Origin of the sequence: Novosphingobium oxfordense (assembly GCF_044029435.1) — a bacterium.
Classification (GTDB): domain Bacteria; phylum Pseudomonadota; class Alphaproteobacteria; order Sphingomonadales; family Sphingomonadaceae; genus Novosphingobium.
In genome coordinates, this window is the sequence record NZ_CP147008.1 from 346,029 (window position 1) to 403,699 (window position 57,671).

51 protein-coding genes (2 of these 51 cut by a window edge) are annotated in these 57,671 nt (G+C 64.2%); 21 read left to right on the forward strand and 30 right to left on the reverse strand.

Features of this window, described 5'->3' with window-relative positions:
- From WBP07_RS24530 to WBP07_RS24545, 4 genes are all read left to right on the forward strand, one after another.
- Positions 1-2,674, forward strand: the 3' portion of a protein-coding gene (locus WBP07_RS24530) for a TonB-dependent receptor (RefSeq protein ID WP_395397697.1). The gene continues 728 nt to the left of window position 1, outside the view; 2,674 of the gene's 3,402 nt are visible here — the last part of the coding sequence; its start codon lies beyond the left edge, outside the window; it ends in the stop codon at positions 2,672-2,674.
- Positions 2,675-2,754: 80 nt separating this feature from the next.
- The gene (locus WBP07_RS24535; protein ID WP_395397698.1) at positions 2,755-4,314 is read left to right on the forward strand and encodes a tryptophan halogenase family protein; all 1,560 of its coding nucleotides are present in this window, start codon (positions 2,755-2,757) and stop codon (positions 4,312-4,314) included.
- Positions 4,311-5,780, forward strand: coding sequence for a tryptophan 7-halogenase (locus WBP07_RS24540; protein WP_395397699.1), 1,470 nt, complete (start codon positions 4,311-4,313; stop codon positions 5,778-5,780). The genes WBP07_RS24535 and WBP07_RS24540 overlap by 4 nt, the downstream gene beginning before the upstream one ends.
- A gap of 31 nt (positions 5,781-5,811) precedes the next feature.
- Positions 5,812-7,842: a glycoside hydrolase family 97 protein gene (locus tag WBP07_RS24545; RefSeq protein ID WP_395397700.1), complete on the forward strand. Its 2,031-nt coding sequence runs from the start codon at positions 5,812-5,814 to the stop codon at positions 7,840-7,842.
- 68 nt (positions 7,843-7,910) lie between these two features.
- Here the strand turns inward: WBP07_RS24545 and WBP07_RS24550 are convergent, their stop codons facing one another.
- From WBP07_RS24550 to rnk, 6 genes are all read right to left on the reverse strand, one after another.
- The gene (locus WBP07_RS24550; RefSeq protein WP_395397701.1) at positions 7,911-8,423 is read right to left on the reverse strand and encodes an SRPBCC domain-containing protein; all 513 of its coding nucleotides are present in this window, start codon (positions 8,421-8,423) and stop codon (positions 7,911-7,913) included.
- Positions 8,413-8,757, reverse strand: coding sequence for an ArsR/SmtB family transcription factor (locus WBP07_RS24555; protein WP_395397702.1), 345 nt, complete (start codon positions 8,755-8,757; stop codon positions 8,413-8,415). Before WBP07_RS24555 ends, WBP07_RS24550 begins: the two co-directional genes overlap by 11 nt.
- A gap of 70 nt (positions 8,758-8,827) precedes the next feature.
- Positions 8,828-9,979 carry a DUF1501 domain-containing protein gene (locus WBP07_RS24560; RefSeq protein ID WP_395397703.1) on the reverse strand — a complete coding sequence of 384 codons (1,152 nt, stop codon included), beginning with the start codon at positions 9,977-9,979 and terminating at the stop codon, positions 8,828-8,830.
- 2 nt (positions 9,980-9,981) lie between these two features.
- Positions 9,982-11,457: a DUF1800 family protein gene (locus WBP07_RS24565; RefSeq protein ID WP_395397704.1), complete on the reverse strand. Its 1,476-nt coding sequence runs from the start codon at positions 11,455-11,457 to the stop codon at positions 9,982-9,984.
- 19 nt (positions 11,458-11,476) lie between these two features.
- Entirely contained in the window at positions 11,477-11,797 is a 321-nt protein-coding gene (locus WBP07_RS24570) for an Lrp/AsnC ligand binding domain-containing protein (protein WP_395397705.1), read from the reverse strand.
- The gene (gene rnk, locus WBP07_RS24575) at positions 11,794-12,243 is read right to left on the reverse strand and encodes a nucleoside diphosphate kinase regulator (RefSeq protein WP_395397706.1); all 450 of its coding nucleotides are present in this window, start codon (positions 12,241-12,243) and stop codon (positions 11,794-11,796) included. The genes WBP07_RS24570 and rnk overlap by 4 nt, the downstream gene beginning before the upstream one ends.
- Before the next feature lie 266 nt (positions 12,244-12,509).
- Between rnk and WBP07_RS24580 the strand changes: the two genes are divergently transcribed.
- Complete coding sequence (locus tag WBP07_RS24580) at positions 12,510-13,508, forward strand: rod shape-determining protein (RefSeq protein WP_395397707.1); 999 nt, start codon at positions 12,510-12,512, stop codon at positions 13,506-13,508.
- Between the two features lie 81 nt (positions 13,509-13,589).
- Here the strand turns inward: WBP07_RS24580 and WBP07_RS24585 are convergent, their stop codons facing one another.
- Entirely contained in the window at positions 13,590-13,805 is a 216-nt protein-coding gene (locus tag WBP07_RS24585) for a DUF6434 domain-containing protein (RefSeq protein WP_395397708.1), read from the reverse strand.
- A 68-nt stretch (positions 13,806-13,873) separates the two neighbouring features.
- Positions 13,874-14,770, reverse strand: a complete 897-nt coding sequence (locus WBP07_RS24590) for a RimK family alpha-L-glutamate ligase (protein ID WP_395397709.1) — start codon at positions 14,768-14,770, stop codon at positions 13,874-13,876.
- Positions 14,771-15,088: 318 nt separating this feature from the next.
- On the opposite strand from WBP07_RS24590, the gene WBP07_RS24595 reads away from it, so the two are divergent.
- From WBP07_RS24595 to WBP07_RS24605, 3 genes are read left to right on the forward strand one after another with little or no spacing between them, the layout of a single operon-like run.
- Entirely contained in the window at positions 15,089-17,374 is a 2,286-nt protein-coding gene (locus tag WBP07_RS24595) for a TonB-dependent receptor (RefSeq protein ID WP_395397710.1), read from the forward strand.
- A complete protein-coding gene (locus WBP07_RS24600; protein WP_395398239.1) occupies positions 17,368-17,949 on the forward strand; it encodes a hypothetical protein in 582 nt (193 codons plus the stop codon). The genes WBP07_RS24595 and WBP07_RS24600 overlap by 7 nt, the downstream gene beginning before the upstream one ends.
- Complete coding sequence (locus WBP07_RS24605; protein WP_395397711.1) at positions 17,946-19,331, forward strand: PepSY domain-containing protein; 1,386 nt, start codon at positions 17,946-17,948, stop codon at positions 19,329-19,331. The genes WBP07_RS24600 and WBP07_RS24605 overlap by 4 nt, the downstream gene beginning before the upstream one ends.
- 30 nt (positions 19,332-19,361) lie before the next feature.
- On the opposite strand, the gene WBP07_RS24610 is transcribed toward WBP07_RS24605, so the two are convergent.
- Genes WBP07_RS24610 through WBP07_RS24620 form a run of 3 tightly spaced genes read right to left on the reverse strand, consistent with a single transcriptional unit; the run spans position 19,362 to position 25,874 of the window.
- The gene (locus WBP07_RS24610; protein ID WP_395397712.1) at positions 19,362-21,590 is read right to left on the reverse strand and encodes a carboxylesterase family protein; all 2,229 of its coding nucleotides are present in this window, start codon (positions 21,588-21,590) and stop codon (positions 19,362-19,364) included.
- Positions 21,591-21,612: 22 nt separating this feature from the next.
- Positions 21,613-22,995 carry an alpha/beta hydrolase family protein gene (locus tag WBP07_RS24615; protein ID WP_395397713.1) on the reverse strand — a complete coding sequence of 461 codons (1,383 nt, stop codon included), beginning with the start codon at positions 22,993-22,995 and terminating at the stop codon, positions 21,613-21,615.
- Positions 22,996-23,003: 8 nt separating this feature from the next.
- Positions 23,004-25,874, reverse strand: coding sequence for a TonB-dependent receptor plug domain-containing protein (locus WBP07_RS24620; RefSeq protein ID WP_395397714.1), 2,871 nt, complete (start codon positions 25,872-25,874; stop codon positions 23,004-23,006).
- Positions 25,875-26,131: 257 nt separating this feature from the next.
- On the opposite strand from WBP07_RS24620, the gene WBP07_RS24625 reads away from it, so the two are divergent.
- From WBP07_RS24625 to WBP07_RS24645, 5 genes are all read left to right on the forward strand, one after another.
- Entirely contained in the window at positions 26,132-26,632 is a 501-nt protein-coding gene (locus WBP07_RS24625) for a helix-turn-helix transcriptional regulator (RefSeq protein WP_395397715.1), read from the forward strand.
- A complete protein-coding gene (locus WBP07_RS24630; protein ID WP_395397716.1) occupies positions 26,629-27,033 on the forward strand; it encodes a VOC family protein in 405 nt (134 codons plus the stop codon). Before WBP07_RS24625 ends, WBP07_RS24630 begins: the two co-directional genes overlap by 4 nt.
- A 49-nt stretch (positions 27,034-27,082) precedes the next feature.
- Positions 27,083-27,310, forward strand: a complete 228-nt coding sequence (locus WBP07_RS24635; RefSeq protein ID WP_395397717.1) for a hypothetical protein — start codon at positions 27,083-27,085, stop codon at positions 27,308-27,310.
- Between the two features lie 171 nt (positions 27,311-27,481).
- Entirely contained in the window at positions 27,482-29,320 is a 1,839-nt protein-coding gene (locus WBP07_RS24640) for a DUF885 domain-containing protein (RefSeq protein ID WP_395397718.1), read from the forward strand.
- Between the two features lie 214 nt (positions 29,321-29,534).
- A complete protein-coding gene (locus WBP07_RS24645; RefSeq protein WP_395397719.1) occupies positions 29,535-30,029 on the forward strand; it encodes a DUF6306 domain-containing protein in 495 nt (164 codons plus the stop codon).
- A gap of 7 nt (positions 30,030-30,036) precedes the next feature.
- On the opposite strand, the gene WBP07_RS24650 is transcribed toward WBP07_RS24645, so the two are convergent.
- Together WBP07_RS24650 and WBP07_RS24655 are read right to left on the reverse strand one after the other, a co-directional pair.
- Positions 30,037-30,249: a hypothetical protein gene (locus tag WBP07_RS24650; protein ID WP_395397720.1), complete on the reverse strand. Its 213-nt coding sequence runs from the start codon at positions 30,247-30,249 to the stop codon at positions 30,037-30,039.
- A 22-nt stretch (positions 30,250-30,271) separates the two neighbouring features.
- Positions 30,272-30,547, reverse strand: a complete 276-nt coding sequence (locus WBP07_RS24655) for a hypothetical protein (RefSeq protein WP_395397721.1) — start codon at positions 30,545-30,547, stop codon at positions 30,272-30,274.
- A 344-nt stretch (positions 30,548-30,891) separates the two neighbouring features.
- Between WBP07_RS24655 and WBP07_RS24660 the strand changes: the two genes are divergently transcribed.
- Genes WBP07_RS24660 through WBP07_RS24670 form a run of 3 tightly spaced genes read left to right on the forward strand, consistent with a single transcriptional unit; the run spans position 30,892 to position 32,627 of the window.
- Positions 30,892-31,386 carry a nuclear transport factor 2 family protein gene (locus WBP07_RS24660; protein WP_395397722.1) on the forward strand — a complete coding sequence of 165 codons (495 nt, stop codon included), beginning with the start codon at positions 30,892-30,894 and terminating at the stop codon, positions 31,384-31,386.
- Positions 31,383-32,159, forward strand: coding sequence for an SDR family NAD(P)-dependent oxidoreductase (locus tag WBP07_RS24665; protein ID WP_395397723.1), 777 nt, complete (start codon positions 31,383-31,385; stop codon positions 32,157-32,159). The genes WBP07_RS24660 and WBP07_RS24665 overlap by 4 nt, the downstream gene beginning before the upstream one ends.
- 33 nt (positions 32,160-32,192) lie before the next feature.
- Entirely contained in the window at positions 32,193-32,627 is a 435-nt protein-coding gene (locus WBP07_RS24670) for a hypothetical protein (protein ID WP_395397724.1), read from the forward strand.
- Positions 32,628-32,732: 105 nt separating this feature from the next.
- On the opposite strand, the gene WBP07_RS24675 is transcribed toward WBP07_RS24670, so the two are convergent.
- From WBP07_RS24675 to WBP07_RS24695, 5 genes are all read right to left on the reverse strand, one after another.
- Complete coding sequence (locus WBP07_RS24675; protein WP_395397725.1) at positions 32,733-34,313, reverse strand: serine hydrolase domain-containing protein; 1,581 nt, start codon at positions 34,311-34,313, stop codon at positions 32,733-32,735.
- Between the two features lie 39 nt (positions 34,314-34,352).
- Entirely contained in the window at positions 34,353-36,560 is a 2,208-nt protein-coding gene (locus tag WBP07_RS24680; protein WP_395397726.1) for a TonB-dependent receptor, read from the reverse strand.
- Positions 36,557-36,787, reverse strand: a complete 231-nt coding sequence (locus WBP07_RS24685) for a hypothetical protein (protein ID WP_395397727.1) — start codon at positions 36,785-36,787, stop codon at positions 36,557-36,559. The genes WBP07_RS24680 and WBP07_RS24685 overlap by 4 nt, the downstream gene beginning before the upstream one ends.
- 131 nt (positions 36,788-36,918) lie before the next feature.
- A complete protein-coding gene (locus WBP07_RS24690; RefSeq protein ID WP_395397728.1) occupies positions 36,919-37,635 on the reverse strand; it encodes a helix-turn-helix domain-containing protein in 717 nt (238 codons plus the stop codon).
- A gap of 52 nt (positions 37,636-37,687) precedes the next feature.
- On the reverse strand, positions 37,688-38,668 hold the full coding sequence (locus tag WBP07_RS24695; protein ID WP_395397729.1) for a dipeptide epimerase: 981 nt from the start codon (positions 38,666-38,668) through the stop codon (positions 37,688-37,690).
- A gap of 255 nt (positions 38,669-38,923) precedes the next feature.
- Between WBP07_RS24695 and WBP07_RS24700 the strand changes: the two genes are divergently transcribed.
- Positions 38,924-39,331, forward strand: coding sequence for a GFA family protein (locus tag WBP07_RS24700; RefSeq protein ID WP_395397730.1), 408 nt, complete (start codon positions 38,924-38,926; stop codon positions 39,329-39,331).
- A 52-nt stretch (positions 39,332-39,383) separates the two neighbouring features.
- Here the strand turns inward: WBP07_RS24700 and WBP07_RS24705 are convergent, their stop codons facing one another.
- Positions 39,384-39,659 carry a hypothetical protein gene (locus WBP07_RS24705; protein WP_395397731.1) on the reverse strand — a complete coding sequence of 92 codons (276 nt, stop codon included), beginning with the start codon at positions 39,657-39,659 and terminating at the stop codon, positions 39,384-39,386.
- An 856-nt stretch (positions 39,660-40,515) separates the two neighbouring features.
- Here WBP07_RS24705 and WBP07_RS24710 point away from each other — a divergent pair.
- The gene (locus WBP07_RS24710) at positions 40,516-40,974 is read left to right on the forward strand and encodes a DUF4126 domain-containing protein (protein WP_395397732.1); all 459 of its coding nucleotides are present in this window, start codon (positions 40,516-40,518) and stop codon (positions 40,972-40,974) included.
- Complete coding sequence (locus WBP07_RS24715; RefSeq protein ID WP_395397733.1) at positions 40,971-42,338, forward strand: FAD-containing oxidoreductase; 1,368 nt, start codon at positions 40,971-40,973, stop codon at positions 42,336-42,338. Before WBP07_RS24710 ends, WBP07_RS24715 begins: the two co-directional genes overlap by 4 nt.
- Before the next feature lie 189 nt (positions 42,339-42,527).
- On the opposite strand, the gene WBP07_RS24720 is transcribed toward WBP07_RS24715, so the two are convergent.
- Positions 42,528-42,719 (reverse strand): hypothetical protein, encoded by a 192-nt coding sequence (locus WBP07_RS24720; RefSeq protein WP_395397734.1) that lies wholly within the window; start codon positions 42,717-42,719, stop codon positions 42,528-42,530.
- Positions 42,720-42,828: 109 nt separating this feature from the next.
- Between WBP07_RS24720 and WBP07_RS24725 the strand changes: the two genes are divergently transcribed.
- Positions 42,829-44,487 carry an FAD-dependent oxidoreductase gene (locus WBP07_RS24725; protein ID WP_395397735.1) on the forward strand — a complete coding sequence of 553 codons (1,659 nt, stop codon included), beginning with the start codon at positions 42,829-42,831 and terminating at the stop codon, positions 44,485-44,487.
- Positions 44,484-44,786 (forward strand): UBP-type zinc finger domain-containing protein, encoded by a 303-nt coding sequence (locus WBP07_RS24730; RefSeq protein WP_395397736.1) that lies wholly within the window; start codon positions 44,484-44,486, stop codon positions 44,784-44,786. Before WBP07_RS24725 ends, WBP07_RS24730 begins: the two co-directional genes overlap by 4 nt.
- A 68-nt stretch (positions 44,787-44,854) precedes the next feature.
- Here the strand turns inward: WBP07_RS24730 and WBP07_RS24735 are convergent, their stop codons facing one another.
- The 10 genes from WBP07_RS24735 to WBP07_RS24780 all read right to left on the reverse strand — a co-directional run.
- The gene (locus tag WBP07_RS24735; protein WP_395398240.1) at positions 44,855-46,891 is read right to left on the reverse strand and encodes an AsmA family protein; all 2,037 of its coding nucleotides are present in this window, start codon (positions 46,889-46,891) and stop codon (positions 44,855-44,857) included.
- A 126-nt stretch (positions 46,892-47,017) separates the two neighbouring features.
- Positions 47,018-49,606 (reverse strand): putative bifunctional diguanylate cyclase/phosphodiesterase, encoded by a 2,589-nt coding sequence (locus WBP07_RS24740; RefSeq protein ID WP_395397737.1) that lies wholly within the window; start codon positions 49,604-49,606, stop codon positions 47,018-47,020.
- 322 nt (positions 49,607-49,928) lie between these two features.
- Positions 49,929-51,875 carry a PAS domain-containing protein gene (locus tag WBP07_RS24745; protein WP_395397738.1) on the reverse strand — a complete coding sequence of 649 codons (1,947 nt, stop codon included), beginning with the start codon at positions 51,873-51,875 and terminating at the stop codon, positions 49,929-49,931.
- The gene (locus tag WBP07_RS24750) at positions 51,872-52,519 is read right to left on the reverse strand and encodes a chemotaxis protein CheX (protein ID WP_395397739.1); all 648 of its coding nucleotides are present in this window, start codon (positions 52,517-52,519) and stop codon (positions 51,872-51,874) included. Before WBP07_RS24750 ends, WBP07_RS24745 begins: the two co-directional genes overlap by 4 nt.
- The gene (locus WBP07_RS24755) at positions 52,516-52,899 is read right to left on the reverse strand and encodes a response regulator (protein ID WP_395398241.1); all 384 of its coding nucleotides are present in this window, start codon (positions 52,897-52,899) and stop codon (positions 52,516-52,518) included. The genes WBP07_RS24750 and WBP07_RS24755 overlap by 4 nt, the downstream gene beginning before the upstream one ends.
- A gap of 40 nt (positions 52,900-52,939) precedes the next feature.
- Positions 52,940-53,203 (reverse strand): hypothetical protein, encoded by a 264-nt coding sequence (locus WBP07_RS24760; protein ID WP_395397740.1) that lies wholly within the window; start codon positions 53,201-53,203, stop codon positions 52,940-52,942.
- Positions 53,200-55,167 (reverse strand): chemotaxis protein CheA, encoded by a 1,968-nt coding sequence (locus WBP07_RS24765; RefSeq protein WP_395397741.1) that lies wholly within the window; start codon positions 55,165-55,167, stop codon positions 53,200-53,202. The genes WBP07_RS24760 and WBP07_RS24765 overlap by 4 nt, the downstream gene beginning before the upstream one ends.
- A complete protein-coding gene (locus tag WBP07_RS24770) occupies positions 55,167-56,018 on the reverse strand; it encodes a CheR family methyltransferase (RefSeq protein WP_395397742.1) in 852 nt (283 codons plus the stop codon). The genes WBP07_RS24765 and WBP07_RS24770 overlap by 1 nt, the downstream gene beginning before the upstream one ends.
- The gene (gene cheB, locus WBP07_RS24775) at positions 56,011-57,123 is read right to left on the reverse strand and encodes a chemotaxis-specific protein-glutamate methyltransferase CheB (protein ID WP_395397743.1); all 1,113 of its coding nucleotides are present in this window, start codon (positions 57,121-57,123) and stop codon (positions 56,011-56,013) included. Before cheB ends, WBP07_RS24770 begins: the two co-directional genes overlap by 8 nt.
- A 2-nt stretch (positions 57,124-57,125) precedes the next feature.
- Positions 57,126-57,671: the 3' portion of a chemotaxis protein CheW gene (locus WBP07_RS24780; RefSeq protein ID WP_395397744.1), read on the reverse strand. Its footprint extends 843 nt past the window's final position; 546 of the gene's 1,389 nt are visible here — the last part of the coding sequence; its start codon lies off the right edge, out of view; the stop codon is at positions 57,126-57,128.

Here is a 57,671-nt window from a genome sequence, read left to right on the forward strand (position 1 = left end):
CGAAAGCGTGATCATGGACAAGATCGATACCTATTGCACCTCCGGCTTCGGCACCAAGGAAGCGGGCATCGTCAATTCGGACGGTAGCGTAGCCTGCGCCGGCAACCCGTTCGGCGGCACTGGCTGGGCCTTTGCACCGGACGGCGTGCGCTATTCGCAGGTGGACTATGACCGCAAGCGCCACGGCCTGGCGCTCGCCGCGCAGTACGAGAGCCCGGGCGGCGACGTGCATGCCACCGTCCAGTACCTCGATTCCAAGTACAAGAACGCCTGGTACGAACGCGCCAGCCACGTCATTCTCGATGGCAACTACTTCGGCACGGCCGCCTTCAACCCGCGCACCGGTTCCATCCTCGGCCCGGCCGACGGCACTTCGCCGTTGGTGTTCGGATCGAACGGGATGCTGCAATCGGGCATTCTGACGCAGCCGCACGGCAGCTTCTCAGGCACGTATGAGAGCCTGGACGCCGCGCTCAACGCGGGCTCCGCGATCCCGGGCGTTCCCTTCGTCAACTACTGCGGCGCCGGGGCCAATTGCTCCACGCTGCGCGACGGCATGTATTTCCAGAACGAGGCGCGCAAGTTCAACCACTCGGAAGGCACCAAGGACCTTTCCGCGCACATCGACTGGCAGGCCAACGATCGCCTGCGCTTCAGCGCCGATGCCCAGTACATCGATGCCTCCACCTACAACAACGACATCCTCGTCGCGACCGGATCGATGGCCAACTTCGATTACAGCGTGAACAAGGACGGCACCCCGCAGGTCACCCTGCTGCCGGGCGACAACGTCAACTACGCGGCGGGCGGGCTCGCCAACCCGCACAACTACTGGATCCCGTTCATCCAGGGCCATGTCGAGGATAACGACGCCAAGGAGTTCTCCACGCGTGGCGACGCCGAATTCAAGTTCGCCGACGGCAGCTGGCTGGACTCGCTCTCGGTCGGCGTGCGCTATTCGAACCGCAACCAGACGGTGCGCTATTCGACCTTCAACTGGACCGCGATCGCGGCCCCGTGGAACTGCAACGGCCCCGGCTTCAATGCCGACAACACCACCGGCGGCGCCTATCCCACCAACACCGGCAACTGCGCGGGCAATGCCGGCCATGCCGACTTCACCGGCTATGGCAGCGGGATCTGGGAAGCGTACAACATGGGCAAGTTCTACTCCGGTGGAACCTACCCCAACGGCCAGCTGGTCTACCTGAACCGCAGCACGCTCGACGATTACGACCGCCTGATCGATTCGCTGGGCGGCGCGCAGACGCATTCGCCACTGGGTACCGGCTACACCGGCATCTGCGACCGTCCGGAGGCGACCGTGGACGAATGCTTCACCCCGGGTGAAGTGATGAAGGTGCGCGAAAAGACCTGGGCCGGCTATGCCATGCTGCGCTTCGGCGGGGACGACAAGTACATCGGCGGCATCAACGTGACCGGCAACGTCGGCCTGCGCGTGGTCAACACCAAGACCCGCAGCGAAGGCAGCGTCGCCTTCCCGCAGTCCAACATCTTCGACAACCTGCAACCCTGCGGCACGCCGCTTTCGGGCACCGACATCGTCAATCCCAGCTGCTATCTGACCGACGATGTTCGCAACTTCGCGAACGGCGCGGTTCAGCCCGATACCTACACCGGTTCGCACACCGACTGGCTGCCCAGCTTCAACGTGCGCCTGGGGCTGGATACCCGCAACTTCGTGCGCTTCGCCTATTCCAAGGCAATCTCGCGCCCGGACTTCGGACTGCTGCGCGATACCGTGGCGATCAACGCGCCGATCCTGAACACCGGGCCGGATTCGCCCTACGTGGTGCTCAATGCGCCCAACGCGGCGCCGATCGCCTCCAATGTCGTGGGCTACAACTTCGTGTTCCGCGCCAATTCGGGCAATGCCGCGCTGAAGCCGGTCTCGGCCGACCAGTTCGACATCTCGTTCGAGCACTATGCCGGATCGACCACTTCGTTCACGTTCACGGCGTTCTACAAGAAGCTGAACAACTACATCACTTACGGCCAGTTCGATCGTGAGATCACCAATGGCAGTTCCACGCAGCAAGTGCAGATCATCGGCCCGCAGAATTCGAAGGGCGGCGGCAAGCTGAAGGGGTTCGAGGCTGCGTTCCAGACCTTCTTCACCTTCCTGCCGGGCGCGCTGAAGGGACTGGGCACGCAGATCAACTATACCTACGTGGACCAGTCGGGGATCAGCAATTCCAACCTGATCACCGCTTCGTCCAGCGGCGATGTCGGTGCCTTCGGCGCGGGACAGCAGGCGCTGGGCGGCACCGGATCGGTGATCGACTTGCACCGTCTGGCGGGCATTTCGAAGAGCACGTTCAACATTGTCGGGCTCTACGAATACGGTCCGTTCGGCTTCCGCCTCGCCTACAACTGGCGCTCGCGTTACCTGACGCAGAACCTGAACTGCTGCATCGGCCTGCCGGTGTTTCAGAAGGCCTCTGGCTTCCTGGACGGTTCGATCCGCTGGTCGGTCACGGACTTTGCCGAAATCTCGCTGGAAGGGTCCAATCTGCTGGGCACCAAGTCCATCTACCAGCAGCAGATCTTCGGTGACTTGCCGCAGACGCCGGGTGCCAAGCCGGTCTACCGCGATGCCAACTGGAGCCGCGTGGACCGCCGCTTCCAGCTGGGTCTCCGCCTGAAATATTGAGGCTCCTCCTGCCGCGCCGTCGGTCCCCCGGCGGCGCGGCTCCCCCCTTGCAGCGGGATGAGACGGCGGGACGAGACGGCGTGAACACGAAAACACAGGATCGGCAGTCGGCGGGGCCTCTTCGGGTCGTCATCCTCGGCGGCGGCACGGCCGGATGGATGGCGGCGGCGGGCCTCGCCAGCCAGCTTCCCCCACGCGACTATGCGATCACGCTGATTGAATTGGATGAGATCGGCACGGTCGGCGTGGGCGAGGCGACGCTGCCGCAGATCAAGCAATTCAACGATATGCTCGGCCTGAACGAAGCCGAAGTGCTGCGCGCCACGCAGGCGACCTTCAAGCTGGGCATCGAGTTCCGCGACTGGGACCTGCCCGGCTCCAGCTACATCCACCCCTTCGGCACGTTCGGGGAGCCGTGGGGCGGGATCGGCTTCCAGCATCATTGGCTGAGGGCGAAAGCGCTGGGCCGCGATCCGGGGCCGCTGGACGCTTACTCCTTCGCAGTCATGGCGGCGCGCGCGAACCGCTGCGCGATGCCCGATGCCGACCCGCGCGCGATCGGATCGACTTTCAGCTACGCCTATCATTTCGACGCGGCGCTCTATGCCGGATACTTGCGCGACCGGGCGATCGGACAAGGCGTGACCCGCATCGAAGGCCGCATGTGCGCCGCCGAACGCGATGGCGAGAGCGGACACCTCACCGCCCTCACGCTCGCCTCCGGCCAGCGCATTACGGGCGATTTCTTCCTCGATTGCTCCGGCTTCCGATCGCTGCTGCTGGCGGGCGAGTTCGGCGGGGAGTGGGAGGACTGGTCGCACTGGCTGCCTTGCGACCGCGCCTTCGCCGTGCCCAGCGCGCATGGCGAGGCGTTCTTGCCCTATACCCGCGCCACCGCGCGGCTGGCGGGCTGGACATGGCGCATTCCGCTGCAGCACCGCGTCGGCAACGGCTATGTCTTCTCCAGTCGCCATATCGAAGAGGACGCGGCCCGCGCGGCCCTGCTCGCTTCGCTGGAAGCAAAGCCGCTGGCCGAACCCCGGCTGCTGCGCTTCGCCCCCGGCCGGCGGCGCCAGGCATGGACCGGCAACTGCGTGGCGATCGGACTGGCCGGCGGGTTTCTGGAGCCGCTGGAATTGACCAGCATCTTCCTGATCCAGACCGCCGTCACCGACCTTGCGCGGCTGATGCCCCGGGCTCCCGGCCGCGCCGATCCGGCGCTCGTCGACGAATTCAACCGCTTTTCGGACCTTCAATACGCCCGGATCCGCGACTTCCTGATCCTGCACTACGCCGCGAACCGCCGCTTCGGGGAGCCGCTGTGGGATCACGCGCGGACGATGGAACTGCCCGAAACGCTGGTGCACAAGCTGGCGCTGTTCCGGAAGCGAGCCACTCTGCCCGATTATCGCCACGGCCTGTTCTCCCGCGAAAGCTGGCTTTCGGTGCTGGTTGGCCAGGGTATCGAGCCGAACGGCTTCGATCCCTTGGCTGAAACGGTTCCGCTCGATGCGCTCGTGGCCCGGCTCGACGACTTGCGCGAACGGATCGCTGCCGGCGTCGCCGCAATGCCCGACCACGCCCGTTTCGTCCGCGACTATTGCTGCGCCGAACCGCAGCGCGAAGGGCTGCCGGCATGACGCGGCTGGTTCTCGTGGGTCACGATGCCCCCCTGTGGCTGGCCGCCGCCGTGCTCCACCGCGCGTTGCCGCCGGGATCGATGGGCCTCACCGTCATCGCCCTTCCCGAAGAGGACGGCCCGGCGAAAGTGTACGCCACGCAGCCACCTCTGGAATCTCTTCACACCCGGATCGGGCTGGACGAAGGCGCTCTGCTCGCCGCGACCGGAGGGACGTTCTCGGCCGGACAGAATGTGACCGGGCCGGGATCACGCCCGTTCTTCCACGCCTGGGCGGCCTATGGCGCGCCGATCGAGGGGCAGACCTTCTTCCCGCAATGGTTGCGCGCGCGGGCGGACGGGATGAGCGCCGATCTCCAGCAATTCTGCCCCGGCGCGATCGCCGCGATCAACGGGCGCATGATGCTGCCCGGCGCCGAGAGCGCCCGGTTCGGCCGCTGCGACTATGGCTATCACGTGCAGGCGAACGCTTATGCCGACCTGCTGCGCGGCCACGTCGAGCGCTCCGGATGCGCCGTCCATTCGGTCGAGCAGGCCCACCCTGTTCTGACCACCGATGGCGAGGCCATCGCCGCGATCCGGCTCGACGACGGGGGGATCATCGAAGGCGATCTGTTCATCGACCTTACGCAAGATGCGCGGCTGCTGCACGATCTTCCCGGTGCGCGGCGGATCGCGGCGGAGGACGGCTCCGCAACCCGCAGCCTCACCGCACTGGCCCCGCCCTTCACGCGCATCCCGGCCTTCGCCGAACTGCGCGCCGGCCCCGGCGGCTGGCTTCGTTTGAAGCCGACCCGATCCGCCACGGGCGTCGAATATCACTTCGACGCAGCCGAAGATGACAGTGCCGCGCTGGAAGCGGCCGGTCGCCTTGCCGGTTGCGCCCGGCTGGACGGCGTCTCGTTCCAGACGCGGGAGATGGGCCGTTTCGACCGGCCCTGGGTCTCTAACTGCATCGCCATGGGCGGCGCAGCCGAGCAGTTCGACTGCTTTCACGATGTCGAACTCCATGCCGTGCAACTCGGCCTCGTCCACTTCCTCGCGCTGCTGCCGACGGGGCCGGACCGCACCGCCGCACGCGAAGAGTACAACCGCGTGCTCGCCTCCTCCTTCGCAAGGATCCGCGATTTCCAGCACGCGTTCCGCGCGCTGGCGCCATGGCCGGGCGCATTCTGGGACAAGGCCCGCGTGGCGCCCATATCCGACGAACTCGCCCACCGCATCGCCCTGTTCCGCGCGCGCGGCGAAGTGCCTCCGCACGAAGACGAAAGCTTTTCGGAAGACAGCTGGCGCGTGATGCTCACCGGACTTGGCATCATGCCGGAAACCTGGCCGCCCGCCGCCGACCGGCTCGATCCCGCGCAGCTGCGCGACGGCCTGCGCACCATGCTCCAGTTCATCCGCGACGCCGTTCTGGCGCAACCCGACCATGCCCGCTGCCTGCCGGCCCTCATCCCCGGCACCTGATCCCCTTTCAACAATGGAAAATGGAACCCCGATGATCCTGCGCACCGCGTTACTCCTCAGCGCGCTCGCCGTGCCCCTCTCCCCCGCTCTCGCCGCGGAAGCACAGCAGCGCGCCTGCGCGCAGTCGCCGGGCAAGGTTCTGGAAGTCTGCGTGGAAGTGCGCGATGGCCGCGCCACCTACGAAGTCTCTCGCCGGGGCCGGCAGGTGCTGGCGCCTGCCACGCTCGGCCTCGGCTTCGCGGGCGAGGCACCGGTACGCTATACCGGCCTTTCCGATGTCCGCACCGGCACCACCGACGCCACTTGGGAACAGCCCTGGGGCGAGCAGCGCCAGATCCGCGACAACCACGCCGAACTCGGCCTTACGCTCAACGGCGACACCGCGCTCAACCGGCGCGTGGGCGTGACATTCCGGATTTTCGACGAAGGCATCGGCCTGCGGTACGATTACAAGGACATTCCCGCCGGCCAGAAGGTCGCGGTGGTCAGCGACGGCACGCAGTTCCGTCCGCTCGGCCAATATACCGCCTGGTGGTATCCGGCGCTGGGGCAAGAGCGGGACGAGTACCTCTACACCTCCAGCGACGCCCGCCGCATCACCACCGCCGAAACCCCGCTGACGCTGGAGCGGGATGACGGGCTCTACGTCTCTTTCCATGAGGCGGCTCTGGTCGACTGGCCCAGCATGCTGCTGGCGGGCGACGGCGCGGGAACGCTTTCCGCCCGGCTGATGCCCTGGCCGGACGGCACGCTGGCGTGGAAGACGGGGCCGTTCTCGACCCCCTGGCGCACGGTGCTGATCACGGATTCGATCGGCACGCTGGCCGACAGCCGCATCGAACTCAATCTGAATGAGCCCAACACGCTGGGTGACGTGTCCTGGTTCAAGCCCGGCAAGTACATCGGCGTCTGGTGGGAAATGCACCTGAAGCGCACGACCTGGGCCAGCGGGGCCCAGCACGGCGCCACCACCGCCAATGTCGAACGCTACATGGATTTCGCCGCGAAGTACGGGTTCGACGGCGTGCTGGTCGAAGGCTGGAACAAGGGCTGGGACGGCGACTGGACGGTGGAGGGCGACAAGTTCAGCTTCACCCAGGCCTATCCCGATTTCGACATGGACGCGATCGCCGCCTATGGCCGCAAGCGCGGCGTGCGGCTGATCGGCCACCACGAAACCGGCGGCGCGGTGGAGAACTACGCGCGCCAGATGGATGCCGCCTTCGACCTCTACAAGGCGCATGACGTGGGCGTGGTGAAGACGGGCTATGTCCGCCACAGCGGCAATATCGTCGATGCCGATGGCGGGCTGCAGTGGTTCGCCGGCCAGTACATGGTCCGCCACGACCTTGCCGTGGTGGAAGCGGCCGCCAAGCGTCACATCGCCATCGACACGCACGAACCGGTGAAGGACACCGGCCTGCGCCGCACTTATCCCAACTGGATCAGCCGCGAAGGCGCGCGCGGGCAGGAATACAACGCCTGGGGCGATCCCACCAACCCGCCCGAGCACATGACCATCCTGCCCTTCACCCGCCTACTAGGCGGCCCGATGGATTTCACCCCGGGCATCTTCGACATCACGCGCGGCGGAATCGAACTGACGCGCCGCGTGCAGTCCACGCTGGCGGTGCAGTTGGCGGAATATGTCGTGGTCTACAGCCCCGTGCAGATGGCCGCCGACTTGCCCGAAAACTATGAGAAGAACCCCGCCGCCTTCCAGTTCATCCGCGATGTGCCCACCGACTGGGAAGTGACGCGCACCTTGCAGGGCAAGATCGGCGACTATGTGGTGGTCGCCCGCCAGCAGCGCGGCGGCAAGGACTGGTATCTGGGCGCGATCACCGACGAGAACGCGCGCAAGCTGCCGCAAAAGCTGGACTTCCTCGCCCCCGGCCACCGTTACGAGGCACAGATTTACGCGGACGGCCCGGGCGCCGACTACCGCACGAAGCCCGACGCGCTGACCATTACCCGCAAAGTGGTAACGGCGAAGGACTCGCTGGATCTGGACCTTGCACCGGGCGGCGGCGCGGCGATCCGGTTCCGCGCGCTGGACTGATCGCGCGAACGGAAAGGCACCTGCGTCGACGGACTGCCCACCGGCAGCCCGGCGACGCAGGCCGCGAATTACTCGGAACTGGTGGACAGCAACGGAAGCAGTTCGTCCAGCCGCTCCAGCGTCGATGCCATGCCGGCTTCCATGCCCATGTCGATGGTCTTCTGAAGGTCCTCGGCCGAGGAGAAGAGCACCACGGTCGTTACCAGTGTCCGGTCCGATGCGTCCGTGAAGGTCACCTTCCAGTTCGATCTTGGCATTTCGGGATTTACCGTGCCCGTCTCATCGCAGAATCCGTCCAGCGCGGTGTAGCCGTCGATCGGATCGATCTTCAGGTAGTCCAGCCGGCTCCAGAAAGCCTCGCCATCGGGCATGACCATCGCATAGTGCCAATAGCCGCCGTCGCGAAAATCCATGTGCCGGGTCCTGGTCGTCAGCGGCTTGGGCGCGAACCAACGGTCCAGCAATTCGCTTCTGGTATGGCAATCCCACACGAGCTGGCGGCCGGCGGCGAACTCCCGCGATATCGTCAGCGTGTGGTTCGCCCGGTCGGCGACGAATTCGAACTTCAGGTCAGGCTTCATCGTCTCTTCCCTCCATCGTCGTTAAAAGATCGTCGAGATTGGCGTAGCGGTTCTGCCAAAGCTGATGCTGCTCACCGAACCAGATTTCGGCCGCGATCAGGCTCTCCCGGTCCAGCGCGCATGTCCGCACGCGGCCTACTTTCTTCGAAGTGACCAGCTGCGATCGTTCCAGCACGCCGATGTGCTTCATGAACGATGGCAACGCCATCGCGAACGGTTCGGCCAGTTCGCTGATCGTTGCCGGGCCGGACGCAAGCCGGCTGACAACGGCCCTGCGGGTGGGATCCGCAAGGGCGTGGAACACCGAATCCAGCTCGAACGCTTGCTTAGCCATCAAGCTAAGTTTATCGACGAAGAATAGTTATCGCAATGGCTAAGTTTTACCCGCTCAGGTTACCCGACGATCAGACGATCAGCCCCGTCTGCGGCTTGCCCGGTATGCCGGAAAACAGGGTGCGCGCGGTTAGATCGGGTGCAAGGCCCAGCGCTTCTGCCGCCGCGCCGGCGATGACGCCGTCCAGGCCGATAGTCGGCCTGAGATCGCGCCCTTCATAGAGCTGCGATGGGCCCAAGCCGGGCCAGTCGGCCAGCACGCGTCCGCCTTTTACGCCCCCGCCCAGCAGCATCGCGACGGATCCCGTGCCATGATCGGTGCCGCCGGTGCCGTTGGCCGCCGCCGTACGGCCGAACTCGGTGGCGATGAGCACGGTGGTGTTCGCCCAGTCGGCCCCCAACCCGTCCCGCAGGGTCGCGATCAGGGTATCCAGCGCGCGCAACTGCGTCGCAAGCCGCCCTTGCTGCCCGGTGTGGGTATCCCAGCCGCCGGTTTCCAGCATGGCGATGCGCGGACCGTTCGGCTTGGTCAGGAATTTCGCGGCAAGCCGCCCCAGCCCCGCCGCATCCTGCCTGACCGCCAGCGCATCGGCCGCCGCATTGGCATCCAGCGCGGCGGACCACAGCGGATGAAGCTCCGCATCGGATGCGTAGAGCTGCCCCACCCGGCGCATCAGATCGTCCGAGGGCTGGGAGAGCGACGAGGGTGCGTAGGATTCCACCGGCACCCGCCCACGCAGCGCGGGCGGAACGGTGGCGGCGATCGCGATGGCACGCTCGCTCACGCGCGGCATCAGGCCCACCAATCGGTTGAGCCACCCGTCGCGCACGGCATAGGGGTGCATGCCACCGGTTTCGAGCACGTTCTGACCATCGAAATGCGACCGGTCGCGATAGGGGGAGGCCACCGCATGGATGAAAAGCGCCTGCCCCTGCCCGTACATCTGCCCCATCTGCGCCAGCGCGGGATGAAGCGCGAAGTGCCCGTCCAGCTTCGTCGCGCCGGCCGGGTCTATCGCCAGTTCCCGGCGCAGCGTCGCATAGGCGGGATCGGCATAGGGCACCACGATGTTCAGCCCGTCCGCCGCGCCGCGCTGGATGATGAAGACAAACCGTCGCTCGCCCGGGACGGTGGCAAGTACCATCTGCGGCGCGACCATCAAGGCCCCTGCCCCGGCGGAAAGCGCCAGAAAACGGCGGCGCGCGAGGTGAGGCAGGTGCATCGCTATCTCCTCAGGAAATCGGGCGAGACAAGCAGCAGCGCCAGCGCCACTTGCGGGCTTTCGGCACGACCGATCTGCTCCGCCGTTTCGCTGGACAGGGCGGCGGGCAGCAGCCGGGGAGCCAGCGCGCGGGCATCGATCGTCCCCGCCTGCCCCGCGAAGCGCTGGGCGATCTCGACACGGCGCATCAGCGCGTCCGATGCGGCCCAGCTAGCCGCGACATCGTCCCACCCGGCCGGCGAGCCCGGCTTCCAGACCGGCTGCCCCAGCTTCTGCTGGACATCCTCGACCTTGATCCGGTCCACATCGGTCCGTCCCAGCCCGCGCAAGGCGGAAACCGTCCATTCCCACGGCGTCTTGAACTTCAGGGGCTGCGGCGCCCAGGCCTCCTGACTGTCGATCAGGGTGATGTAGAGCGCCTTGAGGTCCCCGTCAGACTGCGTGAAAGCCGCTGCCAGCCGATCGACCAAGGCCGGCGGCGGCGTGTCTCCGGCGAAGTGCCGGGCCAGCTTGGTCGCGATGTGCCGTGCCGTCTGCGGCGCGCGGGCGAAGTCCGACAGGGCGGCGCGGGCCTGATCGACGCCGAGCTGGGCATAAGTCTTGCCCAGAATGGTCCGCACGCCCGGTTCATGCGTCTGCCGCCGGAACAGGAAGCCGATGCTGTTCCCAGGGGCCTGCGCGCCCTGCTGGTCCGGCCCGTCCACTGTCCAGCCGGTAAGCGCCCGCGCGAACTCGGTCACGTCCGTCTGGCTGTAGCCGGAACGGACGCCCAAGGTGTGCAACTCCATGATCTCACGCGCCAGGTTTTCGTTCAGGCCACGCTTTTTGCCGCCGCCCTGCGCGGCGCGTTGCGCCGCCGGGCTGTCGGGGCCGATCGATTGCGACTGGCTGAGATAGAGCAGCATCGCCGGATGCTGCTCCACCGCGAACAGCATATCCTCGAACCGGCCGAGCACATGCGGGCGAATGGCATTGCGCTCGAATGCGCCGGTGAGAGCGGTAACCTTGAGATCGTCCGCCGAAACGCAGAAATGATTGGACCAGAAATGCACGAGCCGCTCGACAAAGGGCGCCTCGGTGGTCAGCGCGCTGACCATCCGCGCCTGCGCGGCCTGCCGATAGAGGGCGCGCACGTCCTGCGCGAAATCCTTGCGCGCCGCCTGCTGATCGGGCGTGCGGCCGACCGCGGCGACAAATGCCGGGCCCGGCATTCCGGCCGGTGATGGAGAAGCCGGCGATGGAGCGACCGGCGCCTGCATCCCGCTCGCTTGCCGCATGGCACGCTGCTCTGCTTCATAGGCCTTGAGCAAGGCCCCGGCGTCCGCCAACTGTGCAAAGCCCGCCGGGACAGGATCGTACCGGTCGAACTGTCGCTTCAGGAAATGCCGGGGATCGCCCGAAAGCGTGTCGTCAGGCCGCGCCCCAAGACCGAAACGGTTGAGCGCGATGGCGACGGCGCTGGGATCGTCAACAGGCATGGCGGGATTATATAGGCCGTCACACCTTTCCAAAAGCTGTCTGGATTTTCCTTTGCTCTGCCCTGTCGATACCGTCGCAGACGTCGCGCAGGACGAAGCTCGCCTGCATGCGCCGCACGCCGGGCAACCTTTCCGCCAGATCGCGCCGCAGAACCTCGAAGCTTTCGGGGCCACGCGTCCGCACCCGCAGGCGATAGGACATGTCATGGGTCATGAGCAGGCATTCGCGTACTTCGGGGCACCGTCGCACGGCCCGTTCGAAACGGGCGCGACCACCGAAGGGCTGTGGGTGCAGCGAAACCTCCACGATTGCGTCGATCGTGCCGTCGGGCCCCGTCATGTTCCGGCGCCCACGATGGGTTCGGTGGCCGCCACGCGCCGCGCATCGGACGACATGACCTTGACGATCGTAAGCGTGCGATCGTGACCGCCGCGGTCCGGCCAGGAGATGGATTGCCCCTCCCGCAGACCGATCAATCCGGCGCCGACGGGGGTGAGGATCGATATCCGATTGGCGGCGATATCCGCCTCGCCCGGGTAGACCAGTTGCACGGTCCGGCAGGCCCCGCTCGCCGCGTCCAGAAACTCGACAAGGCAATTCATCGATACGACGCGCGCCGGCAGCGCATCCGCGCCGTGCAGCGTCGCACGGCCCAATTCCTGGAGGAGAAGCTCGGCAACGGCGGGCATGCGATGCTCTGCCGCAAGTGCAAGATCGGTAAGCGTTTCCGCCTCATGGTCGATGAGGTGGATCGGCGGCCGCTTGGCCGCTTTCCTGGTATTCATGATGCTGGCTGTCCCGCAAGAGAGTGGCCGCTGCACGCGGCAGCGGACGTTTCCTGTACACCCCCGGGCCTGGCGCAAGCGCGCCGAACCCGGGGCTAAATGCCTGCGAGAAGCTGCCCTCCGTGACGGGCAAACCGGATGAGACGAAGACGTCCGTACATCCGGCCAGCATGCCCGCAAGAAGCCGGCCCGTCAAACCGGGCGCGCGCGGACCTTTCGGCGAGTAGGTGAAGACAACCATCGGGCGGACTGCTACGGGGTCAGCCATGTCGCCCATTTTTTCCTTGAGAAAGCCGGAAATCGCGATCGATTTCGGCACCGCGAATGTTCGCGTGGTCCACCGCTCAGAGGGCATCTTGTTCGATGAGCCTTCGCTGTGCTGCTTCACCGGCCCGTGGGGCGCCGAACAGCTTCTTGCAGCTGGCAAGGATGCGCAGGCGATGGTGGATCGTACGCCCAGCCACATGCGGATCAAGCGCCCGCTGCGCCGCGGCGTGCTTCAGGATATCGATGCGGCCACGCACATGCTGCGCTATGCGCTGCGCAGTGCGGTGGGACGCACGCGGCTGGGCCGCACGCGCGTCCTGATCGGGGTGCCTTCGGATGCCACGCAGGCCGAACGGGCCGCACTGCTTACGGCGGCGGGCGACGCCGGGCTGGCCTCCGTCCGGCTTGTTCCGGAACCGCTGGCCGCCGCGATCGGCGCAGAGCTTCCCATCGAACGGCCTGCCGGCACAATGATCGTCGAATGCGGCGCCGGCACCAGCGAAGTGGCGGTAATATCCCTTGGCGGCATTTGCGGCACGCGCTCGGTCCGTGTCGGCGGCGCGTCGCTGGCGCGCGCCATCGCCGACGATCTGCACCTGCGGCACAAATTGCTCATCGGCGACCTGACCGCCGAACGCGTCATGGAAGAGTATAGCGACCGTGCGCAGAGCGGGGACTGCGCCGTGCCGATCGAAGTCAGAGGGCGCAGCCTGCGCACCCAGATGCCGGCCACCCTTTCGCTTTCGCGCGAGGAACTGGATCTCGTCGCCGAAAAGCACTTCCGCGTGATTATCGAGGCGGTGCGCCAACAGCTCAGCGAAACGCCGCCGGAACTCAGCCACGATATTCTGGTGGACGGTATCGTCCTGACTGGCGGCGGCGCGCTTTCGCCCTTGCTGGGCTCGCTCATGGCGAAGGAAACCGGCCTTTCGGTGCGCACTGCAACCGATACGCGCGAATGCGTGGCGCGGGGCCTGCAAACCATGCTGCTGCACTGAAAATGAGACGGATAGGCGGCGGCCTGCCCTCCCATCCGTCTACCTTACATCGGCGAAGTGGCCCGGGCCGGAGCCCCGGCCTTAGGCGCCTTCGTTGCGGCTGATCCATTCTTTCGCCGCATCGCCCATCGTCTTGTCCTTCCCGTCCTTCAGGTAAGCCATGAAGGTCCGGTCGAATTTGAAGGCCGGGCCGCATTCGCGCAGGAAAAACCGCCGCACATTCTGGGTGTTTCGATAGTTCCGATCCACGGCCGTGGTCGGCGTGATCTCACCGCCGTGCCAGTCGAATTCAGACACCGTTGCCCCGCCTTTCCGCTTCGAAAATCGATGTAGACCCGCATCAAGGCGGCGCAAACGGATGGCTATCAGAGCCGAAACGAGATGAAGTCCAGAATCTCGGCGGCAATGTCGGTTTCGCAGCACTTCTCGATGCCCTCGAAACCGGGCGAGCTGTTGGCCTCGCAGATCTTGAAGCCCTCGCCATCGAACAGAAGGTCGATGCCGGCGATGTCTAGGCCCAGCAGGCGCGCGCTTTCAAGCGCCAGCCATTCGGCATCGCGATTGGGCTTGAAGGGCTTCACCTCTCCGCCCAGCGAGAAATTGGCCTTGAAGTTGTCGTTGACCGAGGTGCGCTCCATGGCCGCCACCACGCGCCCACCGATCACCAGGATGCGTACGTCGCGCCCGCGGCTGTCCGAAATGAACTCCTGGAAGATCAGGTTCGCGTTCGACTGGGTGGCGCGGATCAGTTCCATCAGGTCTTCGAAGTGCAGGCGCGTCTCGCACAGGAACACTCCGCTGCCCTGGGTGCCGCTCAGGGTCTTGACCACGATGGGAAATCCCAGCGCCCTTTCCACCAGCCCGACGTCGATCGGGAACTTGGCCAGCATGGTCTTGGGAATCGGCAGCTTGGCCCGCGAAAGCAACTGGTGTGTGAAGAGCTTGTCGCGCACCGTCTCGGTCGAGAGCGAGGTGTTGAAAGTCGGCACCCGCAGCCGTTCGAACTGGCGGATGACGGAAAGCGCGAAGTAGGTGGTGCCCGCCCCCATCCGCGGCAGCAGCACATCGGGCAAAGGAACCACGCTGCCATCGACCAGCAGGCTGCGTTCGTTCTGCGCCGTGACCAGCAGTTCGAACTGCTCAGGCTTGAACACCCCGATTTCGTGGCCCTTCTGGGCGCCGGCTTCGATCAGGCGTTTGATTTCATAGGCTTCCGGCTTCAGTGCCGCAGCCGAGTCCTTGTAGAGAATCCAGGATTTCATGATGTCGATCCAAAGGGTGGATCGAGGCCCACTAGAGCGCCTTGAAGTCAATTTCGCGACGTTGACGCCTCCTCGCCGACCGGTGCTCACGCTTCCGCATCGCGATGGCGCGTCAGACGTGGTCTTCGAAAAGGACGGCGCCGAAACTTCATGCATCACGGGCGCATTTGCGCAGGCTACCGACGAACTCGGAGGCTGGGTAATCCGGCAGCCTGCGGCATCACAAATTCCCGACATGTAAAGGAGTTGATGCAATGATGCGATTGACTCGCATTAGCCAGCATCTTAGGAGCCTGCGGACATTTCAAGGGGGCTCCATTGATCCGTTTTTCCGTTCTGCTGTCGAGCGCGGCCGTTGTCGCGCTCGCCGTTCCCGCCCATGCCCAGCAGACCGCGCCCGTCGGCGGTGAGACCTCTGCACCCGGCGACATCATCGTCACCGGTGAAAAGTCCACGCGCACACTGCAGCAAACGCCCACCAGCATCGCGGTCACCACCTCCGAAAAGATCCAGCGGGAAACGCTGATCTCCATCCAGGACGTGTACAACCGTACCGCGAACCTTTCCGAGATGTACGGATCCTCAGGCTTCACCATTCGCGGCGTTGCCAATACCGGCGTCGGCGCGGGTGGGCAGGCGGACGCGGCCAGCGTCTATGTCGATGGCGCGCCGATCCCCAAATGGGCGCTCTATGGCGGCCCGACCGACATGTGGGACGTTCAGCAGGTGGAAGTGCTGCGCGGCCCGCAGTCGACCATCCAGGGGCTGAACGCGCTGGCCGGCGGCGTGGTGATCACCACCAAGGATCCCACGCTGGACCGCTGGACCGGCGATGCCCGCGTGCTCTGGAGCGAACATGACGACCGCACGTTCTCGGCCGCCATCGGCGGGCCGATCATTGCCGACGAACTGGGCATCCGCCTTTCCGCCGAACGTCGCAACGATCGCGGCCTGATCCGCAACGTCACGCGCGGCGGCTATGACGATGCGCTGAAGTCGCTCAACCTGCGTGGCAAGGTCCTGTGGACGCCCAGCGCCCTGCCCGGCCTGGAAGCGATCGCCAGCTACAACCGCGTCCGCCGCGACGGCGGCTATCTCTACGAATATTCGCGCACCGACGTGCCGGATTACTACGATCACCGGATCTCCACCGGCGACCAGCCCAGCAGCGGCAAGATCGACAGCGACATTGCCGTCTTCAAGCTGAGCTATCCGCTGTCCGACCAGCTCAAGCTGTCCAGCGTGACCTCGTGGAACAGCTCCAAGGTCCATTCGCAGGTCGATACAGACGGCACGGCGGAAGATATCCAGGCGATCGACAACCGCTACCTCTACAAGACGCTGACGCAGGAACTGCGCCTCAATTTCGATAGCGAAAAGCTGAGCGGGTTGCTGGGCGCCTGGTACTATCGCCGTACCGGCCAGATCGAGCAGAACAGCCGCGTCAACATCGCAACGCCCACCTCGACGATCGCCGCGCTGCTGCAAGCCAATGGCGCCACCACCGCGCAGGCGCAGTTCATTTCCAATGCCTATGCCGCGCAGCTGCCGGTCATTCCTGTGCTCTACAACGCCAATCAGCCCGAAAAGGTGGAGACGATGGCGCTGTTCGGCGATGGCCGCCTGAAGGTGACCGACCGCCTGACGCTGATCGGCGGCTTCCGCTTCGATCATGAGCGCAACCGCTACGCGGCAGAGACCGTGGCGGCCTTCAACGGCACATTGCCTAACGTGAACTTCCTGGGCACCGCCTATGCGCCGATCATCGGCCTGATCAACCAGGGTGTGCTCGGCCTGGTGGACGATGCGTCTTCTCCGCTGGCGTCCAACAGCCGCACGTTCAATGCCTTCCTGCCCAAGCTGGGCGTGAGCATGGACTGGACGCCGGACATCACCACCGCCTTCACCGTGCAGCGCGCCTACCGCTCGGGCGGGTCCAGCCAGAATCCGGCGCGCGCCGAACTGGTGGCCTACGATCCCGAATACAGCTGGAACTACGAAGGCTCGCTGCGGTCCAAGTGGCTGGACGGCAAGCTGGTGATCAACGCCAACGTCTTCTACATGAAGTGGAAGGACCAGCAGGTCACCGCCTACTTCGGGCTGAACGCCTATGACTACAACACCGTCAATGCCGCCGGTTCGCACCTTTACGGGTTCGAGCTGGAAGCCAATGCGAATGTCGCGCACGGGATCGACCTCTATGCCTCGGTCGGCCACGTCCGCACGAAGTTCGACGATTTCGACCTGCCCACCGGCGCCACCAGCACGGTGGACCTTCAGGGCACCCAGTTCCCCTATGCCCCGCGATGGACGCTGGCCGGCGGCGTGAACGCCAACTTCGCCGGCGGCTTCACGGCCAACCTCAACGCCAACTACCGCACTTCGGTGTTCACCGGCGTTGGGCAGGATCAGAACCAGTACAAGGTCTCCGCCCGCACCGTGGTCAACGGGAAGCTGGGTTACGAGACCGAGAACTGGCAGGTGTTCCTGTTCGTGCGCAACCTCTTCAACGAGAAGTACAAGCAGTACGAATACGCCGCGATCCATCAGGCGATCCTGGGTGAGCCGCAGACCTTCGGCATCGGTGCCGGGGTGCACTGGTGATCTGGCTGCCCATCCTGGTGCTGCTGGCGGGGGGCGCGCTGGGGGCGGCCCTCCTCCGCGCATCCTGGCTGCGGCGCGACAAGGCCGCGCCGGGCCTGTTGGCGGGCGGATGGGCCGTGTTGATTGGCCTGACGGCCGCCGCCGCCTGGCTGATCGGGCCGGTGAAAGGCCTTGCGATCGCGCTGGTTGCGCAAGGCATCGGCGCGCTTTGCGTGGTCTGGCAGGGCCGCATCCGCCGCAAGGCCGCCCGCGCCCGCGAAGCCGAGACCGCGCCGGAGCCGCTTGAGGAACCCGGCCGCCTCTGGCGCGGGGTGCTGCGTACGCTGTTGGCGGGGCCGCTGGGCATGACGGCGGCGATGGCGGTCGCCTTCTGCGTGACCGTCTATATGCCGGGTGACCCGCGCACGCGGATCGTGACCGGCGGTTTACTGATGCCGGTGCTGTGGGGACTTGCCATGACATGGACGCTGGCCGACCGCCGCCTGCTGCGCGCGACTGCCGTGCTGGTGGGCACCAGCCTTGTCGGCTTCGGCCTTGCCGTGCTGGGCGGCATCGTTCTGGGAGGCACGGCATGAGCAATACCCGCAAGAAGCAGTGGCGCTGGCCGATCTCGCCCGAGACGGTCCGCTCCGTGCTCAGCAGCCATTCGGTGTTGGGGCTGGCCTTTGCGGCCGTGATCTACCTCGTCTGCCTGACCGGCACGATCGCCGTCTTTGCGCCCGATCTTCAGCGGCTGGAAGTTCCCGGCACGCCGGTGGCGCGGCAAGTGTCGAACGAAGCCGCCGCCCGCGCCCTGAATGCGGCCGCAAGGCAGGTTCCGGCCGACGCCTCGCTCTACCTGACGATGCCCAGCCCCGCCAAGGAAGGCGCCACGTTGGTCGCCTACAAACCGGATTTCGAACGGAACTGGGCCGTCGCGGAAGACGGCGCGCTTTCGCCCATGGATGCGGTCTGGACCGAGTTCCTGATCTACCTGCACATCTGCCTGCATCTGCCGCGCAGCTGGGGCGGCTTCATCGTCGGGCTGACCGGCGTGGCGCTGCTGTCTTCGCTGGTTTCGGGCATTCTTGCCCATCCGCGTGTGGTGCGCGATGCCTTCCACTTGCGCCTTGGCGGATCGCGCCGGTTGCAAGAAGCAGACCTGCACAACCGGCTGGGCGTCTGGGCGCTGCCCTTCCACTTCACGCTGGCGCTTACCGGTGCCTTGCTGGGCCTCAGCACGCTGATCGTCGCGGTGCTGGCCCTGCTTCTCTATCGGGGGGAGATGGACAAGGTCTACGCGCTGTTCCTCGATCCGCCGCCGCCGGTCGATGCGCGGGCGGTGCCGATGCCGGACCTTGCGGCGCTGATCGGGCAGGCAAGTGCCCGCATGCCGGGCACGTCGCTGGACAGCATCATGGTCGAACGACCGGGCCGCGCGGATATGCGCATTACCGTCCACGGCCGTCAGGCGCGACTGCTGGTCCCGCAGGACGAAGTGCAGTTCGATGCACAGGGCAAGACGATCCGCGAAGAGCATCCGCAGGACATGGTGGTGGGAACCCGCGTGCTGGGCGGTATCGGCCAGATTCACTTCGGCTGGTTCGGCGGCCTGCCGGTGCGGATCGCCTACGGCCTGCTTGGCCTGGCGCTATGCGTCGTCACGTCGAGCGGGGTGACGATCTGGCTCGCCCGCCGCCGCGACCGTGGCAGGCCGGCGCCGCAGTGGGAACGGATCTGGGCGGCCGTCTGCTGGGGTCAACCACTGGTTCTGGCGCTTACCTCGATCCTTGCCTTCTTCATGCCGAACGCACCGCTCGTTGCCGCCTGGTTGACGCTGACCGTAGTTTCGATCGCAAGCGCGGCACTGGCCGGCAGGGTTACCGGCGCGCGTCTGGGACGCATGGGCCGGCTGGCGCTGCTGGCTGTGCTTGCGGTTACGGTCCTGCTCTATGCCGGGCGTGCGCTCATCGGTTGATGGCCGCACGGCAAGTGTCAGGGGCTTCGATTACCAGGCCTTCTGGGTGGCGTAGAACCGCTTCCAGAAATCGATCTTCTCGGGCGAGGCGACCGGGATCGGCGCGAACCGGTCGCCCAGTTCCATCACTTGCGGAATCTGAGTGCTGTAGGCGGGCCATTCGGGCAGGTCGGTGCCGTTCGGGCCCGCGCCGTTGGGATCGCCGGTCTTGATGATGTTCGCCCAGTAGGACGACATCGTCTCGGCAATCCGGCGGTCCTCCGCCGTCCACGGCAGGTTCACCGCGTCCAGGCTGTTGAAGGCGTAGGGGATTTCGGAGCCGTGGAAAGCGCCGCGCGTGTCGTGCGATGGGCCCGGCTGGGCATGGGTCCAGAAGTAGGTGTGCAGCGGCAAGCCATTGCCCTTGCGCCACAGCGTACCCCACAGCCAGGTCGAAATCCGCGAGTTGTCGCGCGCAGAGGCATTGTTCTGAAGCGCCGCTTCCTCGTCGCTGGCAGCGGGGTAGAGCTTCAGGAACTCGTCCGCCAGCGGGCCGAACTTGCGCCGGGCGGAGGCCTGGAACTGCGCGACCGTCACGCTGGTCTGCGGCATGCCGGCGCGCGGCGGCACCTTGCTGGCGCGCAGGCCGGCGAAGGCGGTTTCCGGCACCGCGCCGGTTTCGTCCTTGTTGTTGCCTGCAACGTAAGCGACCTGGTTCTGCGTTCCGGACTGGTAGGTATCCCAGTAGGACTGCGGGATCACCCAACCGTCCACCACCGGGCGGAACAGCGGCGGCTTGCCGTCGCTGCCGGTCTCGACGCCGCTGTCGATCGTGGCGCTGCCCTCGATCAGCTTCTGCCAGGGCATCGCGCGCAGGTCGGCCAGCGACTTGGCGCCATGCTCAGCGGCGTATTTCTCACCCGCCTGCTCCGCCGTGGCGAGCGGCCGCCACGATACCGAGAGATAGCGCAGCTCCGTATCGCGTGGATAGCGGGCATGGCTCTCGGCGATACCCGCGCGGAACAGGCCCTTGGCGAGCGGCGACATCGACAGGAAGCCGACGGAACCCGCGCCCGCGGATTGTCCGCCGATGGTCACCTTGCTGGGATCGCCGCCGAACGCCGCGATATTGCGCTGAACCCATTGCAGCGCGGCGATATCGTCCATCAACCCGTAGTTGCCGGAGGCGGCATGGCCGGATTCCCTGCTCAGTTCGGGCGTGGCGAGAAAGCCCAGAACGCCGACGCGGTAATTGAAGGTGACGACGACGACGCCCTTCTTCGCCAGCCCCTCGCCATCGAATTCGGGGCTCGCGCCGGTGCCGCCAATGAAGCCGCCGCCATAGATCCAGACGTAGACCGGGCGCTTCTCTCCGCTGGCGGGCGCTGCGCCGGTCCAGACGTTGAGCGTCAGGCAATCCTCGCTCTGCGTCATGCCGCGTGCCATTTCTCCACCCGGTTGCGGGCAGGCGGCACCGAAAGCGTCGGCCTTGCGCACGCCGTCCCATGCCAGCGGCGCAGCAGGCGCTTTCCAGCGCAACGGGCCGACCGGCGGCGCGGCATAGGGGATGCCCTTGTAGACCGCCACGCCCGGATCGCGCCCCGCTGCGCCGGTCAGCAGACCGGTTTCGATCTTGATCGGCGTGCTGGCTGCCGTGGAGGCGGGCTTGGAGGCGAAACCGACAAGATCGCCCGATGCCAGCACATGACCCGCCATCGCCTTTTTCAGCGCGTCGAAGTTCGTCGATGCGGCATTGCCCAAGGTGGTGTCGAGCGCGAAGACTTGCGCGTGATAGGCATGGCGGCTGGCGTCATGCGTATGCGGCCCGGCATAAGCGGCGGCGGGGCCGTGGACGTTGGGCCCATAAGCCGCGCCTTGTGGTAACTGGGTCATGCCGGCAGGCAGCGAGGTGATGCCGGCCGGGAGGTTATAGAGAACGAGGTGGATGCTCGTGCCTGCTTCGGCGGCGCCGTCTTGCCCCAGCATCCCCTGCACGACGACGACGTAGCTGCGCGTGCCCTTCGGCCCGGCCGTCCACGCCAGCCCCGGGAAGCGGTTCTCGCCATATTGCGTGCTGGCCAGCGGAATGTCGCCGCCCTTGGCGAAACTCGGGCTGCTCACCTCCAGCGTGCGGCCGCCCTTGGCGGGCACGGCTGAGACCAGCAATTGCAGGTCATGGCCGATGCTCACCGGCATCGTCTGCGACGAAGCCGCGCCCGCGTAGGCCAAGGCCGCCATTCCAGTGGCAAGAATGGCGCGGCGGCCGAACTTCGCAGGCATCTTCACTTCCCTCTCGTCATTCTTATTGCGCGAACCGGCCCGGCTTGCTCAGCCAGGTGTCGATGTAGTCGTAGGTCGTTTTCTGGGTATCGCCGAATTCGCCGGGCTGGCGTTCGCATTCCTTGCAGGTGTCGTACATGTGCGTCGCCCCTTCGACGAAGGCGATCGACTTGTCACGGCTATGCGCCAGTTCGTAGATCGTTTCGCTGGCAAGGTATTCCCAGTGGCCGGTCATGCCCATCACCAGCAGCGGCGCGGAGACGCCCTGAACATTGCCGGGAGGGCTGGCGTAGGTGGACGTCCAATCGACGCCGTGCACCGAAGTCTCGTCATAGCCGAAGTCGGGTGCGGTGCGGATGGCGTAGGAATTGAGGTAGTTGCGCACCGTCGTCTTCAGTGCGCCCTGCATCAGCGACGGCGTCTGGCTGCGCGTGTTCTGCGGGACGCGCACGGTGTGGACCACTTCGTTGGTCATCCGGCCGCCCGAATGGAGCAGCGGCCATGCCTTGCGCGTATGCGCCATCAGCGCCACGTCCTGCGAGAACAGCTTGTTGTTGCTGCCCAGCAGGATCGCGCCGGGCACCACGAAAGGGGCATCGTCCGCGTAAGGACCTTTGCCGGCCTCGATCCCGCCAAGTTCACTCTCGGCGCGGGCGATCAGGGCATTGCCGCGCGCACCCTCCGCCGCAAGGAAGGCCTTGGTGAAAACCGCGGGGTAAGTGGATCCGGTGGGCCGGAAGCCATTGGCCGGATTGTACATGTCCAGCTTGGCATCGAGCGCTGTGCCGCTTGCCTCGTCCCTGACGGCGGGGTCGATGCTGAACAGCGTCATTGCGCCCAACCCCCAGTTGGAATCGATCAGCATCAGGCCATCGGCTAGCGGCAAGGCCGCCAGGCTATCGGGGCATTTCCAGATCTTTTCGCTCGACTGGCAGGCCTTCACGCCGCTTTCGGCGATATACTGGTAGGCGCTCATCACCGTGCCGCCGCCGCTGTGGCCCAGCAGTACGACATGCTTGATGTCCGGCCGGCCGCGCAACCAAGCGATGCCCGCCTTGGCTTCCAGGAGCACCTGATCGAGCATGCCATCGTTCGACGCGCCGGACTTGCTGGTGCTGTTGTTGGCGCAGAGCACGCGATATCCGCGCCGAGACAGCTCGCTACAGGCCGAAAAGCTCAGGTAATCGGCCGAGGAATGCATCACGAACACGGCCGTTTCGGCCTTGGGGCCGGGCGTGGTCGGTTCGTAAAGCACACCGGGCACGCCGCGCGCGAGTTGCACGAATGTCGTGCGGATCGCGGCACTTTCGGCCGAGGGCGACCGAGGCGTTTCAGCCCGCGCCGGTGACTGCTGGAAACCCAGCAGCACCAGCGCGGCGGCGAGCGCGGCCTTGCGGCTCGTCATCGTATGCCTCAGCCCTTGATGCGGAAGCCGACAAGGAAGGCGCGGCCGGTCGGATCGTCCGAGAATTCGTAGGACTGCCCGGCAGACGTCGTGCCGCTGTAGTAACCGCTAAGCGGCGGCTTGGCGTTGAACAGGTTCGAAACGCTGACGTAGAACGAGCTGTTGGAAATCTTCAGCGCCGATCCCGTGTCGAACGTCACCGTCAGGTTGGTGGTCGCATAGCTCTTCACGTAGGGATCGAGCCAGACCTGGCTGGCCACGCCGCTGCGGCGGAACCGGTTGCGATAGTGTTCGAACAGGTCGACCTTGACCTTGTCGGTCACCTTGTAGCTCAGGAAACCGGCGATCTGGACGCTGGGGCTGGGCATCAGGCCGTTGAGGCCCCAACCGGCGCCGCCCTGATCGATGGTGGCGATGCCGGGCTGCTCGTAATAGATGTGCGGCTGATAGTTCACCAGCAGGCGCAGGCCCAGCGGGCGGCCGGCCAGCGCGGTGTTGTAGTCCAGTTCGCCGTCGATGCCCCAGGTGCGGACTTTCGAAATGTTCTGCGGCTTGATGTAGAACGCGGTGACATTGCCGGAGGCATCGCGCGCGATCAGATCGCAATAGGGCGAAGTGCCGTTGCTGGTGTAGCAGGCATTCTGGATTGCCGCGTTGAAGCCCTGAACGGTGGTGATCGCGTCATCCACCACCGTGTGGTAGTAATCGACGGTCAGCGTCAGACCCGGCACGAAATGCGGCTTGTAGACGGTACCGAAAGTGTAGGTGTGGCCCACTTCCGCCTTCAGGTCCGGATTGCCGTTGTTGATCGACGGCACATAGACGGTCGCCCCGGTCAGTGTGTCCACGAAGGACCCGGTCACCACGGTTTCCGGCTGGAACAGGTCATAGAGCGTAGGTGCGCGGATATCGCGCGATACGGTGCCGCGGAACTTCAGATCGTCGTTCACTTCCCAGACGCCGCCGACCTTCCAGGTCACGTAGCTGCCGCTGGTGCTGTAATCGGTGTAGCGTGCGGCGCCATTGAGGGCGAGCGACTTGACGAAGGACACGTCCTTCACCAGCGGCACTTCCACTTCGATCGCGGCTTCCTTCACGCTCTGCGAAACGGTGTCGCTGTTCGGGAAGGTGGTCGGGTAAAGCGTGGTCGTGGACGTGCAGTTGTAGCGCAGGCCGGTGCAGTCCGCGAAGTCGGTTGCCGTGGTGGTGCTCGACGCATCGAACGACAGCTTGCGCCATTCGGCCGAGAGGGCGACGTTGACCGGGCCGGCCCAGGTGTCGAAAGCCGAGCCGCTGATCGATGCGTCCGCTGCGTCCATCTTGGTGTGCGTCAGGAAGTCCACGCTGCCCAGCACATAGTCCTGCGCAGCCTGATTGCTCGCCGTGGGGCCGAACAGGTTGAGCGGGACGCAGTTCGAATAGGCGGAGTTCGTCAGGCTGGCCTGGCAGACCACGTTGCCGGTCGAAGGATCCACCACCGCATCCAGCGCGGCGGCAAGGCGCTGGGCGTTGGGCAGGTTGCTGATCGTGGTCTTCAGACGCGAATTGCCGTGGGTATAAGTGGCGTTCCAGTCGAACCCGCCCAGCTTGCCCTCGATCCCGGCGTTCACGTAGATCTGGCGCGTCTTCGAAAGCGCCTCGATCCGCGGTGCTCCGGACCAGATCTCGTTCATCTTGAAGGTCGACTGGCCGGCGGCGGCGAAGGCGTCCTGATAGTCTTGCGAGAGGAATGCGTTGGACGTGCTGAAGGTTAGGCCGGCAAGCTGGTTCCAACCGGTGTAGGACGTGTTCTTCTTCAGGTTCGCCGCGCCCTGGACATAGACGTGGATGTCGTCGGTCAGATCGTAATCGAAGCGGCCGAACAACTGCGTGCCCCGGAAGGGCGAGATCATCGAGCTGTTCTGATAGGCACCGTCACCGCCGATCTGGCAGCAGGAGGATCCGGAGGCGGTGCCGGTGTTGAATTTGCTCAACACGCCGTTGGCACCGAAGAACTGCCCGGCGAAAAGCCCCGGGTTCGAAGCGCTGAGCGGTGTGACATAGCCGCCGAACGCATAGTTGCTCAGATGAACATTGGTCGCGAGATAGTAGGGATTGGCCGCCGTGCCACCGCCCTGAACTGCGGCAAGGTCATCCCAGCTGCGGTCATAGGCGCGGTTCAGGATACCCTCGTTCTCGCGGTGCTGGACGCTCGCCTCGAAATGCCCGCGCGATCCGACATTGAAGCCGAAAGCGCCGCCGATATCGCGGTTGGCGGCATCGCCATGCTGCGAGATGCCGGCTTCGGCATGGGCCTGAAAGCCATTGAAATTGCGGTTGAGGACGTAGTTCACCACGCCCGATACGGCGTCCGAACCATAGACCGCCGAAACACCGCCGGTCACCACGTCCACACTGCGGATCAGCTCCTGCGGGATCAGGTCAACGTCGACGGAGGAGTTGTAGAGCGTGGGCGGAATGCGGTGCCCGTCGAACAGCACCAGCGTGCGCGTGGCGCCAAGATTGCGCAAGTTCAGCACGTTGGCGGCGCCATTGCCGCCCTGCACGCCGGTGGCGTTGGAACCGGGATTGCTGAACGAGTTGCGCGATCCGGAGAACACCGGAAGCTGGTTCAGCGCATCCGAGATCGAGCCGGAAGGCGCGGCGGCCATCAGCGCGTCGGTGGAGATCGTGGTCAGCGGCGTCGGGCTTGCCGACCCATTGCGGATAACGCGCGAACCGGTGACGATGATGTCCGGCGCGGAAGGAGCGGCTTCAGCGGGTGCAACGGCGGCGGTATCGGCCGCAGGCGCATCGGTGGATTGCGCGCAGGCAGGAACCGCCAGCCCGAAGACGCTTGCGCCGAGCAGCAGGTTGCACGCCAAAATTCCGGTCTTCATTGCGATCCTTCCCAAGATATCGTTCGCGGTCCGTGCTTGCCGCACGTCATTACCCGATCGTTCGTGAGCCTAATCGCATGGCTCCGGGAATATCCGCATATCAGTTTTGGGCGGCGGTGAATAAGATCAGCATTGCGCGCGGCAGGCATGGCGCGATGCAGGTGCCGCCGCCAGCCGCCTTGGATCCCGCCTCTCCCGCTTGCGAACCTCAAGCCGCTTCGGCATCAGCTTCTCCGGAAATAGTGGGAGAGTATGCGATGGCCATGCAGGCCACGCCCGCATCGGATCGAGACCTGAAGCTGCTTCGCCGCCTGCTGCGTGCGAAGGATCGGATGGACGGCGCGCCTCAAAAAGAATGGTCGGTATCGCAACTGGCCCGGATCAGTGGCACTTCGGAGGCTTACTTCGCGCGGACCTTTCGGGACGCTTTCGGCATTCCTCCGCACCGCTATCTGCTGACGCGCCGCGTCGAACGCGCGGCGGCGCTGCTGCGGGACACGAACCTTCCGGTCACCGAAATCGCCTTGCAGGTCGGGTGGAACAGCCTTGGCACCTTCGGCCGGACGTTTCGCGACGTTACCGGGGAGAGCCCGAGCGAGCTGAGAAAGCGGCTGCAACTCACGCCCGGCGATCTGGATCAAGTGCCGCACTGCTTCGTGCGCGCATCGCAGCGCCCCGACCTCAGAATGGCAGTTTCGGAGAAGCGACGCTTCGACAGACGGGATAAGGACCGGACCGCCCATAAGGAGGATCCATGATGCAAGGTGTTCAAATCGTCGGCCTATACGTCCATGACCAGGATGAGGCGCTTCAGTTCTATGTCGAAAGGCTTGGATTTCGTGTCCACACCGATGCGCGAAACGGCGATTATCGGTGGCTGACGGTCCAGCATCCGGACCAGCCCGAATTCCAGCTGGGCCTTTTCCGGCCCGAAGCGCCGACAGTCGATGCCGCTACCGCGAAAGGCCTGCTGGAAGCGGTCGCCAAGGGTGCGATGCCGCCGCTTGTCCTGATGGTCGACGATTGCCAGGCCACGTACGAAACCATGCACGGCCGCGGCGTCGAATTCACGCAAGAGCCGATCGCGCGCTACGGTTCGGTCGACGCGAGCTTTCGAGACCCTTCGGGCAATGGCTGGAAACTGGTGCAGGCGCGCTGACCGGCGATGTGCCGCATTCCATCCTGGCTGCTGTTCGAAGGAGGTTACCATGATTGCCCAGGGCCTGATCCGACAAGCCCACCGCTGGTTGGGAATAGTTCTGACCCTCACCATTCTGGCCAATTTTGCGGCCATGGCGCTGGGGACGCCCCCGGCCCTGATCGTATATGCTCCGCTACCCCCGCTGACGCTACTGCTGCTGAGCGGCCTGTTCCTGTTCTTTCGGCCGATGTTCTCCGAAAGGCGTGCCCCGGCTGGTGAAAAAAAGCTGCGATAGTCCGAGACGCAGCCGGGCTGATCCTTGATGTGTGGAGCGGGAACGGCGGCGTGCACTTCGCTGCCGCTCCCCTCCCCAGATCGCCAGGGCAAAGGGCACATTTCGCGCCAATTGCATTTACTTGCGGCCATGGCGTAGGTTCCGGCCATAAAAATCATCGTCGGAGCTTCCATGATCGACCGTCGCCATTTTCTTTCCTCTGCATCGGCAGGCGCTGCCGCCGTTGCCGCCGGCCCTGTACTTGCACGCGCATCCGCGTCGCCGGCCGGTTCCAATCCCGCCCTTGCCGCCTTCATGGACAAGTATTTCAACGCCCAGGTCGATGCCTCGCCCGAAACGGCAACGCAGCTGGGCCTGGATACCGGCGCACGCGCCGGCCTGAAGTCCCACCTGACCATCGCCACGCGCGAGCAAGAGGAAAAGAAACGCAACCTCGTCCGCACGGCGCGGGCGCAGCTTGGTACGGTCAACCGCGCCTCGCTGGGGGCGCAGGACGCGATCTATTACGACACGATCGCGGCGAACCTCGATGCCGTCATCCGGACTTACGCCATCCCCTACGGACAAGGCGGATGGCCGCAGGTCTATCGCGTCAGCCAGGGGGGCGGCGCCTATCTGAATACGGGGGATTTCCTCGACAACCAGCATACCATCAAGACGGCAGCCGATGCCGAGGCCTACGTCTCGCGCCTGAACGAGTTCGCCGATGTGCTGGACGCCGAGACCGACCGGATGCGTGAGGATTTCGGCCTTGGCGTCATCCCGCCCGACTTCATCCTGCAGAAGACGATCGGCCTCCAGTCGGGAATGCTGGGCACGGCTGCCGGCGAATCCACGCTGGTGCAGTCGATCGTTCGCCGCACGCACGAGCAGGCGATTCCCGGCGACTGGGGCGCGCGGGCCCAGAAGCTGGTGGCCGAGCGAGTTTATCCGGCTCTGCAGCGCCAGAACGATGCCCTGAAGGCGATCCAGCCCAAGGCCGGCCATGACGCATCGGTGTCGCGACTGCCGCAGGGTGCGCAATACTACGCCAACAGCCTGAACTACATCACCACCACCCACCTCTCCGCCGACGAGATCCACCGCATCGGGCTGGAGCAGGTTGCCGACCTCACGGCCCATTCGGACGCATTGCTGAAGTCCCAAGGCTTCACCCAGGGGACCGTTGGCGAGCGCATGGCCGCGCTGATCGCCAACCCGGCCAATGTCTATCCCAACACGGATGCCGCCAAAGTGGAACTGGTCGCGCATCTGAACGAGCAGATGGCCGCCATGCAGGCCCTGCTGCCCAAGGCTTTCGGCCGCCTGCCCAAGTCCGGCGTCCAGATCAAGCGCGTCCCGCCAGAGATCCAGGAAGGCGCATCGCAAGGCTACTACAACCCGCCCAGCCTCGATGGCACGCGCCCGGGCATCTACTGGATCAACCTGACCGACACCGCCAATTGGCCCAAGTTCGGCCTGCCCACGCTGACTTATCATGAGGCGATCCCGGGGCATCACCTGCAGATCGCACTTCAGCAGGAAAGCCCGGCCGCGCCCAAGCTTATGAACCTGCTGTTCTTCTCCAGCTATTCCGAAGGCTGGGGCCTCTATGCCGAACAACTGGCCGACGAGCTGGGCGCTTATGAGAACGACCCGCTGGGTCGCGTGGGCTTCTACCAGAGCCTGCTCTTCCGCGCGGTGCGCCTGGTGGTCGACACCGGCATCCACTCGAAGGGCTGGAGCCGTGAACAGGCGATCCGCTATTTCATCGCCAACACCGGCCGGGCCGAAGGCGGAGCGACGTCCGAGGTCGATCGCTACTGCAGCTGGCCGGGCCAGGCCTGCGCCTACAAGGTCGGGCACAACGAATGGATACGCCTGCGCGAAAAGGCCCGAACCGCACTCGGCGACCGCTTCGATATCCGAGGGTTCCACGACACGGCGCTTGCCGGCGGCGGCATGCCGTTGACGGTGCTTGAGCGGGTCGTGGACGACTGGATCTCCACACGAAAGTCATCCGCAACCTGACCGGAGTGCGCTGAACAGGAAGGTAACTGGCCGGCCGGTGATCGGAAGATTGCCGCCGGCCATGATCGCGGGAATGACCTGCATTCTGCGATCCGATCGGTTACAATCGCCCATACGTCGATGACGACAGGCAAGCTCATTTCAGAAGTCCGCCACCCACTTTTTGCGAGTGGCGAGATGCGGAAATCGGGCGTGCCACAGCAAGGACGTAGGGATGAGCGAAAAGCGATCGTCACCTGTCTGCTCGGCGGCCGAGGCCGATGACGTCTACATGGGCTTTGCGGGTCGGGATGAACTGCTCGCGTCCCTGAATGAACTGCTGGAAGCTGAGCGAGCGGGAGCCAAGGTTGCCCTTGCGAGTGCGAAGATGGAAGCGGCTCCAGACTATGTAGCGCTAATGCGCACGGTTCGTAGTGACGAGGCGCGCTGGTGCGCAATGCTTTCGCGCCAGATCACCCGGCTAGGTGGCAATCCTTCGCGCAAGACCGGCGCTTTCCGCGACAAGGCGCTGGCCATTTCACTTGCCATGGAGCGGCTCAGCTTCCTCAATCGAGGACAAGGTTGGGTGGTTCGCAAGCTTGAAGCCTTGCTTCCACGGGTACGCGACGATGCGCTTCACGCCGATCTGCGCGAGATGCTCGAATGCCATCGCACCAACATCCTTCTTGCCGATGCGCTGCTAGGTTCAAGACCTGCCGTCGCACGGTAAGGATGGTTCAGTTGCATTGCCCCAATGCAGCCAATGCACTGAGGACAATCCTGCGCTTCTGGGCGCGATCGGTGCTGGCTTCGGGATACAACTCGCGCCGAATGCGCTTGGCGATATGCGCCAGTTCGGTCAGCGTCGGCGGCCGATCTTCGCCGATACAGGCGACGATGACCGGGTAACGAACGCTGGACTCTCCATTTTCCGCATCCCGGCGCGGCATCGCTCTTCTCCCATTCGATATCTCAGGATGGATAGTGGTCGTTATGCCAGGCACGCCCTGCCGGCCATAATCCGATGGCGCCGATCAGGGCATAGAACGCCATCATTTGGAAAAAGCTGTTGTGCGTGAACAGATCGCGGAACAGCAGCGTGAAAAGCATCAACAAGATCGGCACGCCCCACTCGGGATGATGAACCGTCTTGAAAATGGTCCACGCCAACCAGCTGAACAGCGCCGCGGCCAGGAGGCTTCCTCCGACCACCCAGATCGCTTCGAGCAAGACTTGGAGCAACGCCATTACGCTCTCTCCTTGTTCCAACGGCGATCCGCACCCCATCACGGATGCCTACCGGAACAATCTATATCGCATTGCGATATACTTCAAGTACGCCTGTCCTGACTGTTTGCTCCCTCGGATTTTCCCGAGGCATCCCGCTTCCGGCGGGCCACGAAATCGCGCATGGAAATCTTCGCAGAAATCAAGCGACGATGCTTCAGCCTTCCCTGTAACCGCCCCGGTGAAATTTGCGGCCACCACAGAGCAGTGCTGGACCATGCCCCGATAGCAAAATACCCTCCTGCCCAGCCCGCGTGCGAACGGGCAAGACCGGTCAACCGGCACCAAGACAGGGAGGGATTGGGATGGATGTCGAAGCCCGTCTGGCCGCGCTGGAAGCGCGATGCCGCAAGGCTGAGGATCATTTGGAAATCCTCAATCTGCTGAACACCTACGGCCCACTGGTGGATAGCGCCACCGCCACGCCCGCGGCCGAACTGTGGGTGGAAGGCGGCGGCTACAACTTCACCCTGCCGGGCGGCGGCACCAAGCGGCTTTCGGCCCCTGACGAGATCGCGGACATGTACGGCTGGCCCGGGCATCTCGATCTGGTGAACACCGGCTGCGCGCACCTTACCGCCACGCCCAAGATCACCGTCGCCGGCGACGAGGCGCAGGCAGTGGGCTACTCGGTGGTCGTGCTGAAGGAGGACGACCGCTGGTTCCTCTGGCGCGCGGCCGTGAACCACTGGACGCTGGCCCGCACTGCAAACGGCTGGCGCATTGTCGAGCGCTTCAACCGCGCGCTCGACGGGTCGGCAGACAGCCATGAGATCATGCGCAAGGTGGCGCGGATATGAGCCGTTTCGAAGGAAAGGTGGCGATCATCACCGGCGCGAGCACCGGGCTGGGCCCGGTCATGGCCGCGATGATGGCCAGGGAAGGCGCCCGGCTTGTGCTCGCGGCAAGGCGGCTGGAACTGGTCGAGGACGTCGCGGCATCGATAGGGCCGGCTGCCGTCGCCGTACGCGCCGATGTCACGGACGAGGCGGAGGTTGCCGCCATGGTCGAAGCGGCGATGAGTTGCTGGGGCCAGGTGGACGTGATGATGAACAACGCTGCCGTCCCGGGCACCGACAAGTGGATATGGGAACAGACGGTCGACAACTTCCTCGATACCTATCGCACCGATTGCATGGCCGCGATGCTCTGCACGCGCGAAGTGCTCAACCGTTCGATGCTGGAGCGGCGAACGGGGGCAATCGTCAACTTCTCGTCCAGCGCCGGATGGGACGGGATGGTGAGGAAAAGCCACTATTCCACCGCCAAAGGCGCCCTGCGCATCCTCACCAAGACGATCGCGCGCGAAGTGGGGGAGTTCGGCATCCGCTGCAATTGCGTGGTGCCCGGCGCAATCGGCACCGACCTCATGGTCAACTACATGAAACGCATCGCGGGCGAGCAGGGAAAGACGTACGAGGAGATCGAGGGGGGCCTGGTCGCCGGGCTACCGCTGAAGACATTCTCCAGCCCGGAGGATGTCGCGCGGATGGCGCTGTTCCTTGCTTCTGACGAGGCGCGGACGGTGACGGGGCAATCGATCAATGTCGATGGCGGCCTGGTCATGTCATGAACGCGAAGGACACGCGAAAACAGGGAGAAGATCATGGCGAACGAAATGCCGAGGTCGAGTGAATTCACCGGCCTGACCCGTAAGGTGATCGAATATAGCGAGGCGTTCTCGCGACTGGTCGAGAAAGCCAAGCTGGAACCGTTGGGGGATGCCGACTGGGGCCCTATCGAACAGCTTGTCGACGTCGGTAATTACGTGCGCATGGGCGTGTTTCTGGGGCCGCAGGCCGAAGTGATCGATTGGACCAAGTACAAGTTCTATATCTCGCAATATGCGGCGGGAAGCTCGTGGGAAGGCACCTTGCGGCATGTCACTGAACAGCCCGGCCGCGTGATCCTGGAACTGGAAGAACGCAATTCGCGCGGCGGCGTGATGGACGTTTCGAACACCGTGACGATCTACGAATTCGACCAGACCGACCGCATTCGCCATCTGGATGTCTACGTCATGCCGCTGGAAAAGCGCTGAAGCGGGAGATCGCTCAGATCTCGCGAATAGCCACTGCGTCAGGACAGGGCCGCGCGATTGGAAGGAGGAGTGCGGGACACCACGCTCCTCCTTCCCGCTCCCTGCTCATTGCAGGCGGGTAAAGCGCATCCCCTTCATCCGCCCGGCCGCGAACTCGAAACCGTGGCGATCGTGGGCGAAGGTAACGATGCCGCCCAGCATTCCGAACGGCCCCAGAGAGGCCGCTTTCCATATCGTTTCGGTAAGCGGCGATAGCCGGTACTCCGCCCGGCCGAGGCGCCCCTCGATGCGCAGGCGGTAGTCGTCGCCCGCTTCGACGATCCACGCGGTTGCCGCTACCGATGGTGCCTCAAAGTGTCCCGCCCGGTCTCCAAGCCGCGCGTCGGGCTCTGGCACAACCGGCAAGAGCCGGTCCTCGTTGCCGAAATCGGCAAAGACCAGCGATGTTCCATCACGCCTCGCCGACTGGCGGATGAAGGACATGATCTCCGGAAGCCGCAGGTTGCCGTCCTCCTCCGCTGTCACCGGCAAGCCGGGCGCGCCATCTATACCCATCAGCTGCATCTCGCCATGGGCCTGCAGCTCGATTACGCGGGCATCGGCGGGGGACACGAATACACCGTCCACCTTTTCGAAAAGCACGTCGATCACCGCATCCAGGCCTTCGACGCAGGCATCGATGATGCGGTTGGCAAGGTCGGCGGCGTTTAGGTCGGCGCGGTTTACAGCGATCGAGATATCGAGCCCGGCGGCCGGCACCTTGATCATCTGCGAGTTGCCGGCGATCACACCGCCTGCGTGGCAGATCGTCTCGACACCGCGATAGTTTCCGATGACCAGCCCCAGCCCGTAACCCGTGGACGTGCTGTTCGCCAGTCGGTGAGGCTCTTTCAGGAGCTGCCAGCTTTCGACGGATCCGACATGGGGCGCATCCATATGCCTCAGCCACCGCAACATGTCGTCCATCGTCGAAACCACGCCGCCGGCCCCGCTCACTTCCGATCCCATGTAGTCGCGCGTGAAGCGGCCGTCCGCCGCGCGGAAGTGCAGCGCGGCGCTGTTGGGGACGAAGCCGTCGTCCCACCGCCGCAGCATCGTGTCATGCATCCCGACGGGTTCGAATATGCGCTTTCGCAGCACGGCATCGAGCGTTTCGCCGGTAATCCGCTCTATCGCGGCCGTCAGCAGGACATAGGCGCCGTTGTTGTAGCTCCAACTGGTGCCCGGCGCGAAATCGACGTCCTCGATAGCCCGGTAATTGGCCAGGAGATCGGCGTCGCTCACTTTCGTGGGCGCGCCATTGGTCAGCATCGACACCGTCATGGCATCGCGAATGCCCGAGGTATGCCCCATCAGCTGGCGCATCGTGACACGCCCGGTGGCCTCGCCGATTTCATCGAGGTGCCTACCGATCGGATCGTCGAGCGACCCGCGCCCCTCCTCGCACAGAAGAAGATAGGCCAGCGCCGTGAAATGCTTGGTCGTCGATCCGATCCGCATGCGCATGCCCGGGCCCAGAGCGACCGGCAATTCCATATGGGCAAGCCCGAAGCCACGGCGATAGACGGGCGTGCCGTCAATCGCGATGCCAACCGCCGCCCCGGGCTGACTGCATTGGTCGATCGCGGCGAAGATCGCATCGATCCGGGCTTCGTCGAAATTCGTTGTAACGGTTGCTTGAGTCATCTGTCCTGTCCCTGAAAAGAGGTTGCGGACGGAGGCACCCTAGAAGTGCGAGCTAAGTTGCAGTCCGACCGTACGCGGCCGCAGGATCAGCACCTGCGCGGGACCTCCCAGTTGCGAAAGGACCGTCTGCGCGGCCAGTTGGCCCCGCGTATCGAACAGGTTGCGGACATAGATCTGCGCATCGACGGGCCCGAATGACATGCTCGCGCGCAGATCGACGGTCACATAATCTGGCACGTTGTACTGCCGCAACGCCGGGCTGGCGTCGAAGCTTGCCGTGCTATCGGAGGCAAAGCGCAGTGTCGCCCCCAGCCCAGGCTTCAGATCGCTGGTGGGCAGGACATAGTCGGCGTTGAGCGCGGCCGTGAAATGCGGCGTGTTCGGCAAACGCTCTCCCTTAAGAGCGCCGAGCAGCGGCACGTCCTGCGTCAGATAGCCATCGTTGTAGGCGAAATTGGCCGTTGCGACGAAGCCCGGACCCGGTCGCGCGGTCAGGGCCAGCTCGGCCCCCTTGATATGCGCGCCCGGCCCATTGGTGAAATTGCTGACACCGGCAACCGGGCTGAGAAGCTGGATATCCTTCCAGTCGATGTAATAAGCTGACAAATCCAGGCCGAAGCTGTGATCGGCAGTCTCTGCCTTTATTCCCAGTTCGTAGCTATCCAGCGAATCCGAATCGAAAGTGGCGGGGGACGGCTCCCCAGTGGCCGGGTCGATCACGCGGAAGTTCGGGCCGCCGGGTCGATAGCCCGTGGCGAAACGGGCATAGGCCGTTACGTTGCGGCTGAAGCGATAGCGGGCGTTGGCCAGATAAGTGACGACGCTTTCGCTGGAACTCGACCCCGGCGCCGATACGACGAAGATGCCCGAGGCGTTCTGCGTGAATTTCTGCCGATTGTGCGCATAGCGAATGCCGCCGCTGACATCGAAAGCATCGGTCAGATGCCAGGTGAGGTTTCCGAAGGCGGCATATTCCTCGTAAGTGCTGTCGATCTCAGCGGTTACCGCGTTCACCTCCGGCATCGGGACAAGGCCTGCGCCGTAAGTATCGGCAACCTGTTGCAAGAGGCTCTTTTCATGCGTGTAAAACCCGCCGATCAGCCATTCAAAGGTTCGGCCCGTCGGCGAAGCCAGGCGGATTTCCTGGGCGAACTTGCGGGTCCTTGCCAGTTCGTTGATCGCCACCGCTTCGGCGGGGATATTGGCCAGTATCTGGAGATAAGGCGCATAGACCGCCGATCCGTCGGTCGACGCGTACGTCTTGTTCTCCTGATAACTGGTGACCGACGTCAGCGATGCGCCGCCAAAATCGTAGTCGATGGTCGCGCTGCCAAGGCGGAAGTTCGACCGGAAAGGCTCGTCCAGCGGATGCGCCTGATCGAGATATCCGGCAACCGGCACGCCATCCAGGCCGATATTGGCATAGCTTCCGCCCTCGCGCCGGATATTCTGCGCAAAGCCGGTGAGCCGGATCGACAGATCCTCCACCGGCGTGAACAGCGCATCGAGCCGTCCGCCATAGACATTGCCGCGATCGACATTCTTCTCGCCGGTCATGACATTGTCGAAGTAGCCACCGTCGCGCGAATAGTAGCCGCTGGCCCGTACTGCCGCTTTATCGGTTGCGAGCGGAGCATTGACCACCGCCGATGCGTCGTAGCTGGTTCCGCCATGCGCCGTCGTCGAGATGCCCGCCTGCACCTTGGCCTCGAATTCGGTCAGCGACGGCTTGGCCATCACATACTTGAGGACGCCGCCCATCGAACTAGCGCCATAAAGCGTGCCCTGCGGTCCGCGCAGCACTTCGACACGGTCGATATCGAAAAGCCCGACATCGAGCGCGCGGCGCGGCCCGTTGGCGAATGCCGAACTTGAGCCATAGGGTACTTCGTCGACATAGATGCCGACCGTCGATGACACGTCCGCACCGCTGGTGACGCCGCGCATGCTGATCTGCGATGTACCTGCGCCCTGCGAAGTATATTGAAGGCCGGGAACCGTATTGGCGAAGTCGACAAACTGCCGCGCGGCGATCCGCGACATGTCATCAGACGAAAGTGCGGTGATCGACTGGGGCGTATCGATCAGGCGTTCGGCGCGCTTTTGCGCGGTAACCACGATCTCGCCCGGATAAGCGCCGCTGGATGCAGCAGGATCGGCCTCCTGCGCCGATGCGGACGGGATATAGGAAAGCGCCGTACCGGCGGCGAGCAGAAGTCGCAGTTTGCCTCTCGGAAATGTCCTCATGCGAATACCCCTTGTTTGGCGAGCGCGGTGGCAGGCACGGCGGATTGCGCCGCATTTCGATCGGCGTGGACAGCGTCGGCACGGGAGCGTTCGCGAATGCGGTTGTCACGCCCCGCCCGCAGCACCGTAAAATCGGGAGAAGCGCGACACGGCAGTTCCAGGCGGTCGCACCATTCGGCTGCCCGCGTTTCTGCCGTGCTGACCGTTAAGCCCCATTGCGCCATCATGCGCCTGCCCTGTCCACATATTTTGCATTAAATGCAATATATGTTTCAAAATTGCAGTTCAAGCAAATTTTGTAGGCAAGCGCCCACCGTCGACGCACTGCGCCATTTCATTGGTTTGTAGCCGGAAAGGATCAGCCGGTTTGAAGCGCAGCCCAGCTTTCGGGCGTGAAAACCTGCGTTTCGAAAAGGCCCTGGTCCGCATCGGGGCCGTGATAATAGGTCACCAGAAGCTCCGCCGGAGGACCATGTGCGGCGACGGTGCTGTGCCACATGGACCCATCCATGAAGAGCGCATCACCGGTTTCCAGAACGAGCGGCGCGTGCCCCTCGCAATATATCAGAACGTCGCCGCGCAACACGTAGATGATCTTTTCGCCGGGATGGCGCACGAACTCGGATTCCCAGATGCTGATCGATTCTATCGCGACCTGCATGCAATCCAGCGCGCGGCTGCTGTCGGGCTCGAAAAGATGCTTGAGATTCAGCTCGCGATAGCTGCTTGCCTTGCTGCCACGCGTCCTCTCGCGATCGACGGCAAGGCGCCGATAGTTCACCCTGCGCGGGCTCTTACCATTGCCTCCATCAAGGCCATCGTGATCCGGGGCGGCCTTGCGGGCGACCAGATCCTCGGGCGCGATTTCAAGCGCCTTGGCAAGCAGCTCCACCTTCTCGATCGTCAATCCAAGCTGCGTATTCTCGATCCGCGAAAGCGAAGACACCGATATTCCGGTCAGTTCGGACAGACGCTCAAGCGTCATTTTCCGGCGTTTTCGAAGGGTACGCAGCAATGCGCCGATCGAGTCCGGCATGTCGCCCGCCTGCGTGTGCCCGTCTTTGACGATGTCCATGTATGCCTGTTAATCCCTGCCTCAGGGCTTGGCTAGATCGCAGCAGCGGCGATCAGCCCCACAGTTCGCGGGGGAAGCGATGCAGGCGCCGACCATCGTGATGCACGCCCGCATCGGCGCGGTCCTTGACGATGAGCGGCACGTCGAGATCGACGACCTCGCAGAGCGAGGCGACCATATAGGCCGGCGCCATCGCCAGCCCGGAACCCAGCATGCATCCCACCATCAGGCGGAATCCCATGGCCCGTGCCGCTTCGGCCAACGCCAAGCCTTCGGTAAGGCCGCCAGTCTTGTCCAGCTTGATGTTGACGTAGTCGTACCGGTCAACCAACCGATCCAGGTCGGTGCGATCGTGACAGGATTCGTCCGCGCAAAGCCTGACGGCATGATTGTATTCGTCGAGCAGATGGTCGTCCTGCGGTGGCAACGGCTGCTCGATCATGAACACCCCCGCATCGGCAAGGCGCGGAGCCATTGCGTTCAGGCGCTCCAGCGTCCATCCGGCGTTGACGTCGACGAAGAGCGGGATATCAGGCAACACCGAACGGACTGCCGCCACGCATTCCAGATCGGCTTCGCCGCCCAGTTTCAGCTTGATCATCGACGCGCCGCGAAGCGTCGCCGCGATTTTGGCGGTCGCCTCAGGCGCCATGATGCCGATGGTGACGTCGGAAGTTATCTTGCCCGGGGCAGGCAATCCGGCGATTTCCCACACAGAGCGCCCCGATCGCTTCGCCTCCAGATCCCACAGGGCGCAGTCCAGCGCATTTCGTGCCGACCGCGCCGGCATGGCGCTCTGCAGGGTCAGCCGATCCAATTCCCCGCTTCTCAGCAAAGGAGCGATCGCTTCGATCTCAGCCAATGTCGCGTCCGCATCCTGGCCATAAATGCCCATCGGGCAGCATTCGCCGCGCCCGACCGCTCCGCCGTCGGAAGCTTCGACCTCGACCACGTCGAGGCCAGAAATCGTGCCGAACGCGACCCGGAACGGCTGATCGAGTGCGATGAACCTCTTGCGGACCGAAATCTTCATAACCGCCCTGCTCCACAATTTGCAATTCAAGCAATATGGAGACAGAATTTGCATTTCAAGCAAATTTATGCTTCGTTTGCGCCAACAGCGCTGATTGGGCCGCTCGGGAGAGCCGGTCTGCCGCCGTCATGCGTGACTGGCATGTCTGCTTCCACGCCACCTCTGTATCGTCTAAGTCCAATCCCCATTTGCGACGTGTGGTTCGGCGCGCCTCTGGAGCATCTGCCGGGTGCAAAACCGAATGGGGAGACAGTTATGACGGTAGTGACATCCGGTTCCTGTCAATGTGGTGCAGTCCGGTTCGACATCCGGGGACAGTTCGAGAGCTTTTATCTTTGCCACTGCAGCCGCTGCCGGAAAGATACAGGGTCGGCGCACGCATCGAACCTGTTTTCGTCAACCGCTACCGTGGTCTGGCACTCTGGAAACGAGAAAATCACGCAGTACCAGGTTCCCGCAACGCGGCATGCCAGGAGTTTCTGCTCGGTCTGCGGATCTGCCTTGCCCAGCGTCCAGATGGACGGGGCTTTGCTTGTAGTGCCTGCGGGATGCCTTGACGATGAGATCGCCGTCTCTCCCGATGCGCACATCTACGTCTCCAGTCGAGCAACCTGGGACGATCGAATGGTTGATATCCCGGGGTTCGCCGGCCTCCCGATGTAATCGCCGTGCAATGTTACGATGGCCCCGGCCCACGGCTACCCATTTCAGCCATTTAATGACGGGTTGGGTTCGTTCTCGACGCAAGCAAGGCGTCCAGCATCAGATGCCAGGCATGTTCCAGGGCCCCGCCCTCAAACCCTAAGCCGACTTGCTGGCGAAGAAACTTCTCGCCAGCGGCAAGCATCGCTGGCGAAGGGTCTCGAAGTGCCTCAAGCACAGCGCAAATATTTGCCCGAACTTCTTCCTGAAGTTCAAAGCCAAGAGCATCCCAATCGTCGTATCCGCTTTCGGATTTTATCAATGCGCGAGCTGCACGTTCGATCGGCATCGACTACCTCCCTAGACACTTATTACCTTCTCTGGGGTGGGGGCTCACCAAGCTAGCATCTCTGCTCGCTAACGGAAGAGGGAGAACCGCGAAATCGCCGATCCGGTTGTTATTCAAGGCGAAGCACACAGCGAAACAGTCAATCCGAATTCAAACCTTCGCATAGCCAATTTCCCATCTGACGGCCAAGGCAGCATGATTTCCGGCGCACAGAGATGGAGGCGCGATCGGTAGCCCTCTCCTCGTGGCCACAGCGCACCTTCGCCGATAGGGCGATGGCCCCGGCTTCCGTCAATGTCACCAACGTGATGGGCGCACGGGCACGAGGTCTTACGATCACGATCCCGCAATTGATCGCGCCACTCCCCCATCGGTTGGCGTCGCCGACCTGTTCGGGCAGAAGATCGACGAAGCGGAGCCGAACCCCACATCAAGAGTTTCGCTCGGGCGAGAATGGATTGCGGGATCGCCAAAACGCATATCGGATCAGAAACACGGTTCCCATGTCGTCCCGGAATGGCATGGCTTGGACGTCTTGTCGCCTCGACGCGTGCAACGAAGCGATAATCGGCGCGAAGCTTGTCGAAGTGCTCCAGAAGGCGCCGATCGGGGTCTGACTGCGGCTCGCCCGTTGTCCGATCCGTGCCCGGTTCCGCGAGCGGCCACCTTTCCGGGCTGGTCGCTCGCTGCCGGTCCGGCCGGATGCGGCCGCAGGCGCCATGAAACGAAGATTATCGAACCATCCGAAATGCCCCCTTGGCGCAGAGGCGACTATCGGCGACAACCGGGGACGGCTTCCGTAAGGTTGCCGCCAGCCGATCCGGCAAATGCCGATTTCATTGAGGAGATGCGTGCCGTGGTCATCGCCTTATCGTTTCTGATCGGCCTGGTCGCCGGCCTGCGCGCGATGCTTGCGCCAGCAGCGATCAGTTGGGCAGCCTATCTGGGACTTATCTCCGTCGAGGGCACGTGGCTGGCCTGGCTGGGATACTGGCTTACGCCCTGGCTCTTCACATTCGCCGCAGCTGGCGAACTGGTGACCGACAAGCTGTCCTTCACGCCGAGCCGGAAAGTTCCGCCCCAGTTCATCACGCGCCTCATCTCCGGCGCGCTCTGCGGCAGCGCGATTGCGGTCTCGGACCCCGGTTCGGCGATTGGCGCCGTCGCCGGCGTCCTGGGCGCCTTCGTCGGCACTACCGGCGGCGCTGCGGTGCGGGGCGCGCTCGCGCGGACATTCGGCCGTGACCTGCCCGCGGCGCTTTGCGAAGATGTCGTCGGCATCGCGCTCGCCGCCCTGGTGATCACCCAGGCATGACAAGGCATTTTGACGCGATCGTCATTGGCACGGGCCAGGCCGGGCCCGCCTTGGCCGCCCGGCTTGCGGCTGCCGGGAAAACCGTTGCGATCTTTGAGCGCCATCTGGTGGGCGGGACGTGCGTCAACACCGGCTGCATGCCCACGAAGACGATGGTCGCCTCCGCCTATGCCGCGCATATCGCCCGGCGCGGGAGCGACTTCGGCGTGCTTACGGGCCCGATCTCGATCGACATGGCCCGGGTCCATGAACGCACCAGCCGGGTGGCAGGCAACGCGCGGGACAGAGACCGGGCATGGCTGGAAGGCCTGCCTGGCTGTACATTGGTGTTCGGCCATGCGCGCTTTACCGCGCCCGGAACAATCGCAGTCGGCACGGAGGAATTCACTGCCGACAGGATTTTCATCAATGTCGGCGGCCGGGCGTTCATTCCCGACATGCCCGGCGTGGGCGATGTCGGATTGCTTACCAACAGCTCGCTGTTGGCGCTGACCACCGTCCCCGATCATCTGGTGGTCATCGGCGGCAGCTATGTGGGCCTGGAATTCGCGCAGGCTTTCCGGCGCTTCGGCGCGAAGGTCACCGTGGTCGAAAAGGGGCCCCGCCTCATATCCCGCGAAGACGAGCAGGTATCCCAGGCCGTCCGCTCGATCCTCGAAGCGGAAGGCATCGCCGTCCGGACCCAGGCCGAATGCATACGCTTCGCGCCCGCAGATCAATCGATCCGGGTTGGCCTGTCCTGCACCGATGGCGAACCCGATCTCCTAGCCAGTCACGTGCTCATGGCGGTGGGTCGGATACCCAATACCGACGACCTTGGGCTGGACAAAGCCGGCATCGAAACCGACGCGCGTGGCTATATCGTCGTCAACGACCGGCTGGAAACTTCCGCACCGGGCGTCTGGGCGCTGGGTGATTGCAACGGCAAAGGCGCCTTCACGCACACCAGCTACAACGATTTCGAGATCGTGGCCGAAAATCTGCTGGACGGTGCCGATCGCAAGGTCAGCGACCGTATCGCCTGCTACGCGCTCTATACCGATCCGCCGCTTGGCAGGGTGGGCTTGAGCGCCGGCCAGGCCGCCGCGGCGGGGCGGGCGGTCAGGATCGGCCGCCGCCCCATGTCGCGGGTCGGCAGAGCGGTAGAGAAGGACGAGAGCCTTGGGTTCATGGAAATCGTAGTAGATGCCGCAACGGACGAGATCCTTGGCGGCACCATTCTGGGTACCTCGGGCGACGAGGCGATCCACAGCATCCTGGACATGATGGCGAACGGAGCGACCGCCGATAGACTCCGCCGGACCGTCCACATTCATCCCACGGTGTCGGAACTGATCCCCACGATCGCCGGCAGTCTGGAATAGCGTATCGACCTGTTCACACCCCCGCCATCACCACCGGCGTGAGCACAAGCGTCGTCCGGTCTGCGAGGTCGCCGACCCGCGAATGATAATTCCGAAAATGCGGCGTCGCGGTGCAAGGTGTAGGCATTTCCGGCGATGTAGAGTTCGTCCAGGACGAAACGGTTCGGATCGCCCTGGTCCGTCCAGAGATCATAGCGCAGATTGCCCAGTTCCGCCCAGCTCGGCCCGATCTTTCGGCGCGGGCTTGGCGGCCACGGCCATCCGCGTCACCTTCACACCGCCCTCTACCAGCTCGGGAAGTTTCGCGAACCAGTCCCTCACGTAAGGCATGGCATTGCACGCTTCGAAGTCTTCGACCGTTGCGAAAATCTCGTAGTGCATCAAAGTACAGGGAAATCCATTTAAGTCCGTGCAACCCGCGCCGCCTTAGTCCACTATGCGGCATTGACGCGATATTCGGAGGGCGTGGCGCGAAAGCGCCGACTTGCGCATGACGACATTCGAGACACGCAAGCACCAGATGTTCCCTGTGCTCACACCTTTGCAGGTGGAGAGCGCCCGGCGGTTCGCAAGCGGCCCCGAACGCCGTTTCGAGCCGGGCGAGGCCGTCTATGGCATCGGCGAAGTGAACGCCCCTTCGTGGATGGTGGTGAGCGGATCGATCGATGTGATCCGGCGCCATGGCCTGAACGAAGAGATCGCGGTCACCACTTACGAAACCGGCCAGTTCAGCGGCGATGTCAACGCGCTGGCGGGGCGGCCATCGATTGCGGGTGGCCGCGCCGGTTCGGGCGGATGCGTTGCGCTGCCGTTCGACGCACCGCATCTGCGCGCACTGATGATCGGTTCGGCCGAATTGGGCGAACTGTTCATGCGGGCGCTGATCCTGCGCCGCGTCGAACTGCTGGAGGATGCATCCTCGGGGACGATCCTGATCGGCATTCCCACCAGCCCGGACCTTCTGCGTCTGCAAGGCTTTCTGGCCCGCAGCGGCTTTCCCAACCTCGTCCTTGACCTGACGACCGACCGGGACGGCAAGGCCCTGGTGGAACGGGTCGGCGTAACACCGCAGGAGCTGCCGCTCGTCGTCTGCCCGAATGGAACCTTGCTGCGAAATCCGTCGGACCTTGAACTGGCCTGCTGCCTGGGGATGATGCCCAAGTTGGAGGACGATGCGATTTTCGATGTCGCCATCGTCGGGGCCGGGCCTGCCGGCCTTGCCGCCGCGGTCTATGCCGCTTCCGAAGGTCTTTCCGTGATCGTCCTGGACGAGCGGAGCACGGGCGGTCAGGCAGGAGCGTCCGCACGGATCGAGAACTACCTCGGTTTCCCCACCGGAATATCCGGTCGGGCGCTGGCGGGGCGCGCGTTCAGCCAGGCGCTCAAATTCGGCGCCGAAGTCGGTGTGCCGCTGAGGGTCGAGCGGCTCGATTGCGCCAACGGTCAACTGCGGCTGGAATTGGCCGGCGGGCAAAGGCTTCAGGCCAGATCGATCGTCGTCGCCTCGGGTGCCAGCTACCGTCGCCCCAATATTCCCAACCTTGCCGAATTCGAAGGCAATGGCGTCTCCTATTGGGCGTCCCCCATCGAGGCGCGCCTTTGCGCGGGCGAGGAAATCGCGCTGGTCGGGGGAGGCAATTCGGCCGGCCAGGCAATCGCCTTTCTGGCGCCGCAGGTGGAGCGGCTCCATCTGGTGGTACGGCGCCCGCTGGCCGAAACCATGTCGCGCTACCTGATCGATCGGATCGCCGCACTTCCCAATGTCGAGATCTATGCCGGAAGCGAGGTCGTGGCCCTGGACGGTTGCGCTCGGACCGGAATTTCCTCTGCCAGCTTCCGCAATATGAGCGACGGTTCGGTGGCGGCGATCCCCGTCCGGCATCTTTTCCTGTTCATCGGTGCCACCCCCAATGCGGGTTGGCTGGACGAGCGCGTCGATCGTGATGACAACGGATTTGTCATCACGGGGGCTGGCGCATTTCCGCTCGAAACGACTGTCCCAGGCGTGTTCGCCATCGGCGACGTGCGAGCGGGATCGACGAAGCGGGTAGCGGCGGCAGTGGGCGAAGGCGCCGCAGTCGTCGCGCAGATCCACGCGATGCTGGCCAAGCAAACCGCGGCAAGGCAGGCCGCAAAGGAACATTCATGAGCGACTGCCCCCATACCGGCACTATCGAGAGCGTCACGCCCAGCGCGCGCGGGTGTGAGGAGTGTCTGAAGACGGGAAGCCCGTGGGTACATCTTCGCCTGTGCCGCATCTGCGGCCACGTCGGTTGCTGCGATCAATCGCCCAATCGCCATGCCACCGCCCATTTCCATGCGACAGGACACGCGATCATGGAAGGATACGATCCGCCGGAAGGCTGGGGGTGGTGCTATATCGACGAGATCGAGGTCGAATTGCCGGACCAGACCCCACAGATCGGCCCGATCCCTCGCTTCGTTTAACATCACGATTACGGCAAATCAGCCGCGAACATGCGGCTTCGCATCGAAACAGACCTTAGGGTCAGGACCTAGTGAGCCTTGCCAATGCCCACATCGTCACGGGGCTTGCCCTTGGATGTGCGCTGCGCGGCGGCACTCGCACCGGCAAGAACCGGGCCGCAGGCGGCGGACTTGGCATCGCCGATATCGACGAAGGCCAGCAATCCGGCGGCAGGCGTGGCCACAACCGCAAGCCCCAGCCCCACGCCGGCACGACCGATCAACTGGGGGCTGATGACGTCGAGCGTGGGGTGGGCGAAATTCCCGCGCACGCTGACGGGCGATTGGCCTGAAAACAGGCTGAACTTCTTCCCATCGGCGCGGAAGGCGATGTCGATCGCCTCGCTGTCGAAGCTGAAAGCGCCCCGTCCGGTGACGACGTTCTTGCTGGTGTCGATCAGGATCGGATCTGCCGCCGCCGTGCCGTTGCGAACGGTGAAGCCGACAAGCCCGCAGTTGATCTCGATCGGCTTCTTCAGCTTACCCTGGAACATCTTGGTCACGAAAGTACCGATGTCCAGTTCGGCCAGCTGCGCGTTCTGCGTCCACAAGGTGCCGCGCGGCATGACGACGGCGATACGGCCCGATGCACTGGCAAGCGAATCGTGGATCGTATCGCCCCGGCCCTCCAGCTTCAGACGGCCCTGGATGGTCCCGGTGGTCCCCGACTGTGCAACGCCATATCCGGCCAGCAATTGCCCCATCGGCGTGCGGGCCAGCCGTATGTCGTAGCTTACTGCCGACGGCCGCTGACGCGTATCGAAGATCAAATCGGATGCGACATTGCCGCGCGCCATGGAGAAGGTGAGCGGAGACAGCGCCAGCCGGCCGTGATCCAGAACAAGCTTGAGGGCGATGTTCTGCACCGGCACGTTGCGGGACCGTATCACGCCGATCTTCCAGTCCAGCGTCGCATCGAAGCGTTGCATGGCGGCCACCGGCAAGCGCGCGTCGGGCAGCACGCGGCGCGGACCAGCGCCGGTCGCGGCCGCCGCTGCAACCGCGCCCTTGGCGGCGACGATATCGGGATTGTAGCCGATGAAGGGCGCCGCATCGATGATATCAAGCTGCCGGGTGTTCAGCGCCGCATCCATGTGCAACCGATCCCCGTTGGCTATATTGAGCCGGCCCGACAGATCCGAATTGCCGAACCGTCCGGCAAGACCGGTAAAGCGATAGTCCGTCCCATCCTTCACAAGCTGCGACGTCAGCGTGTAACGGCGCGTCTGCGGGATCACGACATCGATGATGCCCAGCAGTTCCGAAAGATCCCGCCCTTGCGCGCGAACGTGCAAGGGCACGCCTTCGATATCGGAAATCGAAGGAAGCTTGCCGGATACGTCGATCACGTTGTTCGCCGCCCAGGCCCTCAATTCCAGGGCATTCTCACCGCGACCGATCGTCGCATCGGGAGAAAGCAGCCGCGCGGTCACGCGGAAGGGCGTGTCCCTCAGCGTGCCGTCACCATGCAGGGCAACGGCCTTGCCGATCCGGGCATCCTTGGAGACGATGGGGTCGACCTCCAGATCCGCCGTCAGCGGCATGCGGGGATCGACATAGCGGATCCGGGTGCCGGTTATGGTCGCCCGATCGACGCGGGGCAATTCCAGCGGCTTACCGCTGCCGGGCTTCCCGAAAGTCCAGGTATTGCTGCGATGGGGCGCATCCCACTCCAGATCCGCAGAGCCGCCATCCAGATCGAGTGTATAGATGTGACGCCGCCCGAAGATCAGCGACAGCGGCGCTATTCGCGCGTCTATTCGCCGGGCCGCGAACAGGTCCGGCCGGCCAGCCCAGCCCGGATTGGCCACGCGAAGTCCTTCGGCCAGAAACTTGATCCGCAAGGGCGCGAAGTAGAGTTGGAAATCGCCGGCTACGCTGATCTTGCGGTCGGCCAGCGAACTGGCGACGCGCTCGAACGGATGCTTGAGAAACCGGCCCTTGGTTATGAAAAGGACCAGCCAGATCGCAAAAACCACGCCAATGACGGCCAGCAGAATACGGGCCGCCCACCGCAGAGCGGGGCGGGCAGGAGATGCCGCCGGTGAGGCAGGGCTCGTCCGCATTTCGCTGTGCGCGCTGAAGATGCCGGTTTTCGCGTCCATGATGCCCAGAAAGCATCCAAGCGAGCCTCTTTGTTCCCGGCATACCGACGCTGCCGAACGGCTGATCGAAAATTACGCGCGTCCTCTTCAACCGCGACGTCGCGCGCCGGCGCCATTCCCGTCGATAGTGGCCAGGATCGCGGTCGGGCTCCAGCTTCCGAGCAGTGCGGCGACATGGGCCGATCCTGTGGGCCGTCCAAACAGGAACCCCTGCCCGTAATCGCAATGGTTGCGCACCAGATGCGCCGCCTGGACGACCGTCTCGATGCCTTCCGCAACGGTGCTGATGCCCAGATTGCGCGCAAGGTCGATCACCGCGCCCACAATCGCGGCGTCCTCCCGCTCGAAATCGTCCAGTCGCGAAATGAAGGAGCGGTCGATCTTCAGCGTATCGACGGGAAACTGCTTGAGGTGCGTGAGCGAGGCATAGCCGGTGCCGAAGTCATCCAGCGCGATCTTCACGCCCTCCCGCGACAGCACGTCCAGCGCCGAACTCACGTTCTGGGCGAGCTGCCCCACGAAGACGCTTTCCGTCACTTCCAGTTCGAGCACATGCGGTGGAAGGCCCGCGCGGGCGAGGCGCTCCAATATCCTTTCGGCGAAGTCGCCCCGGCGGAAATCGCCCTCCGCCCCGTTTATGGCGATGCGGCCCGCATCGATGCCGGCATCGCGCCACGCCCGCAGGTCCGTGATGACCTGTTCCAGCATGCGATCGGTCAGGCTGGTGGACAGGTCCGGGTCGTTAAGCGCCGCGCCAATCGCATCGGGGGTGCGCAAGCCGGAACCATGATGCCAGCGAAGCAGCGCCTCGAACCCCACGCATCGGCCCGTCCGCAGGCAAACCTTGGGCTGGTAGAAGGCCACAACGCGATCTTCCAGCAAGGCCTCCCGCGCATCGTACAGCATCTGCGTCTCACGCTCCGCCGCCTCGCGCAGATCGTTTCGGAAGGCATAGAAGCGCCCCGGCCCGTCGTTCTTTGCCGCGTAAAGGGCAAGGTCGGCGCTCTTGTGCAGTTCCTCGGAATCCTGGCCGTCGCGAAACGCCACGGCCGAGCCGGCGCTCAAACTGATGTCGAGCCGCCGTCCCCGGAAGAACACCGCCCGCCCCGCTTCGGTGAGCAATTCGTTGGCCAGTCTAGCGCCCGTATCGTCGAGATTCTGCTCGGGCAGGATGATCGCGAATTCGTCTCCTCCCAAGCGCGCCACCGTCGCCGATACGGGCGCGCACCGGATCAGCCGTGCGGCGATTTCCCGCAGCAAGGCATCGCCTGCGTCGTGGCCCAGATTGTCGTTGGTGGCCTTGAAGCGATCGACATCGAGAACGAGCAGCCGCACTTGCGTTCCCGCCGCCGCGGCATTGCAAAGCGCTGCTTCCAGCCGATCGGCGAACAGGCGGCGATTTGGCAGACCGGTCAGTGAATCATGGTTGGCCGCCCACCGTAGCTTGTCTTCGTAGCGCTTCTGACTGGTCACGTCCTGAAGCGAACCGATCAGCCGTACGGGGCGCCCGTCGCCGCCGCGCACCACGTGCCCTCTGCCGGCGAGATCCAGATAAGTGCCATCGCCCGCCAGGAACCTGAATTCCTGGACCCACTGCACGACATCGGGGTCATCCAACTGCGAAAACCGCGCAAGCACACAATCCCGGTCATCCGGGTGAATGCGTTCGACCCACCAATTACGGCAGGTTCCCGCAAGCGCCTCCGGATATCCCAGGACAGTCGCGGCGGCACCGCTCCATTCGATGCGGTCGCTTGTCAGGGAGACGTCCCAGATGATGTCGTTGGTGGCTAGCGAGGCAAGGCGATAGCGCTCCTCGCTCAGCCGAAGGGCTTCTTCGCCCCGCACTTGGTCGTGAATATCCTCCAGGGTCCCGTACCAGCATTGGACGTTCCCCTGCGCGTCGCGGCGCGGCAGCGCCCGGGCGCGAAACCACCGAAAGCCGCCATCGCCCTGCCGCAGACGATAGCGCAAATCGACATCGGTGCCGTCCGGCAGAAGCAGCGCCGCATTCCACCGCTCTCGCACCAGCGGCAGATCGTCGGGGTGAACCGTTTCGGTCCAGCCCCATCCCAGTGCCTCGGCAGAGCTGAGCCCGGTCGACCGCGACCAGCGCGGACTGACCTCGATAATGGCGCCCTGCGCATCCGCGATCCAGGGTATCTGCGGATTCAGCTCGACCGAATGACGATAGTGCTCCTGCGTCGACTGCAGTTGCTCGATCAACAGCGTCATCTCCGCCCGAGCGAGGATCGCTGCCTGGAACGTGGCATGAGAATTGGCCAGCATGCGAAGGATCACGCACGCCGCCGCAAGAAACGTCAGTCCTATGCCGGTGAGATAGATGTCCTGGGAGAAAATCAGGCGCGCGGTGACGGGAAGCGCCCCGCAAAGCAGCACCAGTCGCCCGGCGACAGGATGGGCTTGAAGGCAATAGCAGCAACTGATCGCGCCCAGAAACACATACAAGGCGATCGCGGTCGTGCGGCTCGGCTCCACCAGTTCCATCAAGATCAGCCCCCAGCTTCCAAAAGCCGAGCTGATGAGGACCGAAGCGACGACGACACCGGCCAGATACCGCCGGATCTGGGCCGCGCCAACCTCCTTGCGGCGGCGCGCCAGCCAGATCAGCGCACGGCACCCGATCAGCGCAGAAAGCAGCGCCGGCACCGCCATCGTCAAAGTATTCGATACTTTTCCGTATGTTGCCAAAGCAAGAAAACACGCGTCGACAAAGATCAACCCGTACATAAGCGGTATCTGCGCACGCAGATCGCCATATCTCGCCTTGAGCATCGCCTCCTGGCCTAGCCCGGTAGGTAGCACACCACATCCTCGGTCCATCTACGCATTATAGCGGCATGATGCGCCTGAAAGCCGTCTCAGCGGTTAACAAGGCAGGCCGTTTTAATCCGTTAAAGGCCGGAGGTGTTCCACAGTTCCCGTATTTGCTTCCGACTGCGCCGTTTCCATGCTCGTGCCGGACTATCGCCCCCGTTCAGGATGACCGCGCACTCGAACCGATCGCCTGTTCGATGGCCAGTTCCAGATCGCGCTGGCTGAACGGTTTGCCCAGCTTGACCATGCGCTGCTGGGCCCCCTCGGGCAATTCGCCGTAGCCGCTGGCCAGGATGATCGGCAAGCCCGACTGCAATTCGGTGGCCAGATCGGCCAATTGGGTTCCAGTCATGTTGGGCATCGCCTGATCGGTAATCAGCAAATCGACATCCGGAATTTTTCGCAACAGGTCGAGCGCCAGCTGCCCCGAATGGGCTTCGAACACTTGGTGGCCCAAATCCTCCAGCATCGCGGAAGTATTCATCAAGATCAGGCCATCATCATCCACCGCCACGATTTTCAGCTTTCGCTCTGCAATCGGAGCGGGGATATTTGCGGTCGACGGGGCGGGTGCCGTCGCGGCCGATTGGGCAACGGGAATCCAGAGCGTCGCCGTCGTTCCCTCTTGCGGAATGCTCTCGATCATGAAGCCTCCGCCAAGCTGCTTGGCAAAGCCGTGGATCATCGAGAGGCCAAGGCCGGTTCCCTTGCCAACGCCCTTGGTCGTGAAAAACGGCTCGGTCGCGCGGGCAAGCGTTTCGCGGTCCATGCCGTGCCCCGTATCAACGACGGCCAACTTGACGAACGATCCCGCCGGAAGGTCGGTCATCTCGCCATGGGCAACCTGCTTCAGGCAGGCCTCGATGCAAACCGATCCCCCCGCAGGCATCGCATCTCGCGCGTTCACCACCAGATTCAGCAGCGCCATTTCCAGCTGGTTCGTATCCACCAGAACCTGCGGCAATCCCGCCGGGATCGCCAGCTCCAGTCGCCACGGCGGCCCCAGCGTCCTTTCGATCAGTTCGCGGAAACCCGTCACAAGAGTTTGCACGTCGACATGTTCGGTGGAGAGGTCCTGCCGGCGGGCAAAGGCCAGCATACGCTGTGTGAGCGCAGCACCCCGATCGGCGCCCTGCTTAGCATTGTCGATGAGACGAAGCGCATTCTCATCGAGAGAGGCGCGTTTGCGCAGAAGTTCGAGGCTGCTCGTTATCGCCATCAGCAGATTGTTGAAATCATGCGCGATGCCGCCGGTCAGCTGGCCGATCGCCTCCATCTTCTGGGCCTGCCTCAGCGCCTCTTCGGCTTGGCGGCGAATGGCCACTTCCTGTTCGACACGCGATTCCAGATTATCGTTAAGCTCGCGTAGCGCCGCCTCCTGTTCCTTGGCGGCGGTGATGTCGTAAATCACCCCGATCAGGCGATATCCCGTACCTTCTCGCGCTATTTCCCCGCGCCGCGCTATCCAACGGTGTCTGCCATCGTCGCGGCGCGCAATCTGGAATTCCGCATCAATGCTGTCGCCCGTCATGGCGTCACCCGGGTCGGGAATGATGCGGTCGCCATCGCCAAGTCGAACGCTGTTGATCGTCTGAACCGGCAGTATCGGCGCGGGATGCAGGCCCAGAAGCCAGCAAAACTCGTCCGACACGGCAGCCGTCGCAAATCCATCGATATATTCGAATGTGCCGATCCCGCCGGCCGATTGCGCCACGCGCAGTCGCTCTTCGGTCCGTTTGCGCTCCGTAACGTCTACAAGCAGTCCCGTGAACCGGACGGGCGCGTCGTTTTCATCGAAGTGGGCGTGCCCGCGCGCATGCATCCACAATATCGCCCGATCGGGGGCGATGACCCGGAATTCCTTCGAGAAGAACTCCGCCCCAGCCAGAATGCCCGCCACGGCAATGCGCATCCTTGGCCGGTCGTCCGGATGGATCGCCTTGAAGAACGCGCCGGTCGGCAGGCCGGCGGCGGCTTCCTCCGAGTCGATGTCATAGAGTTCGGCGAAGCACGCATCGACGGTCAAGCGATCGGCTGCAATATCCCAGTCCCACGTTCCGCTGGCACCAGGCGCGACCGGCAGCAAGCTGATGCTCGAATCGCTCATACCCCGGCGCTATCCTCACCCACCACGCGCTCGATGAATTCGCCAAGCAAGTCCTTCAGCGTCGCGAGCGACGGAAGGTCCATGATCATGGCGATATATCCGCGGATGTCGCGGCGCCGGACGGCGAAATCGATGTAGAGGAACAGTACCAGCCCGTCGCCCTCGCCATGATCGTTCGCTTCGAAGAGGCTGGCGCCGGTGCCGCGCAGCACTTCGGGTATCGTCATCGTCAGCGATCGCTTTAGCATGTTCGCCATCGTCGCCAGGCAGGAATTGAGGATCACGTTGCCCGTTTCGGCAAGCGCCTCCAGTTCCATTTCCAGGATGTCCTCCGGCGAAAGCTCGTCCCCGGTCACCGCGCGGACGAGTTCGAGGCTGTTCGTCTCGGGAAAGATCAGCAGCGCCCGCCCTGAAAACGGGCCTGTAAAGTCCTGCCGCACCGCCACCAGATCGCTGACTTCCCGCTCGCTGATGAGGCGCGCGGCGCGCGTTTGGCTCACAACCTCGATCGAGGGGACGGAGAGCAGAACCTGCTCACCAATCATCTTGCGCAGACTGGATGCCGCGCGGCTGACGCCGATGTTGACGATCTCCGTCAGCGCGTCGCGCTCAAGCTCCGCAAGGACGAGGGTGTCGGGGATCATGCCCGCTTGGACCGGAAGCGCAGGGCCGCGCCGGAGAGAAACGGTTCGAGCGCGTCTGCCGTGACAGGCTTCGATACGAAGCCGGCGCCGATCTCACGCGCACGTGCGACGATCTCGTCCTGGATATTCGCGGTGATGATGGCGATAGGCATGTCGGGAAGGAGAACGCGCAACTCGCTTGCTAGTTCTAGGCCGTCCTTCTCTGTCATGTTAAAATCTATCAGCGCCAGATCCGGCACCGTTTCCTCAATGATTTCGAGGGCCTGAGCGGCGCTTCCCGCCTCAACCTTGGTCCATTCGGGCTGAAGTTCGGCCAGTGCCTTGCCGGCGACAATCCGCGCCAGCTTGCTGTCATCTACGATCAGAACGGTAACGGACATATGCAACTCCGAAAGCGGCCGCCTGCGGCGGTCCGGCTTGTCATGGGAACGTGGTTTCACCGTGGTCGGCAACGGCCAGGGGGGCAAGCAGATCGGCAGCGAGCGGGCACTCTTCGGGGAGATTGAGGATTGCAGGACTCAGCGCAAACAGAATCTGCACGACGGCAAAGTGCACGCGCGTCACCCCTGCCAGGTCGACCGGCCCGTCTGGCTGCGTTTCCAGCGCACCCAGCAGATCCTCCGCATCTTCGGCGCCGCATCGTCCTTCCAGCACGATGCGACCGCTATCCAGCCTCACCGTCATGCCACCAGCTCCGGAATGTCCAGCACGACGAGGACATCGCCCTCCGGCGTCAACGCCGATCCCATTATTCCTCGCATCGCCGCCAGCATGCGGCCGGGCGGGCGGAGGACGGCATCGATCCGCTCCCCAAACCCATCGACCTGCAACGCCACCGCTTCATCGCGAATGCGGGTAATGACCAGGCGCGCGTGCAAGCCGTCGCACGGCTCGGTTTCCAGCAGACTGCCCAGATGAAGCACGGGAATGGTCCTGTCGCGCAAGACGCAGGCCACGCCGCCACCGACGGGTAGCAAAGCGGACCGATCGATCCGCACGGTCTCCACCACCTGTTCCAGCGCCAGCCCATACCGCTCCTGCGCCACTTCGACGACCAGCAAGGGCGTGGTGAGCGCGCTGACCGGCAAGTTGATATGGAAGTTCGTACCGCGCCCGTGCCAGCTCTCGACCGCGATCGTACCCCGCATCGCCTCGGCCGCGTTTTGCACGATGTCCATTCCCACGCCGCGCCCGGAGACTTGCGAAACCGCAACCGTGGTAGAAAAGCCCGGCCGAAATATCAGCCTTAGCGCATGGCCGTCGTCGAAAGCGTCCGCAGCTTCGGGCGTGAGAAGTCCGCGCTCCACCGCGGTGCGGCGGATCCTGTCCGGGTCCATGCCGGCACCATCGTCACTGAGCGTGACGGCGATCCGGTCTCCCTCGCGCCGAAAACCCAGCGCGATCCGGCCGCGCTCGTCCTTGCCCGCCTCTCGTCTGGCATCGGGCGCCTCGATCCCGTGATCGACGGCATTGCGCACGAGGTGGAGCAGCGGTTCGAACAGACCGTCCGCGATCTGCTTGTCCACCTCCAGCTTATCCCCCGTGATCACGAGGTCGATGCTCTTGCCTAGGCTCTCTGCGATTTCGCGCGCCAGGCGCGGTAGGCGCCGCAGGGCCGGCGCCAGGGGGACCAGACGGACAGCGCCGAGATCGCGGCGCAGCTTGCCGTTGGCCCGCTCGATCGCAAGGTGAGCGCCGCGCAGGCGCGCAGCCAGCGCCGGGTTCAGCCGCTGCGCTTCTTCGGCAATAGGCCCCAGCGCGTTGATCGCCACGATCAAATCCCCCAGATCGTCGGCCAGCGCGTCCAGACGGCGGCCCTCCACGCGCAAATAAGTACCGGAGGGCGATTGCGGTTCCAGCGCGGAACGGCCTGTGCCAGCCTCCGCCGGGGCAACGGGAATCCGGGCGAATTCGACCTGACCGGGCACGAGGCGAAAAGCGCTGCGAAGCGCCTCGTCAGATGCCGTGCTCAATCCTTCCAGCACGCTGAAACAGGTAAACGGTTCGAGCGCGGTTATGCCCGGCCATTCCGGCGCGGCCGGCGACACCGCCAGCGAGACGAGTTCCGGCACACCCTCAACGATCGCAAGCGGGTCCTCGCCACGAAAGAAGCAATCCGCATCGGGAACGTAGCGAAAGGCGGTCAGTGCATGGGCGGCATCGGCAATGGCCGCGCTTTCACGCGATTGCAGCGCGCGAAGCCACTCCGCCCCGGCCTTCTCCGGCGCGTCGGACGCAAGGCTGTTCTGAGAGGGCACCGACGGCCCGCCACCTGCCGATGGCAATCGCGCCATCGCAGCCAGGCCGACCTCCTCGGCATCGGCCGGCAGGCTGCCCGTGGCCTCCATGTCGTCGATCCATCGGTCGGTCTGATCGATACAGCCCAAGAGTCCGGCGATAGCATCCGCGTCCAGCACGCCAGTCCCCCTGCGCGCCCGATCGAGAAGGTCTTCCGCGGCATGGAGCATTCGTTCGGCCGGCGTCATCGCGAAGATGGAGACCGAACCCTTCAGGGTATGGACGGTGCGAAAGGCGCTGTCGATATGCGCATGGTCGGCCGGATCCGCCGCCAGCGCGGCAAGGTCCCGTCCCGCCTGAGCGACGAGATCGCGGCCCTCGATCAGGAATTGTTCGAGCATGTCGTCCATCAGTCGCGACGATAGACGATTGCGTCGGGAAGGCGAGTGAGCGTGAACCGGTTGGAAATCCGCCCCATCGATTCACTGTGCCCCAGGCAAACGAAGCCGCCGGGGTTGAGGCAGTCATGGATATTGTTCGCCGCCATCAGGCGCGCCGCATCGTCGAAATAGATAAGCAGGTTGCGGCAGAGAATGACGTCGAACTTGCCCTGCCGGGCCATGTCGGCGGAATCGACGATATTGGCCGGTGAAAACCGCACGGACTCGCGAATGTCCTGGATGATGCGGCGCCGGTGCCGGTGCTCTGCCTCGAAATAGGCCTGCTTCACCGTCGTTGGCAGGCGCGCCAGCGATCGTTCCGCAAAGTACCCTTCCCGCGCCTTGGCCAAAGCCTGCGTGTCGATATCCGATCCGACGATCTCGATATTGTAGGCATCCACCAGCCCCCAGTTTTCAAGCAGCCACAGGGCGATCGAATAAGGCTCTTCCCCGGTTGAGCAGGGCAGCGACCATATGCGGACGAGGTCGCCTGGCCGGCGCACGCGCACGAGTTCGGGCAGGATATCGTTCGATAGGGCCGCCAGCTGATGCTCTTCGCGGTAGAAATAGGTCTCGTTGATCGTGAAGGCATTGATCAGCGCCTCACGCTCTTCGAGATGGCTGCCCAGCAGGGCAATGTATTCGGCGGCGCTGGAAAGCCCGGTCCGGCCCATCCGGTCGGCGATCCGTCGCTCGATGTAATAGCGCTTGTTCTCACCGAAAATCATGCCCGTCCAGCGGTACAGCAAATCCCCGACGCGGGCGATTTCCACGCTTGTGAGCGGCACGTCCGCGCGCGAGGCGCCTCGCCCGTCAGTCACCGGAGACACGTTTCGCAAGTTCTTCGGCAATCGCGTCGAGCGGGCACACACAAGACGCACCGTTCCTGGCCACCAGCGCGCCGGGCATGCCCCAGATCACCGCCGTGCTTTCCGCCTCGGCAATGGTCTGGCCACCCAACTTGTGCAATCTGGCCATGGCCGAGGCTCCATCCGTCCCCATACCGGTCATCAACACGCCAATCAGCCTTTCGGGTGCAACGACCCGGATGGCGCTTTCGACCAGGCGGTCGACGCTCGGATGCCAGAAATGCGCGGCGCTGGAAGGTGCAGGCAAAGCGACGAGGTTCCCGGTCCGGCGCGACACGATCAGGTCCGCATCGCCCTTGCCGATATAGGCGTTGCCGGGAACCAGCCGCGTGGTCCGGGTCACTTCCTGGACAGCCAGGGGCCCGATACGGTCCAGCCTGCGGGCAAGAGGCCCGGTAAAGCTGCCCGGCATGTGCTGGGCGATCACCACCGGCCACGGAAAATCCCCGGGCAAGTCGGCAAGGAGCGCGTCCAGCGCCGGCGGCCCTCCGGTCGAGCATCCCACCAGCACCACACCGGTTTCCTGCATCGGATCCGCCATGATGGTGGCAGACGGCCGGAAGCCCGACGAAACCGACGTTCCAGCGTCTTCACGGGGCGCATTTGCCCGCCTGCCGGTCTGAAGAGCGCGAACCCGCTCACGCAGGCGCGAAGCGCGCGAGACATGCGCTTTCGCAGCTGCGCGCACTCTATCGACCAGATCGTCCGCAATGGCGTCGATCTCCAGCGAGAGCGCCCCCCGTGGCTTCTCCACGAAATCGACGGCGCCCAGGCTCATCGCCTCCAGCGTTTCTTCCGCCCCCTCGCTAGTCAGCGATGAGACCATGACGACGGGGCAAGGACGCAGCACCATGATCCGGTCGAGGCAGGTCAGCCCATCCATATCGTGCATATGGATGTCCAGCGTGATGACGTCCGGCTCGAATTCGGTGAGCAACTGCAAGGCTTCCGCCCCGCCCCGCGCGGTCGCGACATCGAACTCGCCGGTCGCACCGAAGATATCGCTTAAAAGGCGCCGCATGAGCGCGGAATCGTCGACGACCAGCAATTTCGTCACGGTCAGGCCTTCGAAACCTTCGCGCTGAGGCTCGTCAAAAGATCGCGCTCGGCACGATCGAGCAGCGCTTGCGGATCGACCACCAGCACCAGATCGTCGCTTCCCGCCAATTGCGCGACCCTATCGAAAACGCGCGCCTCCTCGCTGCCAAGGTCCGGCGCTTCCCGAAGGTTCGCTTCGGGAATTTCGACCAGTTCCGACACGGCATCGACGATGAAACCCGCCGTGAGCGACCCGATGCGAACCACAATGACACGCGGCTTGCCACTTGGGGCGGCAGCCGAGCCGGCGAAACGCTGCACCTGATCGATAACGGGAATGACCTCGCCCCGCACGCTCATCAGCCCTTTCACGAAGGCGGGCGCCTTGGGTAGCGGTGCGAGGCGTTCGGGCAAGCCGGCGATTTCCTGCACTTCACCGACTGGCAAGGCGAAACGGTCCTGACCGATGCGGAAAAGCACGAAACGCTCCCCTTGCTGCACGGTCGAGCCGCTCTCCATGTCTTCATCGTCCTCGCAAGCGGTTTGCAGCAGCCGCGCGGTCACATC

Coding starts and splice junctions, on each gene's coding strand:
- WBP07_RS24715 (WP_395397733.1), top strand. CDS start 40,971: ATGACAAGGCATTTTGACGCGATCGTCATTGGCACGGGCCAGGCCGGG.
- WBP07_RS24720 (WP_395397734.1), bottom strand. CDS start 42,719: ATGCACTACGAGATTTTCGCAACGGTCGAAGACTTCGAAGCGTGCAAT.
- WBP07_RS24740 (WP_395397737.1), bottom strand. CDS start 49,606: ATGGCGGTGCCGGCGCTGCTTTCTGCGCTGATCGGGTGCCGTGCGCTG.
- WBP07_RS24590 (WP_395397709.1), bottom strand. CDS start 14,770: ATGAAATCCTGGATTCTCTACAAGGACTCGGCTGCGGCACTGAAGCCG.
- WBP07_RS24555 (WP_395397702.1), bottom strand. CDS start 8,757: ATGGCTAAGCAAGCGTTCGAGCTGGATTCGGTGTTCCACGCCCTTGCG.
- WBP07_RS24760 (WP_395397740.1), bottom strand. CDS start 53,203: ATGACGGTGAGGCTGGATAGCGGTCGCATCGTGCTGGAAGGACGATGC.
- WBP07_RS24645 (WP_395397719.1), top strand. CDS start 29,535: ATGAGCGAAAAGCGATCGTCACCTGTCTGCTCGGCGGCCGAGGCCGAT.
- WBP07_RS24730 (WP_395397736.1), top strand. CDS start 44,484: ATGAGCGACTGCCCCCATACCGGCACTATCGAGAGCGTCACGCCCAGC.
- rnk (WP_395397706.1), bottom strand. CDS start 12,243: ATGAATACCAGGAAAGCGGCCAAGCGGCCGCCGATCCACCTCATCGAC.
- WBP07_RS24565 (WP_395397704.1), bottom strand. CDS start 11,457: ATGCCTGTTGACGATCCCAGCGCCGTCGCCATCGCGCTCAACCGTTTC.
- WBP07_RS24610 (WP_395397712.1), bottom strand. CDS start 21,590: ATGCCTGCGAAGTTCGGCCGCCGCGCCATTCTTGCCACTGGAATGGCG.
- WBP07_RS24545 (WP_395397700.1), top strand. CDS start 5,812: ATGATCCTGCGCACCGCGTTACTCCTCAGCGCGCTCGCCGTGCCCCTC.
- WBP07_RS24665 (WP_395397723.1), top strand. CDS start 31,383: ATGAGCCGTTTCGAAGGAAAGGTGGCGATCATCACCGGCGCGAGCACC.
- WBP07_RS24705 (WP_395397731.1), bottom strand. CDS start 39,659: ATGCCGATCGAACGTGCAGCTCGCGCATTGATAAAATCCGAAAGCGGA.
- WBP07_RS24570 (WP_395397705.1), bottom strand. CDS start 11,797: ATGACGGGGCCCGACGGCACGATCGACGCAATCGTGGAGGTTTCGCTG.
- WBP07_RS24605 (WP_395397711.1), top strand. CDS start 17,946: ATGAGCAATACCCGCAAGAAGCAGTGGCGCTGGCCGATCTCGCCCGAG.
- WBP07_RS24550 (WP_395397701.1), bottom strand. CDS start 8,423: ATGAAGCCTGACCTGAAGTTCGAATTCGTCGCCGACCGGGCGAACCAC.
- WBP07_RS24650 (WP_395397720.1), bottom strand. CDS start 30,249: ATGCCGCGCCGGGATGCGGAAAATGGAGAGTCCAGCGTTCGTTACCCG.
- WBP07_RS24690 (WP_395397728.1), bottom strand. CDS start 37,635: ATGGACATCGTCAAAGACGGGCACACGCAGGCGGGCGACATGCCGGAC.
- WBP07_RS24735 (WP_395398240.1), bottom strand. CDS start 46,891: ATGCGGACGAGCCCTGCCTCACCGGCGGCATCTCCTGCCCGCCCCGCT.
- WBP07_RS24630 (WP_395397716.1), top strand. CDS start 26,629: ATGATGCAAGGTGTTCAAATCGTCGGCCTATACGTCCATGACCAGGAT.
- WBP07_RS24700 (WP_395397730.1), top strand. CDS start 38,924: ATGACGGTAGTGACATCCGGTTCCTGTCAATGTGGTGCAGTCCGGTTC.
- WBP07_RS24615 (WP_395397713.1), bottom strand. CDS start 22,995: ATGACGAGCCGCAAGGCCGCGCTCGCCGCCGCGCTGGTGCTGCTGGGT.
- WBP07_RS24620 (WP_395397714.1), bottom strand. CDS start 25,874: ATGAAGACCGGAATTTTGGCGTGCAACCTGCTGCTCGGCGCAAGCGTC.
- WBP07_RS24750 (WP_395397739.1), bottom strand. CDS start 52,519: ATGATCCCCGACACCCTCGTCCTTGCGGAGCTTGAGCGCGACGCGCTG.
- WBP07_RS24675 (WP_395397725.1), bottom strand. CDS start 34,313: ATGACTCAAGCAACCGTTACAACGAATTTCGACGAAGCCCGGATCGAT.
- WBP07_RS24765 (WP_395397741.1), bottom strand. CDS start 55,167: ATGGACGACATGCTCGAACAATTCCTGATCGAGGGCCGCGATCTCGTC.
- WBP07_RS24755 (WP_395398241.1), bottom strand. CDS start 52,899: ATGTCCGTTACCGTTCTGATCGTAGATGACAGCAAGCTGGCGCGGATT.
- WBP07_RS24670 (WP_395397724.1), top strand. CDS start 32,193: ATGGCGAACGAAATGCCGAGGTCGAGTGAATTCACCGGCCTGACCCGT.
- WBP07_RS24640 (WP_395397718.1), top strand. CDS start 27,482: ATGATCGACCGTCGCCATTTTCTTTCCTCTGCATCGGCAGGCGCTGCC.
- WBP07_RS24580 (WP_395397707.1), top strand. CDS start 12,510: ATGTCGCCCATTTTTTCCTTGAGAAAGCCGGAAATCGCGATCGATTTC.
- WBP07_RS24635 (WP_395397717.1), top strand. CDS start 27,083: ATGATTGCCCAGGGCCTGATCCGACAAGCCCACCGCTGGTTGGGAATA.
- WBP07_RS24560 (WP_395397703.1), bottom strand. CDS start 9,979: ATGCACCTGCCTCACCTCGCGCGCCGCCGTTTTCTGGCGCTTTCCGCC.
- WBP07_RS24680 (WP_395397726.1), bottom strand. CDS start 36,560: ATGAGGACATTTCCGAGAGGCAAACTGCGACTTCTGCTCGCCGCCGGT.
- WBP07_RS24725 (WP_395397735.1), top strand. CDS start 42,829: ATGACGACATTCGAGACACGCAAGCACCAGATGTTCCCTGTGCTCACA.
- WBP07_RS24625 (WP_395397715.1), top strand. CDS start 26,132: ATGGCCATGCAGGCCACGCCCGCATCGGATCGAGACCTGAAGCTGCTT.
- WBP07_RS24660 (WP_395397722.1), top strand. CDS start 30,892: ATGGATGTCGAAGCCCGTCTGGCCGCGCTGGAAGCGCGATGCCGCAAG.
- WBP07_RS24540 (WP_395397699.1), top strand. CDS start 4,311: ATGACGCGGCTGGTTCTCGTGGGTCACGATGCCCCCCTGTGGCTGGCC.
- WBP07_RS24655 (WP_395397721.1), bottom strand. CDS start 30,547: ATGGCGTTGCTCCAAGTCTTGCTCGAAGCGATCTGGGTGGTCGGAGGA.
- WBP07_RS24695 (WP_395397729.1), bottom strand. CDS start 38,668: ATGAAGATTTCGGTCCGCAAGAGGTTCATCGCACTCGATCAGCCGTTC.
- WBP07_RS24745 (WP_395397738.1), bottom strand. CDS start 51,875: ATGAGCGATTCGAGCATCAGCTTGCTGCCGGTCGCGCCTGGTGCCAGC.
- WBP07_RS24685 (WP_395397727.1), bottom strand. CDS start 36,787: ATGATGGCGCAATGGGGCTTAACGGTCAGCACGGCAGAAACGCGGGCA.